This is a genomic window from Streptomyces sp. NPDC057654, from assembly GCF_042800135.1.
GTDB lineage: Bacteria > Actinomycetota > Actinomycetes > Streptomycetales > Streptomycetaceae > Streptomyces.
Genome location: NZ_JBHVHQ010000004.1, coordinates 1 through 42,970, shown reverse-complemented (window position 1 = coordinate 42,970; position 42,970 = coordinate 1). Strand labels below are relative to the sequence as shown.

The following is a 42,970-nucleotide window of genomic DNA, read 5'->3' as shown; positions in this document are numbered from 1 at the left end:
GATGTGTCGTGGTGTCATGCCTAGTGGCATGACTGGTGGTTGGGGTGTGGGATGTCGCGGGCCTGGTGGCCCGCTTGGTGTTGTGAGGGGGTGTTAGTTGGCGGATGTGTCTGGGTGGTGTCTGCGTTTGGGTTGCTGGCGCCTGGCGGCGCTGGGTGGGTTGGGGTTGTCGAACGTGGCCTGTTCTTCCCTGACTTGGGGATTGTGTGGATCGGTTGTGCTTGGGCTGCGGGGTGTCTCGGGTTGAGGTGACCGCTGGCGCGTCTTGCCGTCGAGGAGTCACGGGGCGGGGGATGGCACATAGGTGTGGTGCGGGCTGTGTCTGCCGCTGTCCCGGCTAGGGACGCTGTGGGAGAACTAGACGGCTACGGTGGGCTGGTGTCCGGTCCTCTTTCTGACGGTGAACAGGCCAAGGTGCCATCGGCCGTGTGCGAGGTGCGTCCGGGGCTCGTCTCGGCACTGCAGGCTCAAGGCAGCAACGGGCAGCGGGCGTTGAGTCTGTTGCTGGATGCCGCCCACGTCCTGAACGGGCCTGCAGAGTTCCAGGCCCCTTACGAGGTGGCACAGTCGTGTCTGCGGGGTGCGCTGGACGGTGTTTTCAGCATCGCGGGTGAGGACTTCCCTGGGCTGCGTAGCGCGATCAAGGCGGTCTCCGAGGCGGCTGGAGTCGTGGCTGATGCCTGGCGGCATCAGGGCGAGGTGGGTGCCGGGGATCTTGATGCCCTTGTGGATGCGGTTAAGGAGCTGCGTGGCGAGCAGGCGGAGCGCGGCGGGTTCCGTACTCGGCAGATCGGTCGCTTGGTGGCAGAGCAGACCCGGCAGGAGATGGGTCTGGCCGAGACGGAGGCGGCCCGCAGTTGGAGTGCTTTCTACAACAGCGCTTCCGGTGTGCTGCACGGCTCGAGCAGCGGTGCCGATGAGGCGCGCCGTCAGTTCGGTGACGTCACGGCCGCCATGGAGCAGTTGTTTTTGGGGCTGCCGGAGCGGGCGGATCGGTTGCGGGAGCTGGCCCGGCTGGAGGTGCCGGTGCAGCAGGATGCGGACGAGGTTGCGCGGATGACCGATCCGCGGGCGGGGGTGTATTTCTTCAGTACCGCGGTGAGTGGGCGTTGGCTGGGGCTGTTGCCGCTTCATCGGTTGTTGCCCGAGGAGGGCCGCTGGCCGGCGGCGCCGTATCTGCGGCGGCTGTTGGCGCAGGAGCCGGAGCGGGTGTGTGCCTGGGTGGAGGAGCACCTGGACGCGATCCGTGGGCAGGGGCTGGGCGCGCTGTCGCAGGCGGTCGCCGTGGTGCGCGAGGCGGGCATGGCGGCGTGCGCGCTGCTGGCGAGGATCGTGCGAGCGCAGCCGGACCGGTTCATTCTGGTGCGTGTTGCGTACTGGGCGGTGGACATCCCCGTCGCCGAGCGCACTGGGGCGTGGGTCGCCGTGCTGGAAAGCATCTTGAAGGTACGGGAGTTCACGTCACAGGAGTCGTGGGAGAGCGGGCTGCTGCTGCGGGCGTTCGTGGACACCGCCCACCCCGGCGGGCGGCTGCGTGCCGGTGATGACCGGCTGGGTGGGATCATCCGCTCTGCGCTGGCCGGTGTGCTGGCTGATAATCTGGGGGACGAGGACGCGCGTTTTCAGGCCGAGATCGTCAACGACCTCGGCGAGATCACGCTGGCCGACCCGCCGCATGTCGTCGTGGTGCCGCTGATGCGGGCCGTGCTCGATCTCGCCCTGGCCGAGGCACGGCTGGGCATGTTGGTCGCGACGCGGCTGCGGGGCGTGTACAGCAAGCTGCCCGCTGGTGAGCACCGGGCGCGGCTGGTGGCTGTGCACCTGGCCGAGTCCTGGCCCTTCGATGGCGGGCGTCCCGGGGTTGCGGCCAGTTGGTGGCAGGCGGCGATCGATGCCGCGCGGGAGGTGAGCGGCGGGACGTGGCCGAGCGCGGACCTCGCCGACTTCCTCGCCCTCCTGCACGATTGTCCCCAGGAGCTACGGACCGGGCTCGAGGCAGCACTCACCGAGGGCCTGGGCGCACCGCCCTCCGCGCAGGAGATGGAAGTATGGGCCGACGCTTTTCCCGGGCCGGTGCCCCGCCGATGGCGCATCGTGCGGGGCCTGTCCCCTGCGCTGCCCGAGGCCGTACGCGCGCCCTGGCAACCGGTGTTGGCCCTGCTGGAGGAGAAGTACGGGCCGCCGGCCGAGCGGCCCGAGCCCGTTGTGAAGATCACCAGCTGGGTGGAGTCCCATGGCGGGCTGTCCCTGGAAGCCTTCGCCGCACGCGTGCAGGCCGACGGTGTGGTGGCCGCTGTCGCCGAGCTTGCCGCTGCTGCGGTGCCCCGCGACGACGATGACGATGGCGGGGATGGTGCGCGCGCCGGGCTGCTCGGCGAGCTCGTCGCACAGGACCCGGATGCCTGGGCCGCCGATCCGGCCGCAGTGGCCGCGGCCGCCGCGCGCCCGGCCCTGCAGAGCGCCTACTTCAACGCCCTCCACCACGCCGCCGTGAGTAACCGCCTCAGCCCGGGGTTGCTTAGCCCGCTCGCCGAGGCCGCCTTCGCCGTACGCCCCCGGACCGACACGCCCGGCGCCGAGCAGTTGCAACTGGTCATCTCCAACCTCCTGCACCGGCTCTGGAACAGCGGCGCATCCCCGGAGGCGGTGGAGGCGGACGCCGTGACCTGGCTGCGCGCGCTCATCACCGGCTGGTCCACGCCGCGCCTGGACACCTCCTCCCCGCTGGGCACGGCCACGACGGCGCCCGGCGGCAGCGCCCTGCTGTCCTTGACCGCCTGGGGAATCCAGCACGCCGTGCGCACCGGCGAGGGGGTGCCCGAGCCGTTGACGGTGGTGCTGGAGGAACTGCTCGATGCCGAGCCGGACGACCAGGCCCTCGCCGTCATCGGCTTCGGCCTCGGCCAGCTCCACCACTGCGACCCCGCCTGGGTCACCGTCCACGCCGACCCGCTCCTGTCCCTGGAGTCGGCGTGGCGCCCCGCGCGCACCTGGCTCATCCACGGCAGGCCCGACCCGGTGCTGCTGGCCCGACTGGACCGGGCCGGTCTGTGGCGGGCCCGGTGCGCGCCGTGCGCGGAGGGCGCCCTCGACCAGGTCTTCCTGGCCCTGTTGGAGGAGGACGAACCTCTCGGCCCTGCCGGTGCATTCCTCGCCGGGCTGGCCGGCTGCCCGGGCGGCGATGCGGCCGTCTCGGTGATGCTGTCCCGGCTGGCCACCTACACCGCCCGCGCCGACCGCGACGAGGTCGCCGAGCGGGCCGCGGGCATCTGGCGCGCTGCGCTCGATGCCGGCCTGCCGGCTGACGCGCTGCGCGGGGTGGGGCACTTCGCCTTCGCCGACAGCCTCGATGAGGACACCTGGCTGGAGCTCACCGCCGCCACCCTCACCCAGCAGCCCGACCTAGAAGACGCCGACCACATCACCGAACGCGCCGCCCGCACCCCCCGCTCCCCCGCCGCTCAGCTCATCGCCGCCGCTCTCGACCACGGGCCCGCCGGCGGCTATCGCCGTAGCGAGACCATCCGCCACGCAGTAGCCCTCTACGCCAACGCGCCTGCCGAGAACATAGCCGAGCACGAGGCACTGCGCATCGCGCTGATCAATGCCGGGGCCATCGACGACGCCTACAAAAAGTAGTCGGCACCTCGTGAGGCCTGTGTACCGGCTGCCGGTCGGCATGTCTGCTGTGCCTGCTTTCCTTGGGCAGGCACAGAAATGCGCGCTGCCGGGGCAAGAGCGTGGTCGGGTGAAATTTGGCTTGCGGCACGATGCCGGATTGCCTTCCTTTTATCCGCTCACGGGCCTTACATGGGCTGCCTGGAGTCCTCTCTGTCCCTGCGAGATGGAGAATTCAACGCGCATTCCTGCCTCAAGGGTTCGGTCTCCGTCCATGTGGATCGCGCTGTGGTGCACGAAGACATCGACGGGCGGGTCGCCTTCGACGGAGATGAAGCCGTATCCCCTTTGCGCGCTGAACCATTTGACTGTTCCGGTCTGAAACGGTTTTCCCCTCCGGAAGGATTTCCGGGATCTCTCTCCGGGGCCGGGGTGCCGGAGCCGGCAGGGGGTGCGGGCGGGTTGTCTGTGCGGGCGGTGCGGTGCTCGATGGCCGCCAGCAGGGCGTCGTCGGTCGTGCCCAGTGCATGGTCGAGTTCCCCGTCCTCGTCCTGGCCGGCGTTCTGCGGCACGGTGTGCGGTGTAGGGCCTGTGCCGTGCACGGCACCGTCGCCCGGGCCGGGAGGGGTGAGCTGGGTACGGACGGCGTTCAGGAGGGCCGCGTCCATCTCGTCGAAGAGCAGGCCCAGTTCGTCGTCGGGTGTGCGGCGGGTGTCGTTCACTGCCGTCCCCTTGGGCTGGTGATACCGAGCTGCTGCTTGAGGGTGCGAGGGGCCCGCGAGAGGTTCTGCAGGACTGCGGCCCTCTCCAGGTTCCTGCGGCGATCTCCGCAGTGGAGAACCCGTCGAGGTGCCAGACCATCACGCTGCGCTGCTTGAAGGGCAGCTGGATCAGGGCTTTGAGGACGAGGCGCTGCTGCTCGTTCAGCTCCGCCGCGTGCAGCGGGGTGTGCCAGTCGCAGCTGGTGGCTGCCAGACGGTCCGTCAGATCGTGTTCGGGCTGTTCGGGAACCGCCTGCCGCAAGAAGGCCCGCAGGGCGACCGTGCGCAGCCAGGCCCGCGGGTGCTGCACCGGCTGGCGCGCACGCATCAGCTCCACGAACGCGCTGTGCACCGCGTCCTCGGCCTCCGGGAAGGCCGCCCCGTGGCGCAGCAGGAAGCGGATGAGGTAGGGCCGGTCCTCCTGATAGGTGCAGCCGGCATCGGCGGCCCGGACGGATTGATCGCGTGCTCCGGGCACGGCTTGGGTGTCATCCGCCATGCGGTCCACGGTCTTCCTCCCTCGCCACTGTGCCCTGTCGCGCGGCCAGTTGGCGCCCTGCCGGGTCCCTCTCCTGCAACGTGCCGCCTTGGCCCAGTGCGGTGATCCGGGCCGTGCGGCCTTCCTCTTCGATGCGGGCTCTGCCCAGCAGGGCCTGGGTGGTGATGCGGACCGTGAGCAGCCGGGCGATGCACGCGGCCACGGTCGCTGCCGTGCTGAGGAGTGTGCTGTCCACGACGCCTGGTTCCTCTCCCCTGGGGCAAGGACCGGTGCCCTTGCTGCCGTAGGGAGTGGCTGGGGAGGCTTGTTTTCTGACATCCGGCGGCGGGCCGCCGTCGGATGTCGTCCTGTCTCGGGCCGGATCATGCGGGTCGCTTCGGTCATGCGGTGGGCGGGAGGATCAGCTCTCGCGGGTGGTGCCGGACTGAATGCGGGGGCAATTTTTATTCGCCCGATAATGGGTTGTTCCGAGTCGTGTTAGATTTATTCCGCCATTTTTTCTGAATGGAATCTTTTTCCATTTTATCGGTGTGACCCCATGCAGAGCTGTTGTGACCCCCGAGGGGCGATGAGCCGGCGGCTTGCGGTCGACAGGCCCGGCGGGTTCGCTGTGTAGCCGGTGTCTCGGGGCCGGGTTGCTGTAAGTGTGGGGATGTGGCTGACGAGGGTTTGACGTCGATGACGGTGAAGGTGCCCCGAGGGACGAGGTCCCGCCTGGAGGCGGTGGTGTCGCGCCATGGCGCCCTGCGGCGGGAGCTGACGAGTGATGCCCGGTGGAGCGTTGCGGGTTTGCCCCGGCGTGAGACCGATGCGGTGCGCGCTCGGCGGCGCGCGGAGGTGGCGCGGTTGCGACAGGGGGGTTGGCTGCTGGACACGGTTGACTCGTTCGCCGTGTACGCGGTGCGTCACGAGCTGACGGTGCGCCGGTGGCTGAGGGAGTGGCCGGATGCCGAGGGCGGGTCGGGGCAGATGGGGCTGTGGCCGGGGGCTCGGGACGGCGGGTATCCGGAGGCTGTGTCGTTTCGGCTTCCTGTGGCGATGGCGCGGCAGGTGTGGGCTGGGTGCTGGTCCGTCTCCGGCGAGGCAGTGGCCGCGCTGCGGGACTGGCGGGATCGGCCGCCGAAGATCCGGTCGCCGAGGATGACCACCGGGTGGTCCACTCTGAGCCGCTTGGTGTCGGCCTGCCCGAGGCCCGCGGCGCAGAGGATGAGACCGTCGTACAGCCGGTCCACTGGGCGGGCTCCTCTCCACCAGCAAGGGGGCGGGCCTGTCGACAGGCACCAGCGAGACATGGCTGTCGACGATCAAGTCTTTCCCCCTTGGTGTGGTCTGTGTGTCACCCGGTAACAACCGTCAGGCACGATTCAGGACCCACAAGACGCGCCGGTGGGAGGAAGAGCCCAGCCTCCCTCCCACCGGCGCGTCTGCGGTCGTCGCGGACACCCCGGAAGCGACACCTCATGCCAGAGTCGCTGCTGAGAGGTTGTCAGGGTGGTCGTGGATCCAGGACAGGCCGCCCAGGTCGAGGCGTTGGCGGGTGCGGGTGACGGCTACGTAGGCCAGGCGGGCTTCGGCATCGTCAATGGGGTCGGGTGCCTTGGGGGTGCCTGTCTCAGCAGTGTCGTCCTTGGGGCGGGCAAAGTCGTCGGCGATGAGTACGCGGGGCCATTCGCGGCCTTTCGCCTTGTGGGCGGTGGAGACGGTGACCTGGGCGTGCGGCTCGGGGGCGAGGTGAGCGACGGCGGCGAGGATGGCGTCGGTGCCGTGGGTGTCGACGAGGTTGACCAGGGGCTGCAGATCGCGTCCGGCCGGGTCATGTGCGGCGTAGTCCTGCAGTTCGCCCCAGCTGGGGAAGAGGATGAGTTCGGGGTGGTGGGTGCGGCGGCCTTCCTTAGGTCGCGGGCGGCGAGGGCCAGGGCCTGCAGGCTGTCTCCTCCCCCGGCCAGGGCGACCCGGTGGCTGGCGGCCATGAGGGTCATGACGTGGGCCATGGCGCCGACATTGGTGCGGCACAGCACGGCGTCCGGCCGGGTGACGGGGCCGAGTTCGGTGGGCACGGCGGGGGTACCGGTGAGACGGATCGGGGCGTCGGCCAGGTGCAGCCAGCGGTTGGCCTCGGCGGCGAGGTCGGGGCCGAAGCGGAAGGACTGGGACAGGGTCAGGTGGGTGCCGGTAAAGCCGGTCATGACGTCTTTGGCGCCGCGCCATTGGTAGATGGCCTGAGCGGAGTCGCCGACCATGACCAGCTGGGCGTGCTCGCGCTGGGCGAGGAAGATCTGTTCGACGACGGGGTTGGTGTCCTGGGCCTCGTCCAGTAGCAGGAAGTCGGCCTGGATGCGCGGCCGGGCAAGGGCCCAGATCTTGAGGTAGTGGTCGTGGTCGAAGCGGACGGCGCCGTCGTCCGGGTACTGCAGGTCGGCCCAGGCTTTGTGCGCGAACGGCAGGATTTGGGTGGCGAGTTCGCGGTGGAGGCCGGGGTCGTCCAGTCCGCGCAGGCGGGGGACGTGGTGGCGGGTGATGATCTCGTCCGCGGTGTGGCAGAAGCGGGTGACGGTGCGCAGGGCGGCGTTGGACAGGGCGCGTTGGGAGATCTCCCGGTCGCCGATGCGGACGGCTTTGGTCAGGCCGAGGGCTTGTCCGGTCTGCCAGGCTGGGCGGCGGGGTGCGTTCAGGCGGCGGGTGTAGCGGTGGCCGACGGCCGCGTAGGCGAGGGCATGGGCGGTCTTGCACTGCACGGTGGTGGGGAAGCGGGCGGCTGCGTCCTGGGCGATGGCCCGGTTGTAGGCGAGGTAGCGGCCGCGGCGGGTGGTGGCGCGGGCGAGCAGGGTCAGGGTGGTGGTCTTGCCGGTGCCCGCGCCGGCCTGCAGGGCAAGGTGGTCGCCAGCGTGGAAAGCGTCGGCTGCTGCGGACTGCTCGTCGGTCGGGTTCATGAGGTGGGTCCTTCCAGGGGGCGGGTGAGGGCGTGCCCGACGGCGGACAGCAGGTGCGCGGGGGTGGTGCCGGCGAGGAGTTGGCGTACGGTGCGGTCGAGCCGGTCGGCCTCCTGGTCGGCGTGCTCGGGCCAGGGCGCGGTGGATGGTCCCTCGTACGTAGCCTTCGGAAGGCTGGCCCGCGCGGCGGGCGTTGCGTTTCAGGGCTGTGTAGATGGCGGGCGGGAAGGCGACGTTGAGGAGGACCCGTCCGCGGGCGTCCGGGTAGTGAGTGGTGATCACGTCGATGGGCAGCCGGTCGGTGAGGCGTCGGCGCAGGCGGTGGGCGGCACGTTCGGGGGTTTTGCCGCTCGTGACGGCCATGAGGCGGGTGGTGTCGTGGTTGGCTGCGAGCGGCCAGGCACGGGCGGCGTGGTGGAGTTCGGCCGCTGTCAGGGGCCGGGTGAGCAGGATTTCCAGGGCATGGTGCGACATCGTCACCGTCACCGATTCCTCAGTCGACGTGCCGGGGTGTGCGGCAGGCGGGTGCGGATGTGGGGCGCATGCAGGAGGGGGTCGAAGGGCTGCCACCCAGTCAGTGCGAGGTCGGCGGCGCCGGGGCTGGCTGCGTGTCGTCGGCAGCGCTGGGCGCGCCAGCGCAGCTGCTCACTGTAGGGGAGGTGGCCGAGGTCGTAGACGGCCATCAGGACGTCGGGGAGGGCGAGTTGGCCGCGGCGGGGTCCGGTGGGCAGCAGTCTCCACGCGCCCGCGGGTCCGGTGGGGGTGAGGACGGGTTGGGGGCAGCGGTGGCGGTGGCGGGTCCGGACCACGCAGCGGATGTGTTCGACCCCGTGCTCGGCGAGATAGCGGCACAGCAGCATCTGCACGACGGGACAGGTGGCGCCATCGGCGGTGTGCGGACGGGTGGGAGGCGGGGCGGGGGTGAAGGCGCCGGTGTCGATCAGACAACGGGTGCGCACGGCGAGCTGGCGGCGGATCGCGTCGAGGGCGGGGCCGGTTCGGTATAGGGGGATGCGGCGGGGGCAGAGCACGGCGTGCGGGACGCGGCACCATGGGCTGCCATCGCCGTGCGGATAGGCGATTCCGCTGCTGAGGTGCCAGCGGCAGGGCTCGGGGACGTGTGTGGCGGTCAGTTCGGTGGGGTGCAGGGCGATGGGCCGCTGGTCGGCGCGCTGATAGAGGTCGATGCGGCTGCCGCACTGACGGCAGCGGCCGCTTTGGCCGTGGCGCAGCAGGCGGCTGGGGCTGTGTGCGGCCACTTGGAGGGGACGGCGGGAGTGCAGATGGCGTGGGCTGCCGTCCCAGTGGCGGCCGGTGGGGATGCGGTCGGGGCACATGGCGGGGACCGTGCCAGGCGGCGTTCGCCCCCGGAACGCATGGCGGGAGGCATGTCCCCCAACTGGCCCCACGATTCCGAACATACGAACCACCAGGCGGTCACATGTTCTGGGACTGTTTGCCGTTCGGGTGATTCTGCCGTGTAGTAGCCAGTGAGAGCAGGCAGGGCTTCAGGCGTCCTGCGAACCAGGCGGGGTGTGGTTGCCGCACAGAGCGCCAAGCAGTTCCTCGATGGGAACGTCGAAGGCGTGCGCGAGGGCGTGCCAGGTGGTGACATTGCCCGCGGCGCGGCCGTGTTCGAGGTCGATGACGGTGCGGCGGGCCAGACCGCTGCGGTCGGCGAGTTCGTCGAAGGTCCAGCCGCGGTCATTCCTCAGACGCGCCAGCGTTACGCGCAGGGCGGTGAGGTCGGGATCGGGCTGCAAGATCGGCACCCCATCATCCGACGGTGCAGACACCTGCCCTGTCAGTGCGAATTTCTGCACTTTCGGTCTCTATGGAGGCCGCCGATTACGGTGTGGGAATCTGCACTACCGTGCGTTCGTCCCAGGTGCCTCCGATGGAACGCACTGGTCACGGCGGCGCTGAACGACAGGAGGGCAACCAGCCGATGAGGCTTGCCGGTGCGCACGTCACAGTGCGGCGTATCTGGACGGTGGAACTGCGTTCACGGGCGGGGGAGCCGAGTCTTGTCTGTGCTCACTGCACCGCGCACACCTCTCTCAGGGCTGCGTCCGCGCGGTCCGCCGTCCTGGCACATCTGGCCTGTCACGCCAGGACCGATGTACTCCCAGGGCATCTGAGGACCTGCCAGTGCCGGGAGCGCGGGTGCTCATGGCATCCGCGTCACCGCGGCTGCGCCGACCCCGTCCTGCTCGCCTTGACCCGCGACCACAGCGGCCGCACCTGGCGACTGGCCGATGCCTGCGCCGCCTGCGCCGCAGCAACCAGCCGCACGGCCATCGTGCCGGACACCGTCCATGGCCCACGCAGGCCGCGGCCTGCCAGTTGCCCGGCGGCCCTCACCGCCGCCGGGGCGCAGCCTGCAGCATCCGGCGAGCGGCTGCGCGTAGCGGAGATGCTCACCTACCTGGCCGCCGCGCTCCCCAGGTTCGCCTCCCCCGCCGCGCGGCTGCTGGCCCTCCAGTGCGCGCTGCGCGCCGACACCCGCGGTCATGTCCGGCTGCCGGCCGGGCTGTTGCGGGGCATGTGCCTGCGCGGGAGCGAGGAAAGGTCAGCACCATGCCCGAGACAACGACTCCCGCTTCTGAACTGACATCGCAGTACGCCGCCCAGGTGACGGGTGACCTTGAGCGCAACGCCAAGGAGCAGGAACGTGTCGGTGTGGAGATCGCCTCCCTGCAGGAGCAGCTTGCCTCCCTGCAGCACGACCACACGGTGCTGGTGAACATGCAGCAGGCGCTGGGCATCACCACAGCGCCGGCGGAGCCTGCGGCAGAGCCCGAAAGCGCAGCGGTGCCCTCTCCCCGGCAGAAGGCCAGTGCCGCGCGCGGTGGGAAGCCCAGGACGCGGAAGTCCACCACCACGTCGGAAGAGGCAGCAGCCAGGAAGCCCGTGGCCAAGACGGAGGGTGCCCCGAAGGCGGCCCAGCCCACCCTGGTCGAGCTCATCCGCCGTCACCTTGTCGAGCTGAAGGAACCGCGCTCCGCTGCGGAGATCTCCGCAGCGCTGGGCCAGGCCCACCCCGAGCGTCAGATCGCGACCAAGGTCGTGCGGGTCACGCTCGAAGGGCTCGTGGCCAAGAGCCAGGCTGAGCGCACCAAGCAAGGCAAGTCCGTCTTCTACACCGCCCCTGCGCCCGAGTCGGCGGGCGCGTCTGATGCCGAGACGCAGTCCGAAGACGCTGACCGCTGAGGGACCGTGTGGGGTGGCGCTGCCCCTCGCTCTGTCAGCGGGGGCGCCAGGTGCGGATTTCGAGGTGGATGATGTGGGCGTCCGGGCGGATGCGTCCGGTCTCCACGAGCCATTGGTGCACGGCGGCGGTGACGTCGCCGCCTGCGGCGTCCACGCGGCGGGCGAGGTCGGCGGCGTCGAAGCCGCCGGTCTGGGCGGAGCCGTAGGAGCGTTCCTCGGTGTGGTCGGCGCGCTGGATGACGTCGCGGCGGATGCCGGGTGAGTCGGTGGGGCTGCCGGAGGGGTGCAGGTAGCCCGTCTTGGCCAGTCGGACCGTGAAGGCCAGGCGCAGCCCGCGACGGGCGGCCTCGGCGATCAGGGGGCGCAGGCGGGCGGAGCCGGAGGCGATGGCCTGGGCGCCGACGCGGCCGGTGCCGGAGCCGGTCGGGGTGATCAGGACGGCCTTGGACCGCACCCGGGCGCGGGCGCCGGAGGCGGTGGTACGCCGGTGGGTGTGCCGGGCGGCGATAGCGGCGAGTTCGGGCAGTTCGGTGATGCCACCGGTCTCTACGGCGGCCAGGACCTGCCGCAGGGCTGGGACGAAAGCGGCACCCTTGTTCTTGGTGTAGAACTGCGAGACCAGGGAGGGGTCGCGGTCGATGATGCGGGCGATGTCCCGTTTGGTGTAGCCGGCCTGCTGGAGCCGGTCGGCGAGGCGGGCTGCCTCGTTCAACTGCCTCTGATTCCCGGGCTGGTTGCGGCGGCGGGGCGGCATCAGGCCTCCTGGCCGCTGGTGGTCAGGGCGGCACGTCCGGCGTCCCGGAGCGTGAGGAGCTCTTCTTCGGTGGTGGGGGCGGTGACGGGGCCGGTGAGGTGGCCGCGCAGGAGGTAGTCGCCGGGCTGGTGGTGGTAGGGCCAGCTCTGGGGCTGGGTGAGGTAGAGGGCGTCGGTGCGGAAGGCGACGACGGTGCCGGGCGGGGCGTGCAGGGCCCCGGCGTAGGTGTCGTCGTCGCGGTGGCGTTGGGTGAGCAGGGCGGCGCGGGCGCCGGACCAGATGGCTGCGGCCCATTCGGGGTGGGCGTTGGGGTCGCGGCTGAAGCCGGTGGGCTTCTGCCAGGTGATCAACTCGTCGTCGAAGCCGATGATTTCGGCGTCCGGGGGTACGTCGCGCTCCATGGGGCGGGGGGTGGTGCCGGTGACCATGCGGGGGCGCTGGGCGAAGGACCCGATGCCGTACAGGAGGATGGCGCGCACGGCGCGGGAGGCGAGGTGGGCGGCGCGGGCCTGCTGGGCGTCGCCCTGGAAGTGGGCCTGGGCGGAGAGGTTGGTCCAGGTCTCCTTGAGTTTCTTGGCCCAGTCGTCGAGGGGTTTGCCGTCCTCCCAGAGGATGCCGTCGAGGATCTCGATCTGCCACGGCTGGATGGGGTTGGTCAGGGCGGTGTGGACTTCCGGGCCTCCGGCCCAAGTGGTGAAGGTGGTACCGGGCTCGGCCGGGTAGTGCCAGGCGCGCTCGCCCGGGGCGGGGGCGGGCAGCAAGCCGACGCGGTTCCAGGCGTCGGGGACCGTGACGCGCACCTGCCAGTGCCCGCATCCGTACAGGGCGCGGGTCTGTTCCTTCTCCGACCAGGCGGCGAAGGCGGTCGCGGTGATGCGGCGGGGGGTGCCGACCGGGGACTTCCAGGTGTGCTTGGCGTAGGCGAAGGTGCGGTCGTATTCGACGAGTTGAGGCAGCTGCTCGGGGACGCGGGGCGGGGTGAGCAGTTCGTTGCGGCCCTGGCCCGCAGTGGCGTGCAGCAGGCCGCGCAGTTCCTCCGACAGGACGGGGAAGCCGTCAGCGTACTGGCCACGCTGCGGAATGGTACGGGTCCACAGGTCGCGGCCGGTCTGGGAGGGGGAACCCATGAGCACGGCGTCGCTCCAGTGGCGGCGCAGTGCCTGCCACAGCAGCACGAACGCGTCGCGCACGGTTGCCGGGTCGTCACCGTCGACATCGAACCACTCCCCCACGGAGCGGATCTCCACATGCTGCTCGCCGCTCTCGCGCTGGTAGCGGCCGACGGGGTTGCGGGCATGGACGAAGTGCCCCGCCATCCGGTCGCGGCCTCGGCCGGTGTCCGTACGCCAGCCCGGGATGGGCGCGTTCAGCCAGGCGGCGACCGCATCGCGCAGGTACGGGTAGCGGTCGGCGTCGCGGTGCCAGGGGTCACCGGCGGTGATGTAGATCCGCTCCACGCCCTCGGGGATGGCATGGAAGACGGCAGTAAGGATGTCGGCCGCGGTGGCGGTGCCAAGGTCGAGGCGGTGGGTCTGGTTGCGGTGGACCAGGACGCCGGTGGTGGTGTCGAGGAAGACGGTGGAGCGTGCCTGCTGGGTGAAGTTGGGGCGGGTGGAGACAAGGCCGGAGGTGTGCGTGCACCACGCGTTGCCCCGGTCGCCTTCGGGGATGGAAGGCAGGGCGCGCGGTGCATCCGTGGCTGCGGGGGTCTTCGCGACAGGGGCCTCGCTCGCGGCAGTCGGGGCCGGTACGGTCGGCTGCGGAAGAACGGTGTCCACTGCGGCCGCTGCTGCTCCTGGCTGCGGTTGGGGCGTGAGCTCCGTGGGGGGCTTTGCGGCCGTCTCGGGGGCAGGCTGCGGCTGGGGGGCGTCGCTGTCGGCGAGGCTGTCGGGGGCCAGGGCGGGAGCCAGAGCGACGACGTCGGCCACGCTCAGCCCGGCCGCCGGGGCGATTCGTTCCGCCGACGCCTTCGCGTGCCCGGTGAGCCGGACGATCTGCTTGTCCCGGTCGGCTTCCAGCTTCACCAGCTGCGCTCGGGCCTTCCTGATCGCGTCCCGCACACCTCGCAGGTCGGCGAGAGCGGTGTTGTAGCTCTGTGCGTCCATCGGGATCCTTGTCCGGGCCTGGTGTTCAGCTGGCGGTGTGGGTGGGGACGTAGGCGATCGCGCCGCCGGAGCGGGAAGCGAGCCGGGTACCCAGAAGCAGTTCGGCGAGCCGTTGGTCGTCGGCCGCATGGGAGGTGATGGTGGTCGTCGGGGTGGCCAGATCGGTGACGTAGCCGGCCAGGCGGGCGCCAGGGAAAGCATGACGGCCTTCGTCGTTCTTCTCCCACCACTCCAGGCCGGTCAGGACGGCCACGACGTAGCCGGACAGGGTTACCGGCAGCACTCCCCCGGCCGCGACGCTCGCCGCATCGCATCGCCACCAGCCGCGTAGCGCCTTGAGGAGGTCGTCGGGGGTGAGGGAGGCCGCGAAGCCGATCCAGTCCCGGTCCGGCTCGTCAGCCCGCTGGGCCGCATCGACCCGCAGCACGGCGATCTCGTCGGCCTCGATCTGTTCCAGGGGTGCGTGGCGGCGCGTGCTGAGGGACTGCACTGCAGCGAGAGGGATCATGACACGCACACCGCGGCGGGACAGGCCGGGCAACAGTCCGGCCTGTACGAGACGCCGGAAGGTGGTGACAGCGCAACCCAGCTCCTCGGCCGCCTGCCCGGTTGTCAACAGCACCGAACCACACACCCTTACATGCGCACTCTAATATCTGATTAGGCACTACATTAGGGGCAGACGGAGGGGCTGTCAAAAGACGGCACTGGGGTCTCAGTAGGTGTAGCGGGCGGCCTCGTCGGCTGCGGGACCGATGGCACCGATCTTGTTGAGACGGCCGATGACGGCTCCTTCACCGCGTCCGAACTCCTGTGAGAGTTCAGGGATGCCCGCGCCTTGGGCCGAGCGTCGGGCCAGCAGCTGGTCGTCCTCGGGTTTCCACTCCTTGTAGGCGTTCGGGTTTGCCTCGCGTTTGTCCGCCACGGTGTAGGCCTTGGGCTGCTCGGGAGTGGGCAGCGCCCGCCGGCCGGGGACGAGGTCATCGGGGAAGGGCTCCAGCTTGAGGTGGTGCAGCTTCCACCGGATGGATGCCTCGCCACGCCCGAACTCGGCTGCGAGCGCCGCGGTGTCCTTTCCTTCCGCGTGGGCGGCACGCAGACGTTCGAGCAGTTCCTCAGTCCAGGGCGCGCCACGGTGCACAGGCTTGTCGGATGGGGCGGGTGCCGAGGGAGCCGGTGATGGTGAGGGCAGACAGACTCCGGCGGCCGCGTTTAGGAGACGTGAGAGAGGGGCCAAGTCGGTGCCATCTACCTCCCCGGTGAGGTCTCCGCAGATCTCGCCGCCGGCAGAGCTGATGATGACGTTCACCTCGATCCGTCCGTCATCGAGCGGTTCCGCGTCGAGGTCGTAGCGGCGGTCGTCGGCATAGATCTGCAGTTTGGCGACGGGCGCCGGGCCTGGCGGTGCAGGTTCGGCCGGGGAAGCATCGGGCGGTGTCCTGTAGGGGGCTGACAGAAGTTCGTGGACGTGCCACGAAGCCAGGAGCGTGTCCCCACTGTCGAGTTGGTAGGTGGCAGTGCTGGGCTCGAGGTCGCTGACGGCATACAGCACGTGCAGCGTCTGGCCGGCGAACAGGCTTGCCTCGCGTCCGGCCTGGGCCCGCGCGGGGAGGGTCAGGGAGCCCTGCCCGGGCTGGGATTCGTGGATGTCGGCGTCGGGGTCGCCGTGCCACGTACCGCGGGTGTCCATGAAGGCGTACATCAGGATCATGTCGGGTGCTTTCTGGGTGATGGGGGCGGTAGCGGAATCGGCGATGCCTGGGTTGGGTGCGGATCCGGGCACCGGAAGCAAGAGGCGGGGCCGGTATCGGCATCAGAGATGCCGCGCGGTCCATCCCGTGGGCGTCCCGGCGACGGGCGGCGACGAGCCCGGTGGACATAGCCGGACAGGAGAAGAGGTGTCCTGTCTGCCGTGACGGCGGTGAGCCGCCGACGAGCAAGGGCTCGGTGAAGGCGTTGCCCCCTTTAGAACAGGGTTATGGCTGGCTCGTCCGGGGCGTCGGGATGGGAGGGGTGTTCAGGGAGTGGCAAAGGGATCGCGTCGGGGTTTTCGATCCATGCCGCGGGATTGATCTGGCGCGCCATCAGGGCGTGGGCCCAGTCCATGGTGTTCGTGCCGTAGAGCGCGACATGACCGAAGCGGGACCCGAGGGTGAAGCTGCCCGGGACGGGGCGATCGTCGGGGAGGATGTCCAGGGCCGTGGGCCGGGTCGCGGGATAGACGACGCAGCCGGAGAGCACTGCCAGCGGGTAGCGGCCCGCGTTGGCCATGCCGGTCATCTTGCGGTGCAGGTCGGTACGAGCGGCGGCGACGATGGCGGCGCGGATATCGGGGCGCCAGGTGACGCGCTGGAGCGCCGGCCAGCGCTCGTAGGGAGCCTGGTTGGGGTCGGTGGGGCCTTCCTGGAGTTTGTCGATGCCGCCGTCCGCGGTGGCTTTGATGACCGACAGCAACATCCAGTCCAGCCGGTCGCCTTCGGCTTCGGCTTGCTCGCAGGCATGCAGGAAGGCGGAGCCGGTGGCCTCGGGGCCGATCCGCAGGCGGCGCAGCACCTGCCAGTAGGCCTCGCGCAGCCGTTTGTTCCACGGCTCGAGGTAGGTGCCGCCGTTGCCGCGCCGCACGTAGGCCTTGATCGGTTTGATGGTGAGTCCGGCTCGGGATGCAATCGTCTGGGCGTAGGCCAGGGTGGGGGTGGCGTACCAGGTGGGGCCGGTGGGCGGTTGTCCGTTCGCGGTGAAGGGGGATGGCAGACGGGAGTCGGTGGCGATGTCGGAGAGGTCTGCATACCAGGTACCTGGCAGGGACGGGTCGAACACGGGCTGGTACTCGAGGGGGCCGGGCGGCCCGTAGCCGACCTTGAGCTTGCCTGCGGCGTTGGTGAAAGCGAAATTGGTGTCGAGGCCGACGACGTGGTGGTAGCTCTCGCGTTCCCGCTGGGAGGGCTGCCGGAACCAGTTATAGGTCTCCTCGTGCAGGACGTCGTCGGGGTCTCTGTCGCGGACCGCCACCGGGTGGTTGGGGGGTGCTTCGGGTGGGGCGGGGTCGTGCGCCACAGTCAGGGCGCCGCGTACGGCAGGCTCCAGGACGCGTTGGCCGCTGCCGGCGTGCGTGGCCCACTGTTTGGGCGGGCGCAGCTCGGTCATCAGGTCCGCGCCGCAGGTCGCGGGGGTGTCGCAGGGGGTCAGCACGGTGTCCGCGTAGCGGGTCGTCACCACGGCGAGGTCCTCGGCGTCCAGAGCGTGAAGACCCCAGCTTTCCCTCAGTGCTCCCCAGGGCTGGATGGCGAGCCGGACCGTGATGCGGTGGCCTTCGATCAGGCGGGCCTGCAGCCGGCTCCAGGGGCCCATGCCCGGTTGAACGGGCTTCCATCCGGCCCGGTCCAGGTCGGCCAGGACGGGATGGTCTGCCGGCAGCGGCCGTTCGACGGGATCGTCCGGGGCAAAGGGAAGTCCGAAGAAGCTGGTGGTGGCTGCGGTGAGGATGAGCAGCGGCAGGAGGTGATTTCCTTTGGCGTGCAGCCGGGGTGCTCCGATGCCGCGTGTGTAGGCCCATGCCAGCAGGTCGGGCAGGGTTCTTGCCGGGCACTCGATGCTGCGGTGGTCCTTGATGTGGGCCACGAGGCGGTCGTCGTCGTTTTGATAGTCGAGGACCGCCAGTGGTCCGAGAGGAAAGCCTTCGGGCGGTTTCGGCAGGCTAAGCGGCGGTCGGGGGCCCGGGGACGGCTGTGGAGGGATGGCCGGGCCTTGAAGGGCACAGTGGGTACCCGGGTGTAGCCAAGGTCCTGCGGGTTTACTGGTGGTGAGCTGGCCGCACCGTTCGCATCGGCCCATCGGCCGTCCGCAGCCGTCGCACGGCGGTACCGGGCGGGGCTGGCGCGGCGAAGGGCCAAGGCGTCGGCGCAGAGCGGCCCAGTCCGGTTCGTAGGCGGGGGGCAGCTCTTCTTGGATGCGGTTGAGCAGGCGCAGGTAGGCGATCTCGTCGCCCCGGTCAGCGCCCCGGTGTCCGGCCTCCCAGGCCGCCATGTCGTCCGTGTCCTGGTTGAGGGTGCTGGCGAATTCCTCGAGGGAGGAACCCCAGGCTTCCCGCAAGCGGCGGCGTTCTTCGGGCGCAGGCAGCCGGGGCGAGCGGGGACCGCGCCCGATCAGGGCGTCCACTGCTGCGAAGCGTTCGTTCATGTGCGGGTCCAAAGGAACTGATGTCGGTCAAGCAGCGGTGGCGGACCGTTCGTTGCCGCTTGACCGATCCGTCGACGGGACGTGCGCTTTGCCGGTGCCGGTCAGGCCGCGGCGGCCTGCAGGGCCAGAACGTGCGCGCGGTCAACCAGGCCGATACGCAACTGCTCGTCGGCGTCGTCCCCTCCGCGGTTCCGGCTGGCTCGCGCCAGTGCTGCGGCTGCATCGTGGGCTGCACGCTGCCGCGGAAGGTCCGAGATGCAGGGATTCGGGTCGATGAGCGGGGCTTCTGCGAGCACGATGGCCGCGCAGTGAAAGCCGACATCCTCCAGTGCCGCCGCTGCGCCCCGGGCCAAAGCGGTCGTGCGCACGCCGCGCGTGGCCGCTTCCAGAAGTACGAACACGCCATGCACCATCAGTTCCTGATGGTTGGCCAGGGGCTGGGAATGCAGCCAGGCCACAGCGTTGTCGGCGCGGCTGAGCGCGGCACGCACATGCGCCCACTGCTCCCGGGTCGTGCAGCGGGGCGGGTCGAGATACAGCTCCTGGGCATCAGTTCGGCGATCGTGGGCCTGCTCCAGGGCGCCCTCCGCGTCGGCGGCGGTCTTGAGGGCTTCCGCGTCGGCGGTGCGACCCACGCTCTTCAACAGGCCAGCCAGACGGTACACCGGCGTGAGGTCTGGGTACTGAGGCTGCATTTCCCTGGGGACGGGCGAGATGACGGCCATGGCTGGCTCTCCTTCACAGGTACGGCGAGACGGCGGTGCACGCGCGATAGCGACGTGGGGTAACGACGCAGCCCTGCAGTCCTGTTGAGCGCAGGCTGACAGAGGGCAGCGTGCTCGGAGGAAGCGTTCACAGCGCGGACCAGCCGAGGGCCAAGGCCGCCGGTCCGGTCAGCGGCCGGGTCGGTGGTACGAATGGCGGGCGCTTCCCACCCGCACCTATCGACACGGGCCCATGACGGGTGGCTCGTGCGGGCGCTGGGTCGCCCAGACAGTCCTCGGGATGCCACCAAGGGGTGCTCGGCAGGTCGAGGACAGAGGGCGGGGCGGATCCACTGGCGGCCGGTGTGCGCGGGTGCCGTCGGTGGCCTGTGTTGCATCGGTCCACGGCATCCGGGAACTTGGGCCGTCACGCGCTCAGTTCATGCTTGCCTTCTCCTCTTCGGCAGTGGGCAACGGGGGTGCGTGTCTGTTGCTTCGCTGCGCAGCATGCCCGATCCGAACGAGTCTTGGTTCAGGTGAGCGAACGGTTCTCCACCCGTACGACCATCTGACCTGCACGAATCTCCATGCGGATCTTCGACAGAACACCCGTTTGAGTGGCGCGGGTGCGGCTCCGTTTTGATTGCATCGCTCGTTCGAGCTGTTCGAGCCGGAATGTCTTCCCGTGCCAGGCCGTGTCCACCACAGTGATCGTCCTCAGGTTCCGTTCAGGCGGACGGCAGATGGGCTTCCCTGCCGCCCGGCGGACCGGTCTCACCAGCGCACAACGGGCTGGCAAGTCGTGGGGCATCGGCTCTGCTCAATCACTTTTTTCGAAGGAAGTGTGACCTTTTCATGTCTGGAACTTCTGTGTGGGAACACGAGCAGCCGCCTGGATCGGTGCGCGCTTCGCTTCCGCTCCGTTCCCGGCGGATCGACCCCGCGCTGGTGGAGGCATGTTTCGTGGATGAGTCCGGTAGGGAGCAGGTGATGCCGTGGCTCCAGGCAGGCGGGGAACGGGCGCTGGAGGAGTGTCTTCCCGTACGGGATTTCCGGTGCCGCGGAGTCGGCGGATCGCGCCAGCCTGACACTGGCCGACGCCCGCGGCTCGTGTGGCGCCGCGGGCACCCTCACCGTCGGCCGGAAGAGCCGCGGTGTGCGCCCTGGACGTGGGGGACGAGGTCGCTGCGCAATCCGCCGGCTGCGGCCTGCCGCCCATCCCGTCTGCTGTCGCCGGCCGATATGCCTCGCCCGTTTCCCAGGTAGCCGTGCCGACCGCCCGGTCGGCGCCTCAGCCCTGATCTTCGGTCCTGATTCTTTCCCGTATGGGAGTTGTTCGTGATCTCTCTGTCTTCCGTGGCACAGCGGCCCGGTCCTTGTCCTGCTTCACCCGCCAGACGCCGCCTGGCCGATCCTGCCCGCATGACCGCACGGTTCGTGGATCCTGCTGGCATCGAGCACGAAGCGCCGTGGCTTGAGGCCGCCGGCGAACAGCGGCTGGAGGAGTGTCTGCCGGTGCAGCAGTTCCCGGTGCTGAAGGGCCGCCGGGTGGCACCGGGCTGGTGGTGGTCCTCGACCAACGGCTATCTGGTGCACTACGGGTTCAAGGCCATGCGCACACAGGTCATGATGCTGGACCGTGACCCGCAGGTGGTGGCACTGGCCTGTCGGCCGGTTGAGCTGCTGTGGCACGGCCGGGGCGGCAGGACGGTGTCGCACGCACCGCATCTGATGGCGCGTCTGACGGACGGCAGCGGGCTGCTGGTGGACTGTGCGAGCCGGTTCGGGGCGGGGCGGCGACTGGTGTGGCGGGCCGCCCACCTGGAGGGTGCGGCGGCCGCGGCGGGCTGGCACTACCGTCTGGTCGCACCGCCGCCGCCCGTGGTGGAGGCCAACGTGCGCTGGCTTGCCGGCTACCGGCATCCGCGGTGCGCGCAGGGCCGGTTGCCGGAGGTGGCCGAGTGTTTCCGGGCGCCGACGGCGCTGGTCGAGGGGGTGCGGCTGCTGGGTGATCCGATCGCGGTGTGGCCGTCGGTATTCCACGCGCTGTGGGTGGGTGTGCTGAGCGTGCCGCTTCGGCGCCCGCTGCACGAGCGGGTCGTCGCGGTGGCGTGCGCGGCGGAGGCCGGGCGGTGAGTCGGCCCCTACTCAGGCTCGGCACCGGCGTGCGCTACGGCGGCCGGGAATGGACCGTCGCGGGTATCGAGGCATCCTCGGCATCCGGTGCGCGGATCTGGCTGTCCGGGACGGAGAAGAAGGACGGGGAGGACACGCTGGCGGTGTTCGGGCTGGCGGAGTTGCTCGGCGATGCGTCGTTCGAGCCGGTGGGCGGTCCGCCGCGCCTGCGGGTGCCGCAGATGGGTCTGCTGTCGACGGTGTCCGAGGGCGAGCAGTGGCGTGCGTTTCAACTGGAGCGGCACGTCCGTGAGGTGGAGACGAGGTGTCCCGCCCCGGACGGCACGGCGTCGGTGAGACCTGAGTACGATCCCGCGTCCACCACGCTGGCCCAGCGTGAGCAGGCGAAGGCCGATGAACTGGCCGCGCAGGGCTGGGCGGACGTGAGCCGGGCGACGGTGCGCAGGTGGCGTGCGCGCTACCACGCGGACGGGGTGTGGGGGCTGGTCAAGAAGCGTCGCAGCTCGGCGCGGCTGGTCCGCGCCGATCCCCGGGTGGTCGAGGCGCTGCGCACCCTGCTGGCTGTCGAGGCTTCCCACTCCCGGTCGCGGGGGTGGAAGAAGCGGATGCGCCAGGAGGTGCAGTGGTGGCTGGACGACCACCACGGCGAGGACGGCCGGCGGACGGTCGAGGTGCCGCCGCAGTCCACGTTCAGCAAGCTCCTCGACCTGGTGGAGACATCCCTCGGGTTGCAGGGGACGGTGGCGCAGCGGCGTGCCCGCGCCGCCCGTCCGGCCCCGCCGTTCACACCGACGCTGGCGCTGCGTCCGGGTGAGATCGTGATGCTGGACAGTTCGCCGCTGGACGTGCTGGTGGTCCTGGACGACGGGGTGGTGGGGCGTCTGGAGCTGACCATCGCCGTGGATGTGGCCGTGCGCGGTCTGTGGGGGGTACTGCGGCCGGCGGGGAGCAAGCTGACGGACGTGGCGGTGCTACTGGCGCAGATGATGACACCGATGGTGATGCGGCCCGGCTGGTCTGCGGCGCTGTCGATGACCTCCTCGGTCGTGCCGCACGAGCGGCTGACCGGCATCGACGAGCGGCTGAAGGACGCGGCGGCCCGTCCCGTGATCGTGCCCGAGACGGTCGTGGTCGACCAGGGCAAGGTGTTCGTCTCCCCCGCCACCCGGGCCGCGTGCGAAAGCCTGGGGATCTCGCTGCAGCTGGTGCCTCCGGCCAACGGACCGGCCAAGGGACATGTGGAGAGGCCGTTCGGTTCGATCAATTCGCTGTTCTGCCAGTGGCTGCCCGGCCACACCGGTTCGAACGTGAGCGAGCGCGGCTCCAAGGTCGAGCAGGAGCCGCTGTGGACCGCGGCCGAACTCCAGGCATTGTGGGAGGAGTTCCTCGTGCACTGGCACCACCGCCCGCACGCAGGCCTGAGGCATCCGCTGATGCCGAAGAAAGCCCTCACGCCCAACCAGATGTGGGCGGCGCTGCTTCCGGTGGCAGGGTATGTTCCGGTGCCGCTGTCGGCGGACGACTTCGTGGAGCTGCTGCCGGTGCGCTGGCAGCCGATCACCGATGCCGGTATCCGGTTCGACTACCGCACCTACGACGGCAGCTGCCTCAACGGCCGCCGCGGGCAGGACTCCGGGGTGCGGGCGCAAAAGGGCCTGTGGGAGGTGCACTACAACCCCTACGACCCGGTCCGGATCTGGGTCCGGCTGCCGGAGGGTTTCCGTGAGGTGGCGTGGATCCACACCACCTCGGTCGCGCTCCCGTTCACGCACCACGTCTGGGAACACATCTGCAAGGTGGTCGAGCGCACCGGTTCGCGTGAGGAACACGAGGCCGAACTGGCCCTGGCCCTGGACGCCTTCCTCAGGCGGGCCGCGGGCAAAGAGAAGCTGTCCCCCACGGAGCGGCGGGTGATGGCGAAGTCCCGCGCCTCGGAGAGCGTGCCGGTGCCCGCGGGCGAGATCAATGTGCTGGACGTGCTCGCCCCGTCGTTCGGGCTGGCCGGCGTGTACGCGGCGCCGGATCCCGACGACGAGACCCTGCCGGACGAGGACGAGGACGTCATCGGTGACGGGCCGCAGGCCGGCCATGTCTCAGGAGGGTCTCTCATCCTCAGCGACCAGGACCTTAAGGAGGACCAGTGGCTGCCGTAACTGCTGCCGTGGGCGGCGACTTCTCCGACGGCGATGTCACTCCCGGCGCGGTCACGGACTGCGTCCGGTGGCAGGAGTACGTCTGCCGTCTGCGGGTGACCGCCCCTCCGGTGGACGATCCGTCCTGGGACCAGGCGAGGCGGCTGAATTACCACTCGGAGTTCGTCACCCTCAAGACGCCTTCCATGGAGCGGGCGATGGCGGAGCTGAGGGTCACGCTGCTGGTGAACAACAAACAGCAGGGCACCGCCCGGCGCGGGCTGATCGTGTCCGGACCGCCGGGGGCGGGAAAATCGACCACGCTCATGGAGCTCGGCCGGTCCTTCGAACTGAGTGAACGGCGCCGCCGGCCGGGCCTGGAGGACTCCATGCCCGTGCTGTTCGCTTCCGTCCCGCCCACCTACACGCCCAGGAACCTGGCCAAGGTCCTCGCCCGGTTCGCCGGCATCCCCGTCCATGACCGGATGACCGAACACACCATCACCAACGCCGTGTGCCACGTCATGTTGGAGCGGGGCACCCAGCTGGTGTTCATCGACGACGTGCACCTGCTCAACACCCGTACCCGGCCCGGCGCCGACACCTCCGACCAGGTCAAGACCCTGATGGAACGAGTACCCGCGACGTTCGTGCTGGCCGGTGTCAACGTGGAGGACTCACCGCTGCTGACCGGGCCCCGCGGTGCCCAGCTCGCCGCCCGCTGCAAACTCCTGCGTACTGCCCCGCTGCTCAACGGCACCCCGGAGCAGAAGAAGATGTGGCACACGCTCCTGCGTGACATGGAGGGGGCACTGCGGCTGGCCCGCCACCGGCCCGGAACGCTGGTACGCCACGCCGCCTACATCCACCTGCGCACCGGCGGCGTGATGGCCAGTCTCTCCCTGCTCGTCAGGGAGGCCGCGATCCGCTCCATCCTGGACGGAAGCCTCGCGATCACGAAGAAACAGCTGTCGCAGGTGCTCCTCGACGTCCAGGCCACGAACGCGGCGCGCGCCACTCTGCGGCCACGCACCGGCAACTGACCGGTGCAGCGAAGGCCCCACCCGGGCCTCCCGTCGCACGGGGCGCTGAGCCATGGCCGCGCCCCTGCCCTCAACACCCCCACGCGCAAAAGACAAGGACGATGCTGGTGCAAGCCTCCGCCTCCACGCTTGTTCGTATCCCGCCCGTGGCGGGGGAGCTGACCGGCTCCTGGTTCCGGAGGATGGCCGCCCCTTACGGTCTGCCCGCGCAGGACTTGCTGCGGGGCATCCTGAGCGGCGCGCACCGGGTGCAGGTGACGGGCACCCCGGGCACCGGCCTGGAACTGTTCCTCAACGCACCCGCACGTACGGCCCTGGCCCGCTCTACCGGTCTTCCCCTGTCCCGGCTCACCCGCCTGCTGCCCGCGCTCGCCGCCCCGCACGGGCGGCTCGCGGACGACGAGAACCTGCGGGCCGCCTGGTACACGCCGGGCGAGGCATGGGTGGGGACCTGTCCTGCGTGTACCGGGCGGGCCTGGCGGCCCGGACAGCCTGTACTGGTGTACCCGGGAACGGCCGGGCACGTCTGCCGGCGTCACCGGCGCTGGCTCCTCGCGCACCCCTGGAGCCCGGCGAGCATTCCGCTGCAGAGCCTGCCCGAGGTGCTCACTGCGCACCGCCGCCATGCCGCTCTCGTACGGGCCCGCCCTGATGCCGCGGATGTGGTGGCCCTCGCCGCAGCGGTGGTGTGGTCGTGGCAGGTACAGGGGTGGAGATCCGAGACGGTCTGGCAGGACCGCGTACGCCGGCTGGCCGCAGCCACGGGGTGCACGCCGGCGGCCGTAGCGCCGCATGCGCTGGTGTCCTACCCGGAGACGATCGCCGTGGCCCGGCTGCTCGGCGCTCCGCGCTGGCAGCAGCAGCTGCGTGAAACCGCCGCAGCCCAAGGGGCCGCCGCAACGGAATTGCTGCTCCGGGAAATCAGCCACCAGGCCGACAGGCCGTGGCTCGCGGACTGGCTGATCGCCTACACCCGAGCCAAGCCCAGGACAGCCGTGCAGACCGATCCGCTCGATCGGTGGCTGCACCGGCTCACCGCCGCGAGCACCAGCAGTGACGGCTTGTGGACGGTGCACCGGACGGCGGCACGGCCCACCGAGTACAGCGACCGTGCCAGCTTCCTCACCGACCGCCGTCCCCGCACCGTCTGCGAAGAGGCCGGGGCAGCCTTCCTGACCGGTGGTTGGGAACCTGTGCCCTCCCCGCGGCCCGGGCCGACGCAGTACCCGTGACATCTCCCGGCCCTATCCCCGGCTCCCCTGCCCGCCGTTCCCGGCCCGGACCGCATCGCGTCGGCATCCGCAGGCCGCCGCCCACTGCACGCCCCGCCCCACCCGCTCCCCCACAAGGAGAGACACACCCATGGCACCGATCAGTCGGGAGTACGCCAACCAGCTGCTGGCGGAACTCACCGAGGGCTGCCCCGTCCCCGCAGCACCCGCCTCGCTGTCCCGCTACACCTTCCAGATCAGCAACCACGTCCTCATCGGAGACACCGCCGTTCGCGGCTACAAGTACAAGGGCCGGTGGCGGCTGGACGACCGGGACATCCGCGCGGCCGGCAACCGGCTCGCCTCGCTCCCCTTCGACCCCGACGACCTGGTCGACGCCCGTCTCTCGTCCGCCGAGCACAACCGGACGTGGCGCTCACAGATCGACCGCTGGTTCGAGCACGTCTCCTACCAGGACCAGCGCGCCAACGGCTGCCGCTGCGAAGGACGGCAGCCGTGCAGCCGTACCCTGCCCAACCGCTACGGGCTGGGGTGCGGTGCGACCTTCGAGCAGGTCGAGGAACGCTACGACCGGTCGCCCATCGCGTGCACCAGCCCCCTGCCGCTGCTGACGTGGTCCGGCAACGCCTGGATGGTCCCGCGTGCCTACGCCGCTCTCCTCGACCGGGCCGACCGGATCGCCGCCGAGTGCGTCGAACAGGCCGCCCGATGCAGCCGCTGCAACGCCACCGGAGACGTCTCGAAGTGGCGTACGTCCAGCAACAGCGGCTACACCACCCTGTGCCCCGCGTGCGCCGCCTCCGTCGCCCGCCCCTACAAGGACCATCTGCGCGGCAGGCTGTATGCGTCGCTGCCGAAGAACTCGCAGCCGGAGGCGTTCTTGTGCCGGATGTGTTCCGGTCCGCGGCAGGCCGTGTACTGGGACCACTGCCACACGCACGGATGCGTGCGCGGGCCGGTGTGTGCCAGCTGCAACACCTACGAAGGCGGCGGCCACCGGTTCATCCACCAGCCGGGCGCGGTCAGCCACCTCCTGCGGTGCGACGGCTGCCGCCGCGACAGGACCCTGCCGCCGCGCCACCAGCCCGACATCGTGCTGCAGACGTCCGCGCTCGACCCGCACGGCCCGTGCGCGAAGCAGCCCCGCTCCGTGTGGGGTTCGGTTCAGGAGGACGGATCGATCCGTTTCCGGCTCCGCTGCTGGCAGTGCGCGTTGGCACCCCGGTGGGAGCAGGTCGTGCCGGCCGCTCAGGTCAGGCAGCTGGTACGGGAATTCGTCGACAAGGCCCTGGAGGCCGGTGCCGACGCCCCCGGCCAGGAATCCGCCTGACGGCCCGTCCCCTCATCGCCTCTCTTCCTGAACTTCTCCTCCCCCGCGTCCGCCCGTGGGCCGGGCATCAACGCAACGAGACACGTCATGGCCTGCACACTCCCTGCTCCTGCCGTAATCCGTCCAGGGGTGACGGTATGAGCCTCACCATCTGCCAGGATGACCGCAGCTCACCCCTCCGTCTCTTCCTCGACGCGGAACTGCCCGACGTCGCGGCGCTGGTGGGCGACTACCGCTCCCGCCTGCCGCAGCACCCGGATACGGTCCAGCCGCACAGCAGTGGACCGGTCGACCGCCAGGGCCTGGGCCAAGCCATCGATCTGCGGCTGCGGATCGCGTTCGGCTCACCCGTCGCCTCGTGTCTTGCCCCGGATCAGACTCTGCCCGAAGGACCTTGGGGCGTCACCCGTTCGACGGACGCTCGTTTCCACGGGGAGAGCAGCACAGCCGAGCCTAGTGAGCTGGTCCGGAGATTCGTGTGCAGTAGTGGCAGATGCGGTCGATGATCTGGTCGGCGGTCTTGGTCCATTTGAACGGCCGGGCGGTGTCGTTCCAGGTGTCGATCCACGCGTCCAGGGAGGCTTTGAGGGCGTCGAGTGAGCAGAAGGAGCCGCGCTGCAGGCAGCGTCGTTCCAGTTCGGCGAACCATCGCTCGATCTGGTTGATCCATGACGAGTAGGTCGGGGTGAAGTGCAGGGTGAACCGGGGGTGTGCGAGCAGCCATTTGTGCACCGTCGGCGCCTTGTGCGCGGAGAGGTTGTCGCAGACGACATGGACCGCGAGCGGGGGCTCGACCTGGTGGTCTATCAGGTCGAGGAAGTCCCGGAAGTCCTGTGCCGCGTGGCGGGCCGACCATGCGGCGATCACCGTGCCGGTGGCGGTGTTGAGCGCCGCGAACAAGTCCACGGTGCCGTGCCGGACATAGTCGAAACTGCGGCGTTCCGGGGTGCCGGGGATCATCGGCAGCACGGGTGCGGTCCGCTCCAGCGCCTGGATCTGGGGCTTCTCGTCCACGCAGAAGACTGCGGCCTTCGCTGGCGGGGCGAGGTAGAGGCCGACCACGTCGCGGATCTTGTCGGCCAGCAGCGGATCGGGGGAGATCTTGAACTCCTCGAACCGGTGCGGCTGGAGGCCGAAGGCCCGCCAGATGCGGTGCCCGCTGGTCGGCGAGATACCCACCACCTTGGCCAGCTCGCGCTTGGACCAGTGGGTGGCGCCCTTCGGTACCTCCTCCAGGGTGCGGACCACCACCTCCTCCACCTTCGCGTCGGTGATGCTGCGTGGCACTCCGGGCCGGGGCTCGTCGCACAGCCCGTCCAGCCGGCGGCACAAGAACCGGGCCCGCCATGTGTTCACGGTGGTGCGGCTGACGCCCAGCCGGGCGGCGACCGCCGTGTTGCTCCGGCCCTCGGCGCACGCCAGCACGATCAGGGCCCGCTTCGCCAGGCCCTGCGCGGTCGAACGACGCGTCGCCCAACCGCGCAGGATCTCGGTCTCGTCCTTCGTCAGCTCCAGCGGCTGCAGCTTGCTGCCCATGCCCCCAGCACACCGCTCACGGAAGACCAGCACAGCCAAATACCCAAAGGTGAAACACAACACGACTCACGAGTCGACCAGGCATCTCAAGACCAGCTCACTAGGAGCACCCGTGGGTCCGTCGTTCGTCATCGAAAGACTTGAGTTCCAGCGGGACGGCGTCTGGTACGCCCGCTACTTCAAGGGCCTGGTGACCTTCCTGGTCGGGCATTCGAAATCGGGCAAGTCCACTGCCATCGAGGCTCTGTTGTATCCGCTGGGGCTGACGAACGCGACGGTCATGCCGGAGGTGCGCGCCTGCCAGCATGTCCGCCTGGTCTTCCGGGTCTCCGGGACGCGCTGGCAGGCGACCCGCAGCGGCCCCGACCCTCGCGCGCGGGTCCTGGTGAAGAATCTCGACACCCCTGACGAGCTCGAACGCTCGCTGCCCGTGACCACCACCAAGGCCGGCGAGAGCACGGCGGGCGCGTTCATCCAGGACCTGCTCGGCCTCCCGGCCGCGGTCCGGGGCACGACCCGTGCCGGACTGGACGAGTTCTACGGCACTGTGATGGCTCTGCGGCAGAACACGATCTCCTCCGAGTTCCTCGGCGGAGAGAAGGACACGGCGCGGATCCTGGCCCTGGAGGTGCTTCTCGGGCTGTGGAACGAGGACCTTGCGGGGCTGGAGAAGAACGCCTCCGAGACCGAGTCCAGCCACCGTGCCGCCCGTTCCGCACTGAACCAGTTCAACAAGCTCCGCGACACCGGCGCCGTGGCCGACCCGGACAGTGTCCGCGCCGAGTACGAGCAGAAGCAGCGCGAGCACCTCGCGGCGGCCGAGCGGTGGAAGACGGCCTCCGGGATCCTGACAGCCGCGGTCGGGGAGCACGGGCGGCTCGTCGCTCTGCACAAGGCGGCCGAACAGCAGCGCCGCAAAACCGCCAAGCAGGCCGAGGCCGCCGGGACCGAGCTCAGCAGCACCGTGGCCGATCAGGCACGGGTAGAAGGCGCGCTCAACGCTTTGCTGAACCCCGGGCCGCAGGGCTGCACCCGGTGCGGTCAGGCTCTTCCCGAGCGTGATCCCGGGCTGTGCCGCCAGTGCGGACAGACCCACTCCGGCGGCGAAGACCACCGGGAGCAGCAGATCGCCGCTGCCCGCGCGAAGGCGGAGCAGCTGAGGCTGCGGGACAAGGGGCTGCGTGAGGCCGCAGAGGCCGCGGCACGAGCCGTCGAGGAGACGGAGAAGGACGCCGGGGACGCGCTCACGGCCCGCGACGCGTACGAGCACGATCATCTCGCTCCCGCGCGCAAGGCGACGCAGCAGGCGGAGAAGGAGGCTCACGGTCTGAGCCGGGACGTCGCCCAGCTCAAGCGGAGGCTGGATGACGCCGACTTCATCCGGGCCCAGGAGAAGGTCGTCGAGACGGCGAAGCAAACGATGGAAGCGGCGCAGGCCGCCCGGGACGCCGCCAAGACCGCGCACGACGTCCGCCGCAAGGACGTCACCGGTCGCTGGTCGGCGTTCCTCCTCGACCGGCTGCGGCAGATCAACCCGGCCGTCGAAACCGCCTCCATCGATCCGCAGGACTTCACCGTCCGGGTGAAGGAGCACGACGAGCCCGTCAAGACGTTCACGGACATCTCGGTGGGAGGCAGCCCGAAGGCGGCCACCAACATCGCGGTGCTCCTGTCCCTGCGTGACCTGGGCCGGGCGGATGCTGCGGTACGGGTTCCGCCGCTGCTGATCATCGACTCGCCGCTCGCCGGCCTGGGATCCACCGGACTGGACCAGGAAACCAGTGTGCGTCTGATCGACACCCTCATCTCCATCGCCGACGACCCCTCGCCCGACGGCTACGCCTGCCAGGTCATCGCCGCGACCAACGCCCCGCTCCCCCGCGCCTACCCCGGCGTGCGGGAGATCCGTATCGACGACGAGCAGAGGTTCTTCGACCACGCCCCGGTGCACACCAGTTGACCGTGGTGCGGCGTCCGTACCGGCGCGACTCCGGCCTTGGTTCAGCGGTGTATGGCGACGACTTCGACCTCCGCGTTCATCGCGCGCAGCCGTCTGACCGCCTGGAGCAGCGAGACCTGGGCGAAGGCGAAGAGCGAGTCGACGCGGATGTCCTGGCCGTCCTTCAGGAGGATCCCGAAGACCACCCGGAGTGTGCCGAAGTCGTGGAGCATGCGGTGGTCCGGCGTGTGCGCGGCCACCTGTTCCAGAAATTTGGTCCGTACGTCGAGGTCGCTGCGCAGCGTCTCGACGGCGACCACGCCCTGGGCGAAGAGGTGGTTGAGGGGGGCTGTGCTGGCGGGTGCCTTCTTGATACAGATCAGCTGGTTCTCGGGGCCGAGGACGTCGCAGATCTCCAGTCCGCCCCCCTTGAATTTCTCCGTGACGATGTCCTTTTTGTCGAACAGGAGATACCCGTCGGGCTTCGCTGCCTGGTGGTTGAACCAGTCCTCGTCGTGAGAGTCGTGGCCCTTGGAGTTGGGCGGGCCCTTGGGCCACGGCGGCAGGGTGATGGTCTGCGGCTGGGAGAACAGGGCGGTGAGCTCTTCCTCCAGGGTCTCCAGGAAGCCGGCACCTACCTCGAACCATTTGCCGTTGCCGTAGAAGAGGCGGTCGGTGCCCATCGTGATGTCGGCGATGAGCCACTCTTTTCCGTTGGTGGTGACGCCGACCGGTGTCTGGTAGTCGTCGTCGCTGAACATGGTGACCCGTACGTCGCCGAGGGCCTTGAGCCGTTCTCCTTCAGGCTTGTCCTGTACGAACTGCAGCAGGTGGTGCAGCTCGAGATCGCTTGTCTCGATCGTGCGGGCGCCTCGTCTGGCGCGGAACGTCTGGGCGGAGCTGTAGCTTTCCTGGCATGAAGTCGGGGACCCCGATGGTCAGGCGGGGACTGTCCGGGTCCGTGAGGTGCGTTTCCAGGACCTTCTGGGCCTCCACGGCCTTGTGACTGCGGTTGTCGAGGGTGTGGACCCTGCTGACAAAACGCAGTTGCGGCAGCGGATCGGGCTTCGCGCATACGTCCTCGATCGCCTGGAGGTCGCTCAGGAACTGTTCCACGGTGGTGGCCAGGGGGAGCTTGATGGTGGCCTGTGAGCACTCGACGCGGACCTGTCGTGTCCTGCCGGTCTCCAGGGAGGTCAGTGACAGTCCGCTGACGGTGCCGCAGATGCGGCGGACGACGGCGCCGAAGCGGTCCAGGCCGAAGTCGTCGATCCGCTCGCCTCGTGACACCGAGTACTCGTCGACCCGGCCTCGGCCGTCCATGATCTGGTTGCGGATTTTGATGACTCCGTCGTCGTTGAGACAGCGGGTCGCGAACTCCAGTCCGAACTCGTCGTCACGAAAGTAGGGGTCCAGCATGTGCTGCCCTACCCCGTAACTCAGCGCGTAGGTGCCACGGCCGGTGCGCATGAGGATGAGTCCCGCCGCGGCACGGCTGCGTTCGTTGACGTCCAGGCCGGTGATGGACTCCACCGCGCTGCACCAGTCGGCGCGCTCTCGGGGAACACCTCCGGTGATCAGCAGGCCCTCCATCCCCTGGCGGGTGAACTCCCTGGCCTGGTAGTCCTCACTGTCGAGGTATCTCTCGCGGACGAACTTGCGCAGTTCCGGGGTAGTGCCCTCGCGGGGCTTGAGCCGGTGGAGGGTGGACTTACGGGTGGCGGATCGGGGTATGCGGGTACTGCCCAAGACGGCCTCCACGCGCGCGAAGCACTTGAAGACACCACGAAAGCAGACAGGGTGCCTTTGTCACCGCCGAACAGATCTATCCGGCCCATGGGAATGCCGGACAGCCGGAATCTGCACAGCCTCCGCCGTGCGTCACCGGACCGGCCCGGACCATCTGCGGGACATGCCCCGTCTCATGTGGCAGCCGGTAAACGGGGCCGGTTGGCTTCGGCCGTTCAGCATGCGGGCCGGGGTGGTTCACGGTGTCCAGGAGATTCCCTGCCCGCGACCACGGATCGCGCGCCACTGCGGCACCGGGACCCGGCTTTCTGCCGCGCGGATCCATCGCCCGTGGAGGGCATGGTGAATGAGGTCGTCGAAAACGTGCCAGTCGGCTTGGTGCCCGCAGCGGCCGCACGTATTCGGGTTGAAGCTGCGCCCCCGCTGCCAGGCGGGCCGGTCGTGCAGTTGCGCGGCCAGGCCCATGGTGTCGCCGGTGGAGTCGGCCAGGATCCGGCGTGCCACATCGACGGCTTCGGGAAAGTCAGTCGTGGTGAACTCGCTGCCGTCCGGCCGGTGCGAAGGCAACAGACCGAACACCCACCGCAAGGGCATCGAGCACTGCCGGCACGGCATGTCGCATGCGAACACGTCCACCCACAGCGTACTCATCTGGCACCGCCTCCTCCCCCATCACCCTGACACACTCCGGTCCATGTCCTGCGGGCGGCCCTGAAGCTCCCCCGGCATGGGTGTTGCGTCACCGGCGAGGCAGGGCGGAGCGGTCCTGGACGGTGATGTGGAGGGTGTGCAGGGGCCGGGTTCGTGTGGGGCGGACGACCTCGAACCAGTCGGTGCCCTCCTGCAGGTGGTGGGAGATGCCGCGGTAGTGGCTCCAGCCGAATCCGACGCCAGTCTGCCATGTGGTGTCGCTGTAACGGCTGCCGATGACCGGTTCCCCGTGCAGGTAGACGGAGTCGAGGGGGCGGGAGGCGGCTTCGAGATGAGCGAGGACGGCTGCTGCGGCGCGGCGTAGCGGGCTGGTGTCGCTCCAGCGGGTGAGGGCTGCGGGATGGGCGGGTTGGACGTCGGGGAGCTGAAGTTGGCAGATGGTGACGGCCTTGCGGTCGACCAGGTCGGTGAGTGATGCGGACCGGGCGCGGGACCCGGCGGTCGATGCCGTCGAAGGCTTCGATCATGTGGTCGCGTGGGGCCCGGCCTGCCTCGGGGTCGGGGGTGATGGCGGCCAGCCGGGCACGGGCGGCATCAACGGGTTCGCCCCGTGTCCACAGCAAGGTCAGTTCGAAGCCTTCCGCTTCGAGACTCTCGCGTTCACCGAAGTGGATCTGCAGGCCGCGGCTTCTGCCCTTCAGGGCGCGCTTCATCGAGGCGGAGGGGTCGCCGCCGTAGGACAGGGAGTGAAGGAACTCGGAGGTGAGACGGTCGTCCCTGCGGTGCTCCACGACCATGTCGACGTCCGAGGGGTTCAGCGCGCCGCGCGCGTAGGAGCCGAAGACGAGAATCTCGTCGACAAGGTCCAGCGGCCAGCCTCCCCCTTCCAGCCGGCCGAGCATGTCGTTGAGGAGCGTGGTGGCGCGCTCGCGCTTCACGGAAGACCTCCGCTGGTCGGTTCGGATGCCGGTGCCTTGAGCTTGTGGTTTCAGCCGGTCTGCCGCGGGGGCGCCCGGCTGGGGATGTGGAGCCGGTGGGGGCTACTCCAGCAGTACTTCGTGGCTTGGCCTGGGCAAACGCCGAGCGGTGGGAGTACTAGTAGTGCTTGGTCATGTGCGGTCCGTGATGGCGTGTCTTCTTGATTGGTCGTGTCGTTGATCGGGTGTGCTGAGTGGGGAGTTGGCTGCCGTCCGGTGTGATCTGGAGGACTTCGCGGCGGAGAAGTTCGAGCCGTTCGCGCGGGCGGATCAGCGGCGGTGGGGCGGGGTCTATCTGCGGGGCCTGCTGCTGGACGGCGGACGCAAGTCGGTGGAGCCGATGGCCGCCCGCCTGGGCGAAGACGGGAACCGGCAGGCCCTGGCCCACTTCGTCACCTCCAGCCCGTGGGATGCGGCGCATGTGCGGGCCCGTCTGGCCTGGCGCATGCAACCGGTCATCAAGCCCACCGCGCTGGTCATCGATGACACCGGGTTCCTCAAGGACGGGGACGCGTCCGCGTGTGTGACCCGGCAGTACACCGGCACCGCGGGCAAGGTCACCAACTGCCAGGCCGGGGTCTCGCTGCACCTGGCTTCCAACGGAGCCTCGGCGGCGGTGAACTGGCGTCTGTTCCTGCCCGGGAGCTGGGACCCTGCCTCACCGAAAGCCGATCCGGCCAAGGTCGCCCGCCGTGACAAGTGCGCCATCCCCGCCCAGGTCGGCCATGTCGAGAAGTGGCAGCTTGCCCTCGACATGATCGACGAGACGCGGTCCTGGGGCATCGAAGTGCCCCAGGACATCGCCGACGGCGGCTACGGGGACACCGCCGCCTTCCGGCTCGGCCTGGAGGAACGCGGTCTCCACTACGTGGTGGGCATCTCGACCACGACCACCGCGCAGCCCGAGGACGCACGGCCGTCGACCCCGGCCTACCCCGGCAGGGGCCCACGGCCGGCTCCTGTCTATCCCGAGCCGGCACAACGGGTGAAGAGCCTGGTCATCGCGGCCGGTAAATCGTCCGCCCGGCCGGTGCAGTGGAGGGAGGGATCACGGCCCGGCAGCGGCCGCAGCGGGCACAAGCGCATGTATTCGCGCTTCGTGGCTCTGCGGATCCGGCCCGCCGGACGTGAGATCCGCAAGGCCACGGACGCCACCGAGCTTCCGGTCCGCTGGCTGCTGGCCGAATGGCCCGCCGACCAGGCCGAGCCCGTGCAGTTCTGGCTCTCCAACCTGAACCTGCCCGAGACCACCCCGCTGCCCGTCCTCGTGCGCACTGCGAAGCTCCGCTGGCGCATCGAGCACGACTACCGCGAGATGAAACAGGCCCTGGGCCTGGCCCACTTCGAGGGCCGGACCTGGCCAGGCTGGCACCACCACGTCACCCTCGTCTCGGTCGCCCACGCCTTCTGCACCCTGCAGCGACTGAGCCGATCCCCAAAAGAGACGGCGTCGGCCTGAGCCTCTACCGGGTCGTTCGCGAACTGCAGATACTCCTCGTGATCTGGACCGGCGCCTGCCCCACCTGTCACCGCGACATGCCAGACCTCGCACCAACATGACCAAGCACTACTAGGTGTTCTGTCCATGGAGGTTGGTGACAGTGATCACGGGTGGATGATCTTGAATAGGTAAGGGCCTTCCGGGTTCGGTGTGGATTGCGACGTCTACACCGACCAGAAAGGCCCTCGTGCCACACCGTAATGCACCGCTGACCGAAACCGGACGGCTCCGTCTGGCCCGCTGCGTCGTCGAGGATGGGTGGCCGCTGCGGCGAGCCGCCGAACGCTTCCAGGTCTCGCCCACCACGGCCCGGCGCTGGGCGGGCCGCTATCGCGAGCTCGGCGAGGCCGGTATGGCCGACCGCTCCTCACGGCCCCGCCACAGTCCCCGCCGCACGCCGGCCCGGACCGAGCGGCGGATCATCAAGGTCCGTGTCCTGCGCCGCTGGGGGCCGGCGCGCATCGCCTACCTCCTGGGCCTGAACCCGGCCACCGTCCACCGTGTCCTGACGCGCTGCGGTCTCCCCCGCCTGGCCCATCTGGACCGGGCCACCGGCCGGGCGGTCCGTCGCTACGAACACGCCGCCCCCGGCGACCTCGTGCACGTCGACATCAAGAAACTCGGCAACATCCCCGACGGCGGCGGCCACCGGGCCCTGGGCCGGCAGGCGGGCCGCAAGAACCGCGCGAAGGCAGGGATGAGTTTCCTGCACAACGCCGTCGACGACCACTCCCGGCTCGCCTACAGCGAGATCCTGGCCGACGAGAAGAAGGAAACCGCCGTCGGGTTCTGGCAGCGTGCCCGCGCCTACTTCGCCGACGCCGGAATCACCGTCCGCCGGGTCCTGACCGACAACGGTGCCTGCTACAAGTCCCACATCTGGCGCAACTGCCTTTCCACGCAAGGAATTTCACACAAACGCACGCGACCCTACCGGCCCCAGACCAACGGCAAGGTCGAGCGCTTCAACCGCACCCTCCTCGACGAATGGGCCTACGCCAGGCCCTACCAATCCGAGACCGAACGACGCAATGCCTACCCACAATGGCTGCACACCTACAATCACCACCGCGGACACACCGCGCTCAAGGGCCAACCACCCGCCAGCCGCGTCCCCAACCTCACAGGTCAGTACAGCTAGCGCTCCTGCTCTGCTGCCTCCAACGCTTCCTGGATCTGCTGGTTCGAGCGGTCTTGGCTGCGATGGATCGCCTTGGCGTAGAAGCGGTAGAGGACGGCTACGCTGTGGCCCGCACGACGTGCGACTTCTGCGGGGGAGACGCCGGAGTCAAGCCAGAGGGACACCCCCGCGTGCCGCGCCGAGTAGGGCACCTCAGCCAGGGGCGAGGCGAGTTCCGCATCGGTGAGTACCGCGAGCCGAGCAGCCTGCCAGACCTCCCCGTACTCCTTGGACAGCAGGTGACCACCCTGCACAGCACGGAACAGACGACCGTCTTCGGCAACACCGAATTCCTTGATGTGGTCGCGGACCATGCGGACCAGGACGGGCGGGATAGGGACAGAGCGAGTCGCCTTCTTCGCCCGCTTCTTCAGCCCGCGTGTGTCGAAGGATTCGCCGGTATCCGTCCAGCCTGAACCCACGCGCGGCGTACTGGAGGTGAGTAGGACTTCCCCCCAGCCTTCCTCCGGAAGGACGAAATCTGTTTCCCGTAGGTTGGTGGCCTCACTGGGGCGATTGGCCGCGTAGTAGAGACAGCCAAAGAACGTCTTAAGATGCCGGCCGCGCTCGCCCTGATTGCCGACAGCCTCAATTAGCCTGTTCGCCAACTTGGGGCCAGGGACGAACCGAAAGTCAATCTCCGCATCCGTTGCCGGGGGCGTCCAATCGACCTTGCCGAGGGGAAGCGTAGACAGCAACTCCCGTTCCACCGCGTAGCGAAGGCAGTTACTGAACACGGGACGCTTCCTGTTCACCGTGTTCGCCGCAGCAGGTTTTCCATCCATGCGCAGCTTGAGAGCGTCGAGCGCGGAGCGCACCACAGAGGGAGTGTTGAGATCGGTGATGTTCACCGACTTACGGTTTATCCAGCCAAGCGCGTCTGATACCTCCGTGGGCGGAGTCTCCACCTCGAAGCGGGGCTGCAACACCCCCTTGCCGTTGAGCACGAATCGGAAGGCCCAGGAATAGAGCGCAGCCCGCAGCACCTTGGAAGCCGGAACCCCGTGATGATCCTTGACCAGTTGAGGGGTGACAGTGGCCAGGGCGTCAGCGATGCTCGCACGGTGTTTAGCCGATGCGGTCGGCCACTTCATGACTGCGTAGGCGCATGCATGGGCGTACCAGGTGGTGACCTGAAGCGCTTCGACCTCCGAAGCGGGCAGGCCGGTTTCCGTGTCGAACTGCTCGCGCTTGCGGAGAGCCGACATCAGTTCCGAACGCCGTCCGTCAGCCTGAGTCTTCAACTTGTAGGTCTTGGAAAAGGGGTTCGGACCTACACGCCAGCGGAGTTGATACGTCGTGGATTGATAATCCCGCTTCCGGATGTTCCAGATCTGCACGTCATAGGTCAGCACGAGGTCACCTCGCACGCCGCCCACCAGGCATCAAGGTCGGTGCGACGAATGCGCAGTTGGCCGTTCGGAAGCTTCATGTGCTTGGGAGCCTTTCCCAGGGCGCGCATTCGGTAGAAGGCCGCGCGCGACAATCGGATTTCCCCTAGTGCTTCGTCCAGCGTCAATGTGGTTGGACCGATCTTGTGTGTCACAGCCAGGGTTCTCCTTCACTCTTACGACGCTGGATCTCGTCGCGACTTTGGGTGAGTTCGTGGCGTACCTGTCCAGCTAGGAGTTCTTCGCCGGAGCGGTAGCCGGAGGTGAGATAGGACCAGGAGGATTCGGTGACGAGGGTGGTTTCCTCGTTGTCTTCCGGCGTCTCGTCGGTGGGGTGTGCTTGTGCGGTGCGCCAGGCGCGGCGTACGTCGCGGAGTGCGCCGAGGGTGGTGGAGTAGCGGCGGGATTTGCTGGAGAAGTGTCCCCGGAAGCCGAGCATGTGGGCCCATTTCCAGAGTTTGAGGTCAGCGAATTCCGGCAGGTGGCCGAGGGCCCAGGCGGTACGGATCATCTGGCGTACGTGCTGGTGGACGCGAAGGTCTGTGAGGGGTTCTGAGGAGCCCGTTCCTTCGCAGTTGTCGCAGAGGTCCCGGAAGCCGTCGGGGCCGGTGAGGTGGCCGTTCCCGGTGCAGCGGGGGCAGCGTAGGGACCGGTCCACGGTGCCGGAGTCCTCAGCGCTTTTGGTCGCGTATTTGGCGACGTAGCCCGCCACTTTCTGATCGGTGAGTTCGCCGTCGTCCAGGGTGGTGATTTCCCGGATGTCGATCTGGCGGCCCCATCGCAGTTCGCGTTCCCCCACGGCGTCCGAAGCGATGGTGAGGACGGCGCGTTGGGCCGCTGCGGTGATGGCGAGGGTGAGTGCGTCGGCGGTCGCCCAGGCGGGCGGGGGACTGGTGTGGCCGTCGGGTCCGTCGAGTCGCACCACGGCGTGGAAGTGGACCAGGCCCCGTTGCTGGTACTCGGCGACCTTGGCGAACGAGAGACGCACCGCGTCGTTCAACACCTTCTGTGTGACGCCGAGTTGGGCCGCCAGCTCCCGGCGGAGGTAGGTGGTGAAGCGTGCCCAGAGGGCCCCGGCGTGGGCGTTCCAGAGCACGGCCCCGGCGTAGTCGTAGGTGGCCGGGTTCAGCGGCGTGCCGAGCGCGGGATCACTGTCCGGGTGCCGGGTGCCGCAGCGGCAGGTGAGGGCCCGGCCGGTTTTGGTGGTGCGTCGGTTGTGGACCGGGCCGAAGGAGGGGGCGGTCAGGGTGGCGAAGACGCGGGGGTGTTCGCGGACGGTTTCGGGCACGGCCTTGCCGCCGGAGAGGCCCGCTTTGATCAGGTGGTAGGTGTCGGCGGCGTAGAGGCGGGAGCAGGACGGGCAGCGGGAGGAGCGCCGGTTGCCGCAGGCGGTCAGCAGGCGGCCGGTCGGTTCGTCGGCAGTGCTGTAGGAGTGCAGGATCGTTCCCGCTGTGGCGTCGAGAGTGGCGGTGGTGCCGACGAGGTTCACGGGGCGGGTGCAGCCCCTTACCTGCCGGATCTGGTCCTGGACGCGTTCGAAGTCGGGCAGGTGAGCCTGCTCGATCAGGTCCCGCAGGGCCAGACTCGCCACGTGGCGCAGGTCCAGGGGGCGTTCCATCGGGCGTTCCTTTTCTTCGGGCAGGGCCGCAGGGGCGTAGGGCCGCAGGGGCGTAGGGATGGCCAAGGGCATGACGGGGCGAGCCCGGACAGGCAGAGGGAGAAAGGGGGTGCGCCGGGAGTCGGCGGGGGCTCAGGGGGTGAGCTGGGCGTGTGCGGCAGTGGCCAGTGGCAGGGCGACGCCGAGCCGGGCCCGCAGTTGCACGGGGGTGATTGGCTGGCCGTGTTCGGCCAGGTGCGCGGCGGCGATGGAGCGGGCGGCGTCCACCAGGGCGACGGGCAGCGCGTCGGCGGGAGCCGTCTGCCGCACAACGGGAACGGCCGGGCTGTGGTGCCGGGGGACGGGGGTGGCCGTTGGTGCCGGAGCCGCAGGGGTGGGAGCTTCCACCGGAGCCGGAGCCGGAGCCGGAGCCGGAGCCGGAGCCGGAGTGGGGGCCGGAGCCGGAGTGGGGGCAGCAGTCGGGGTTGGGTCGGCGTCGGCGGTTGCGTGTGGCCGTTCTTCTGTCTGCAACGCGTTGAAGTGGCCGAGGAGTTGTGGGCCGACGGCTCCCCAGCCGAGGAGGAGCAGGGGGGCTACGGCGTCCACGGCGGCGCGGCCGTAGTGTCCGGCGATGACGGGTTCGGCGATGTTGAGGGCGAGGGTCAGCAGGCCGGAGAGATGCATGAGCCGGGTTGCGCCCTTGAGCTTGCTGGTGGCCACGCCGCGCAGGGACAGGTACCGCAGGGCGACCAGGAGGCCGACGACCGACAGGTCAACCATGGGGGCGATGAGGGGGGCGATGAAGCCGGGGACGCCCAGGCGCAGGGCGAGGGAGCGCACGTTGCCGAAGGAGAACACGAACGCCAGGGCAGCGATGACGACCATGACGGCGGTGATCGTGCGTTGGGTGAACCGGTCTTCGTTCACAGGGGTCACCTCCCTTCAGGTGAGTCAGGCGAGGCCGGGCGGGGGAGAGGTGATCAGGCCGCTTCCGGGGCGTCGTCGGCGTCGTCTTTGGTGAGCGGAACGGGCCGCCGGATATGCCGGCCGGAGGCTTCCTCCAGGAGCTCGGCAGGGTCCCGCGTCAGGTGAGCGGTATCGGCCGCGATCCGGGCCGCGTCGTCGTCGGCGACGTAGGGCGTACGGACGCGGGTGAAGCCGGGGCGGCCCTGATGGGCCATCGAGGCGACGCCGACGTAGGCCGGATCTTGCAGGGCGGTGGGGTTGGCGTCGGGCCAGTTCCGGATGTCTTCGCCCAGGGCCACTACCGCGGCTTCGGCGGTCTTCTGCGCGAAGGACAGGCCGACCGGGCACACGTCCCGGATGAAGGTGGGGATGGCGTCGCCCGTCGCCTTCTGCGTGGCGATGAGCACCAGGAGGCCGACGCTCCGGCCCTTCTTGACGAGGTCTTCCACGAGCCGGGCGTTCTCCGACGCCAGCGCGGCGAGATCCTTCGTCTTGCGGTCCGAGCCCTTGTGCTCGCGGAAGTAGGTGTGCGCCTCATCCACGATGAGCACCACCAGCGGCCAGGAGGCCGAGGGCCCCACGTGCCACATGTTCTTGACCCCGAGCACCGAGCGGATCGAGGCCGACCGGTCGCGCCGCAGCTCCACCAGCCGCTTGAAGAGGGTGTTGGCTTCCGCCAGGTCGTCACCGACGAACGCGAACGCCCGCTGCTCCAGATCGGCGTAATCGCCCTCGTAGGACGAGGTCACCTTGCCGTCGGCGATGGCGTACTGAATCGCATCAGAGGGCGCGGTATCGCAGATGAACCCGTTGATCAGCGACGTTTTCCCGTAACCGGGCAGGCCCGCCACCGTCACACCGGGCACGTCCGCCAGGCTCACACTGACCGGCACGGCGTAGTCGTCCACGCCCAGGTGCCACCGGGCCAGCTCATCCGGGACCAGGCCGGAAGGAGCGTGGTCGGTCGGGGTGACCAGCGGGTCCACCCGCACGCCACGGATGACGAGCTGGCCCGGCTGGTCCGGCAGGACCGAGACCCGCGTGCACCGCCAGGCGTCAGCCAGATACGGGGCCGCCTTCTGGAACTCCGCCAAGCTCACCTTGGGCAGGCACACGGCACGGACCACGACCCCGTACCGGTCCGGCGTGACCTTGATGCGGGGGATCAGAATCCGGGCCTTGGGGGCCTTGCCGTCCGACGCGAACACCACCGTCTGTGCGGGCTGCACCTTGTCCGTGACCGACAGTCCGGCCATCGGGGCCAGCCGCCGCCAGCCACGGCGAACCCGGACCGCTTGCCGGATGCTCGCCCGCGTCATGGTGTCGGCACGCAGGTAACGCACTAGCCACCACAGGGCCCATCCGGCCCCCAGGGCGAGGACCGCCCCGATCATGATCGAGGCAGTCCCCATCGCTTCCTGCACCATCAGCGCCGACCCTCCGCCACGTAGAGGAAGCGGTACAGCGCCTGCTGGAGGTCCACGAAGTCCAGGCCGTTGGCGAACTCCGGGTAGCCGTTCGTCTCCAGAAGCCGGGCCACATCGAAGACGAGGCACATCGTGAACCGGGCGTCGTCGTCACCATCGGGAGTGACCGGGTAGACAGGCTGGGGGATGGCGGTCATCACTCGCTCACCGCCGCAGCCTGCATCGGGGCCGCCAGCTCCAGCGCCGCAGCCCGGTAGGCAACGCCATCGGAAAGCTGGCCGTTGAACATCCGCGCCCACGGCGTGGCGAACAGCTCCACCGGCCGGACCGGAACACCCGGCTGAAGACCATCGGCCAGGCCCGACTGAGGAACCGTGATCTTCATCTGCTCCGCGCGGCCTTCCTCCATCAGGAAGACCGTCATCGTGAACAGGGTCTCTCCCGTGTCCCGGTCGGTGGCCAGCTCCCCCGTCTGAGGGTCCTTGACCTTCGGAATCGGGGCCGTGCCCGCCATGAACATCGTGGACGGCAGCAGTCCCACACGGATACGCGTCGTAGCCATTACTAACTCCCTTGATCTAGCCGCTTGTTGCGGTGTGGATCAAGTAGTACATGGAGCGGTCTAGATCAGTCAATGTGACCTGGAGCACTCTAGATCTCTGTGCACTCTCTGGTACGGCCTAGAGCGGACTAGACTTGGGCTATGAGCCTGCCGAGTGACGACCCGCGCCCGCCGTACCTGCTGGCCGCTGACAAGCTCCGAGCAGAGATCACCGGAGGCCACCTCGAACCGGGTGCCCGTCTGCCTTCGTCACGTGAACTCAAAGACACCTTGGGTATCGCCAACGCCACTGTGCACGCAGCGTTGCGGGTGCTGCGGGACGAAGGGCTCATTTACTCAGTCCACGGGCGAGGCAACTACGTCTCAGACCCGAAGCAGCAGCCCGCCGTGGACCCGATCAGTGAACTAGCCGACGAGTTCACCGGAGAGTTCAAGATCGGGTACACCCCGCCTACCTGGTACACGGCGTACAAGCAAAGCGTGGAATCGGACAGCGCCACAGCTTCACCCCGTGGGGAGGGTAGCGCCGCCCAGACAGCCAGTTTGACGGACATTCTTCTAAGCGTGCGTGAGCAGTTGCGACAGGTGACAGGGCAAGTCGGGGAGCTTAAGCAGCAGGTAGCTGGCCTTGAGAGCAAGGTTGCCCGTCTAGAGAATCCAGACGCGAGCTAACCTCCGAAACCCGAGTGTTCAGGTTTTCCACTTCCCGGTTGAGGCTCCGCGTCATCTCAGCAATCTCCACGAGTAGGGCGAACTCCGTTTCGTTCATCAAGCTTCCCTTGTTCCATGCCCATGTCCGCACGCATGAGCAGATGTGCAGCGGCCGGTTGAGCGGCTAGCGACGACGGGCACCAGGACCAC

At 69.2% G+C, this 42,970-nt stretch carries 37 protein-coding genes and 2 pseudogenes; 12 read left to right on the top strand and 27 right to left on the bottom strand.

Annotation, left to right across the window (positions count from 1 at the left end; genetic code table 11):
• Positions 1 to 378: 378 nt before the first annotated feature.
• Entirely contained in the window at positions 379 to 3,639 is a 3,261-nt protein-coding gene (locus tag ACFU99_RS01030) for a hypothetical protein (RefSeq protein WP_384383899.1), read from the top strand.
• Between the two features lie 150 nt (positions 3,640 to 3,789).
• On the opposite strand, the gene ACFU99_RS01025 is transcribed toward ACFU99_RS01030, so the two are convergent.
• From ACFU99_RS01025 to ACFU99_RS00995, 7 genes and pseudogenes are all read right to left on the bottom strand, one after another.
• Positions 3,790 to 3,951, bottom strand: coding sequence for a cold shock domain-containing protein (locus tag ACFU99_RS01025; RefSeq protein ID WP_384383907.1), 162 nt, complete (start codon positions 3,949 to 3,951; stop codon positions 3,790 to 3,792).
• Between the two features lie 693 nt (positions 3,952 to 4,644).
• Positions 4,645 to 4,878: pseudogene (locus ACFU99_RS01020) on the bottom strand (sigma factor); the annotation flags it as partial.
• On the bottom strand, positions 4,868 to 5,113 hold the full coding sequence (locus tag ACFU99_RS01015; protein WP_384383896.1) for a hypothetical protein: 246 nt from the start codon (positions 5,111 to 5,113) through the stop codon (positions 4,868 to 4,870). The pseudogene ACFU99_RS01020 and the gene ACFU99_RS01015, both read right to left, overlap by 11 nt.
• A 670-nt stretch (positions 5,114 to 5,783) precedes the next feature.
• Positions 5,784 to 6,110, bottom strand: coding sequence for a hypothetical protein (locus ACFU99_RS01010; RefSeq protein WP_384383893.1), 327 nt, complete (start codon positions 6,108 to 6,110; stop codon positions 5,784 to 5,786).
• 226 nt (positions 6,111 to 6,336) lie between these two features.
• Positions 6,337 to 7,808, bottom strand: a pseudogene (locus ACFU99_RS01005) (UvrD-helicase domain-containing protein).
• Positions 7,809 to 8,290: 482 nt separating this feature from the next.
• Positions 8,291 to 9,145, bottom strand: coding sequence for a DUF6083 domain-containing protein (locus ACFU99_RS01000; RefSeq protein ID WP_384383890.1), 855 nt, complete (start codon positions 9,143 to 9,145; stop codon positions 8,291 to 8,293).
• 171 nt (positions 9,146 to 9,316) lie between these two features.
• Positions 9,317 to 9,580, bottom strand: a complete 264-nt coding sequence (locus ACFU99_RS00995; protein ID WP_384383888.1) for a helix-turn-helix transcriptional regulator — start codon at positions 9,578 to 9,580, stop codon at positions 9,317 to 9,319.
• 446 nt (positions 9,581 to 10,026) lie between these two features.
• Here ACFU99_RS00995 and ACFU99_RS00990 point away from each other — a divergent pair, with 446 nt between their 5' ends.
• Both ACFU99_RS00990 and ACFU99_RS00985 read left to right on the top strand, forming a co-directional pair.
• Positions 10,027 to 10,422, top strand: coding sequence for a hypothetical protein (locus ACFU99_RS00990; RefSeq protein WP_384383886.1), 396 nt, complete (start codon positions 10,027 to 10,029; stop codon positions 10,420 to 10,422).
• A complete protein-coding gene (locus ACFU99_RS00985; protein ID WP_384383883.1) occupies positions 10,389 to 11,021 on the top strand; it encodes a hypothetical protein in 633 nt (210 codons plus the stop codon). The genes ACFU99_RS00990 and ACFU99_RS00985 overlap by 34 nt, the downstream gene beginning before the upstream one ends.
• 34 nt (positions 11,022 to 11,055) lie before the next feature.
• Here ACFU99_RS00985 and ACFU99_RS00980 read toward each other — a convergent pair whose 3' ends face one another.
• The 7 genes from ACFU99_RS00980 to ACFU99_RS00950 form a co-directional block, all read right to left on the bottom strand.
• Positions 11,056 to 11,775 (bottom strand): helix-turn-helix domain containing protein, encoded by a 720-nt coding sequence (locus tag ACFU99_RS00980; RefSeq protein WP_384383880.1) that lies wholly within the window; start codon positions 11,773 to 11,775, stop codon positions 11,056 to 11,058.
• On the bottom strand, positions 11,775 to 13,880 hold the full coding sequence (locus ACFU99_RS00975; protein WP_384383877.1) for a hypothetical protein: 2,106 nt from the start codon (positions 13,878 to 13,880) through the stop codon (positions 11,775 to 11,777). Before ACFU99_RS00975 ends, ACFU99_RS00980 begins: the two co-directional genes overlap by 1 nt.
• Before the next feature lie 25 nt (positions 13,881 to 13,905).
• Positions 13,906 to 14,502 carry a helix-turn-helix domain-containing protein gene (locus tag ACFU99_RS00970; protein ID WP_384383874.1) on the bottom strand — a complete coding sequence of 199 codons (597 nt, stop codon included), beginning with the start codon at positions 14,500 to 14,502 and terminating at the stop codon, positions 13,906 to 13,908.
• Positions 14,503 to 14,595: 93 nt separating this feature from the next.
• Positions 14,596 to 15,591 (bottom strand): hypothetical protein, encoded by a 996-nt coding sequence (locus ACFU99_RS00965; protein ID WP_384383871.1) that lies wholly within the window; start codon positions 15,589 to 15,591, stop codon positions 14,596 to 14,598.
• A 254-nt stretch (positions 15,592 to 15,845) separates the two neighbouring features.
• Complete coding sequence (gene tap, locus ACFU99_RS00960) at positions 15,846 to 18,035, bottom strand: telomere-associated protein Tap (RefSeq protein ID WP_384383868.1); 2,190 nt, start codon at positions 18,033 to 18,035, stop codon at positions 15,846 to 15,848.
• Between the two features lie 122 nt (positions 18,036 to 18,157).
• Positions 18,158 to 18,781 (bottom strand): hypothetical protein, encoded by a 624-nt coding sequence (locus ACFU99_RS00955; RefSeq protein WP_384383865.1) that lies wholly within the window; start codon positions 18,779 to 18,781, stop codon positions 18,158 to 18,160.
• Between the two features lie 511 nt (positions 18,782 to 19,292).
• Entirely contained in the window at positions 19,293 to 19,463 is a 171-nt protein-coding gene (locus ACFU99_RS00950; protein WP_384383863.1) for a hypothetical protein, read from the bottom strand.
• A gap of 719 nt (positions 19,464 to 20,182) precedes the next feature.
• On the opposite strand from ACFU99_RS00950, the gene ACFU99_RS00945 reads away from it, so the two are divergent.
• The 5 genes from ACFU99_RS00945 (at position 20,183) to ACFU99_RS00925 (ending at position 26,633) form a co-directional block, all read left to right on the top strand.
• Complete coding sequence (locus tag ACFU99_RS00945) at positions 20,183 to 20,896, top strand: TnsA-like heteromeric transposase endonuclease subunit (RefSeq protein ID WP_384383860.1); 714 nt, start codon at positions 20,183 to 20,185, stop codon at positions 20,894 to 20,896.
• Positions 20,893 to 23,049 carry a transposase gene (locus ACFU99_RS00940; RefSeq protein WP_384383857.1) on the top strand — a complete coding sequence of 719 codons (2,157 nt, stop codon included), beginning with the start codon at positions 20,893 to 20,895 and terminating at the stop codon, positions 23,047 to 23,049. Before ACFU99_RS00945 ends, ACFU99_RS00940 begins: the two co-directional genes overlap by 4 nt.
• Positions 23,037 to 24,071: an ATP-binding protein gene (locus ACFU99_RS00935; protein WP_384383853.1), complete on the top strand. Its 1,035-nt coding sequence runs from the start codon at positions 23,037 to 23,039 to the stop codon at positions 24,069 to 24,071. Before ACFU99_RS00940 ends, ACFU99_RS00935 begins: the two co-directional genes overlap by 13 nt.
• Positions 24,072 to 24,178: 107 nt before the next feature.
• Positions 24,179 to 25,303 carry a TniQ family protein gene (locus ACFU99_RS00930; RefSeq protein WP_384383850.1) on the top strand — a complete coding sequence of 375 codons (1,125 nt, stop codon included), beginning with the start codon at positions 24,179 to 24,181 and terminating at the stop codon, positions 25,301 to 25,303.
• A gap of 130 nt (positions 25,304 to 25,433) precedes the next feature.
• Positions 25,434 to 26,633, top strand: a complete 1,200-nt coding sequence (locus ACFU99_RS00925) for an endonuclease domain-containing protein (protein WP_384383847.1) — start codon at positions 25,434 to 25,436, stop codon at positions 26,631 to 26,633.
• Between the two features lie 170 nt (positions 26,634 to 26,803).
• Here ACFU99_RS00925 and ACFU99_RS00920 read toward each other — a convergent pair whose 3' ends face one another.
• Complete coding sequence (locus tag ACFU99_RS00920) at positions 26,804 to 26,944, bottom strand: hypothetical protein (protein ID WP_384383845.1); 141 nt, start codon at positions 26,942 to 26,944, stop codon at positions 26,804 to 26,806.
• Positions 26,945 to 27,086: 142 nt separating this feature from the next.
• Positions 27,087 to 28,169 (bottom strand): IS630 family transposase, encoded by a 1,083-nt coding sequence (locus ACFU99_RS00915; RefSeq protein ID WP_384383842.1) that lies wholly within the window; start codon positions 28,167 to 28,169, stop codon positions 27,087 to 27,089.
• A 112-nt stretch (positions 28,170 to 28,281) separates the two neighbouring features.
• Between ACFU99_RS00915 and ACFU99_RS00910 the strand changes: the two genes are divergently transcribed.
• Positions 28,282 to 30,129 (top strand): hypothetical protein, encoded by a 1,848-nt coding sequence (locus tag ACFU99_RS00910; RefSeq protein WP_384383839.1) that lies wholly within the window; start codon positions 28,282 to 28,284, stop codon positions 30,127 to 30,129.
• 41 nt (positions 30,130 to 30,170) lie between these two features.
• Here the strand turns inward: ACFU99_RS00910 and ACFU99_RS00905 are convergent, their stop codons facing one another.
• The 4 genes from ACFU99_RS00905 to ACFU99_RS00890 form a co-directional block, all read right to left on the bottom strand.
• Positions 30,171 to 30,968 (bottom strand): DUF6119 family protein, encoded by a 798-nt coding sequence (locus tag ACFU99_RS00905; RefSeq protein WP_384383904.1) that lies wholly within the window; start codon positions 30,966 to 30,968, stop codon positions 30,171 to 30,173.
• A complete protein-coding gene (locus ACFU99_RS00900) occupies positions 30,910 to 31,857 on the bottom strand; it encodes a DUF6119 family protein (RefSeq protein ID WP_384383837.1) in 948 nt (315 codons plus the stop codon). The genes ACFU99_RS00905 and ACFU99_RS00900 overlap by 59 nt, the downstream gene beginning before the upstream one ends.
• A 237-nt stretch (positions 31,858 to 32,094) precedes the next feature.
• Positions 32,095 to 32,508, bottom strand: a complete 414-nt coding sequence (locus ACFU99_RS00895; protein ID WP_384383834.1) for a hypothetical protein — start codon at positions 32,506 to 32,508, stop codon at positions 32,095 to 32,097.
• Positions 32,505 to 33,410 carry a nucleotidyltransferase domain-containing protein gene (locus tag ACFU99_RS00890; RefSeq protein WP_384383901.1) on the bottom strand — a complete coding sequence of 302 codons (906 nt, stop codon included), beginning with the start codon at positions 33,408 to 33,410 and terminating at the stop codon, positions 32,505 to 32,507. Before ACFU99_RS00890 ends, ACFU99_RS00895 begins: the two co-directional genes overlap by 4 nt.
• A 262-nt stretch (positions 33,411 to 33,672) precedes the next feature.
• On the opposite strand from ACFU99_RS00890, the gene ACFU99_RS00885 reads away from it, so the two are divergent.
• Together ACFU99_RS00885 and ACFU99_RS00880 are read left to right on the top strand one after the other, a co-directional pair.
• Positions 33,673 to 34,944 (top strand): IS701 family transposase, encoded by a 1,272-nt coding sequence (locus ACFU99_RS00885; RefSeq protein ID WP_384383832.1) that lies wholly within the window; start codon positions 33,673 to 33,675, stop codon positions 34,942 to 34,944.
• Between the two features lie 229 nt (positions 34,945 to 35,173).
• Positions 35,174 to 36,127 (top strand): IS481 family transposase, encoded by a 954-nt coding sequence (locus tag ACFU99_RS00880; protein ID WP_384383829.1) that lies wholly within the window; start codon positions 35,174 to 35,176, stop codon positions 36,125 to 36,127.
• On the opposite strand, the gene ACFU99_RS00875 is transcribed toward ACFU99_RS00880, so the two are convergent.
• From ACFU99_RS00875 to ACFU99_RS00845, 7 genes are all read right to left on the bottom strand, one after another.
• Entirely contained in the window at positions 36,124 to 37,521 is a 1,398-nt protein-coding gene (locus ACFU99_RS00875) for a tyrosine-type recombinase/integrase (RefSeq protein WP_384383826.1), read from the bottom strand. The genes ACFU99_RS00880 and ACFU99_RS00875 overlap by 4 nt on opposite strands.
• Positions 37,515 to 37,712 carry a helix-turn-helix transcriptional regulator gene (locus tag ACFU99_RS00870; RefSeq protein ID WP_384383824.1) on the bottom strand — a complete coding sequence of 66 codons (198 nt, stop codon included), beginning with the start codon at positions 37,710 to 37,712 and terminating at the stop codon, positions 37,515 to 37,517. The genes ACFU99_RS00875 and ACFU99_RS00870 overlap by 7 nt, the downstream gene beginning before the upstream one ends.
• Entirely contained in the window at positions 37,709 to 39,175 is a 1,467-nt protein-coding gene (locus ACFU99_RS00865) for a replication initiator (RefSeq protein ID WP_384383821.1), read from the bottom strand. The genes ACFU99_RS00870 and ACFU99_RS00865 overlap by 4 nt, the downstream gene beginning before the upstream one ends.
• A 132-nt stretch (positions 39,176 to 39,307) precedes the next feature.
• Positions 39,308 to 40,081 (bottom strand): DUF2637 domain-containing protein, encoded by a 774-nt coding sequence (locus tag ACFU99_RS00860; protein ID WP_384383819.1) that lies wholly within the window; start codon positions 40,079 to 40,081, stop codon positions 39,308 to 39,310.
• A 53-nt stretch (positions 40,082 to 40,134) separates the two neighbouring features.
• Positions 40,135 to 41,547, bottom strand: coding sequence for a cell division protein FtsK (locus ACFU99_RS00855; protein WP_384383815.1), 1,413 nt, complete (start codon positions 41,545 to 41,547; stop codon positions 40,135 to 40,137).
• Positions 41,547 to 41,744 (bottom strand): hypothetical protein, encoded by a 198-nt coding sequence (locus ACFU99_RS00850; protein ID WP_384383812.1) that lies wholly within the window; start codon positions 41,742 to 41,744, stop codon positions 41,547 to 41,549. Before ACFU99_RS00850 ends, ACFU99_RS00855 begins: the two co-directional genes overlap by 1 nt.
• Positions 41,744 to 42,109 (bottom strand): hypothetical protein, encoded by a 366-nt coding sequence (locus tag ACFU99_RS00845; protein WP_384383810.1) that lies wholly within the window; start codon positions 42,107 to 42,109, stop codon positions 41,744 to 41,746. The genes ACFU99_RS00850 and ACFU99_RS00845 overlap by 1 nt, the downstream gene beginning before the upstream one ends.
• A gap of 141 nt (positions 42,110 to 42,250) precedes the next feature.
• Here ACFU99_RS00845 and ACFU99_RS00840 point away from each other — a divergent pair, with 141 nt between their 5' ends.
• Positions 42,251 to 42,781, top strand: a complete 531-nt coding sequence (locus ACFU99_RS00840) for a GntR family transcriptional regulator (protein WP_384383807.1) — start codon at positions 42,251 to 42,253, stop codon at positions 42,779 to 42,781.
• Positions 42,782 to 42,970 lie beyond the last annotated feature (189 nt).

Bases quoted from the DNA above. Each gene is read 5' to 3' on its own strand.
- ACFU99_RS01000 (WP_384383890.1), bottom strand. From the start codon at position 9,145: ATGTGCCCCGACCGCATCCCCACCGGCCGCCACTGGGACGGCAGCCCA.
- ACFU99_RS00985 (WP_384383883.1), top strand. From the start codon at position 10,389: ATGCCCGAGACAACGACTCCCGCTTCTGAACTGACATCGCAGTACGCC.
- ACFU99_RS00980 (WP_384383880.1), bottom strand. From the start codon at position 11,775: ATGCCGCCCCGCCGCCGCAACCAGCCCGGGAATCAGAGGCAGTTGAAC.
- ACFU99_RS00975 (WP_384383877.1), bottom strand. From the start codon at position 13,880: ATGGACGCACAGAGCTACAACACCGCTCTCGCCGACCTGCGAGGTGTG.
- ACFU99_RS00965 (WP_384383871.1), bottom strand. From the start codon at position 15,591: ATGATCCTGATGTACGCCTTCATGGACACCCGCGGTACGTGGCACGGC.
- ACFU99_RS00955 (WP_384383865.1), bottom strand. From the start codon at position 18,781: ATGGCCGTCATCTCGCCCGTCCCCAGGGAAATGCAGCCTCAGTACCCA.
- ACFU99_RS00945 (WP_384383860.1), top strand. From the start codon at position 20,183: ATGACCGCACGGTTCGTGGATCCTGCTGGCATCGAGCACGAAGCGCCG.
- ACFU99_RS00925 (WP_384383847.1), top strand. From the start codon at position 25,434: ATGGCACCGATCAGTCGGGAGTACGCCAACCAGCTGCTGGCGGAACTC.
- ACFU99_RS00915 (WP_384383842.1), bottom strand. From the start codon at position 28,169: ATGGGCAGCAAGCTGCAGCCGCTGGAGCTGACGAAGGACGAGACCGAG.
- ACFU99_RS00895 (WP_384383834.1), bottom strand. From the start codon at position 32,508: ATGAGTACGCTGTGGGTGGACGTGTTCGCATGCGACATGCCGTGCCGG.
- ACFU99_RS00890 (WP_384383901.1), bottom strand. From the start codon at position 33,410: ATGCTCGGCCGGCTGGAAGGGGGAGGCTGGCCGCTGGACCTTGTCGAC.
- ACFU99_RS00865 (WP_384383821.1), bottom strand. From the start codon at position 39,175: ATGGAACGCCCCCTGGACCTGCGCCACGTGGCGAGTCTGGCCCTGCGG.
- ACFU99_RS00855 (WP_384383815.1), bottom strand. From the start codon at position 41,547: ATGGTGCAGGAAGCGATGGGGACTGCCTCGATCATGATCGGGGCGGTC.
- ACFU99_RS00850 (WP_384383812.1), bottom strand. From the start codon at position 41,744: ATGACCGCCATCCCCCAGCCTGTCTACCCGGTCACTCCCGATGGTGAC.
- ACFU99_RS00845 (WP_384383810.1), bottom strand. From the start codon at position 42,109: ATGGCTACGACGCGTATCCGTGTGGGACTGCTGCCGTCCACGATGTTC.
- ACFU99_RS00840 (WP_384383807.1), top strand. From the start codon at position 42,251: ATGAGCCTGCCGAGTGACGACCCGCGCCCGCCGTACCTGCTGGCCGCT.